Origin of the sequence: Anabaena sp. 4-3, assembly GCF_001597745.1 — a bacterium.
Classification (GTDB): Bacteria; Cyanobacteriota; Cyanobacteriia; order Cyanobacteriales; family Nostocaceae; genus Trichormus.
In genome coordinates, this window is record NZ_LUHJ01000014.1 from 76,908 (window position 1) to 134,578 (window position 57,671).

At 41.5% G+C, this 57,671-nt stretch carries 41 protein-coding genes (1 of these 41 only partly in view); 25 read left to right on the forward strand and 16 right to left on the reverse strand.

The features are described from left to right. Window positions 1-63: 63 nt before the first annotated feature. From A3775_RS03740 to A3775_RS03750, 3 genes are all read right to left on the reverse strand, one after another. On the reverse strand, window positions 64-1,794 hold the full coding sequence (locus tag A3775_RS03740; RefSeq protein ID WP_066423915.1) for an SDR family NAD(P)-dependent oxidoreductase: 1,731 nt from the start codon (window positions 1,792-1,794) through the stop codon (window positions 64-66). Between the two features lie 169 nt (window positions 1,795-1,963). Beyond that, window positions 1,964-7,351, reverse strand: a complete 5,388-nt coding sequence (locus tag A3775_RS03745; RefSeq protein ID WP_066423917.1) for a type I polyketide synthase — start codon at window positions 7,349-7,351, stop codon at window positions 1,964-1,966. A gap of 253 nt (window positions 7,352-7,604) precedes the next feature. Then, on the reverse strand, window positions 7,605-7,883 hold the full coding sequence (locus A3775_RS03750; protein ID WP_066423918.1) for a hypothetical protein: 279 nt from the start codon (window positions 7,881-7,883) through the stop codon (window positions 7,605-7,607). Window positions 7,884-9,403: 1,520 nt separating this feature from the next. Between A3775_RS03750 and A3775_RS03755 the strand changes: the two genes are divergently transcribed. From A3775_RS03755 to A3775_RS03790, 8 genes are all read left to right on the forward strand, one after another. Further along, window positions 9,404-10,612: an ABC exporter membrane fusion protein gene (locus A3775_RS03755; protein ID WP_066380758.1), complete on the forward strand. Its 1,209-nt coding sequence runs from the start codon at window positions 9,404-9,406 to the stop codon at window positions 10,610-10,612. Window positions 10,613-10,702: 90 nt separating this feature from the next. After that, complete coding sequence (devC, locus tag A3775_RS03760) at window positions 10,703-11,881, forward strand: ABC transporter permease DevC (protein WP_066380763.1); 1,179 nt, start codon at window positions 10,703-10,705, stop codon at window positions 11,879-11,881. Window positions 11,882-12,063: 182 nt separating this feature from the next. Next, window positions 12,064-13,065, forward strand: coding sequence for an NAD(P)-dependent oxidoreductase (locus A3775_RS03765; RefSeq protein WP_066380765.1), 1,002 nt, complete (start codon window positions 12,064-12,066; stop codon window positions 13,063-13,065). 153 nt (window positions 13,066-13,218) lie between these two features. After that, window positions 13,219-14,226 carry a glycosyltransferase family 2 protein gene (locus tag A3775_RS03770; protein ID WP_066380768.1) on the forward strand — a complete coding sequence of 336 codons (1,008 nt, stop codon included), beginning with the start codon at window positions 13,219-13,221 and terminating at the stop codon, window positions 14,224-14,226. A gap of 35 nt (window positions 14,227-14,261) precedes the next feature. Beyond that, window positions 14,262-14,729, forward strand: a complete 468-nt coding sequence (locus A3775_RS03775) for a DUF2141 domain-containing protein (protein ID WP_066423925.1) — start codon at window positions 14,262-14,264, stop codon at window positions 14,727-14,729. A 137-nt stretch (window positions 14,730-14,866) separates the two neighbouring features. Beyond that, complete coding sequence (locus tag A3775_RS03780; RefSeq protein ID WP_066381022.1) at window positions 14,867-16,126, forward strand: glycosyltransferase family 2 protein; 1,260 nt, start codon at window positions 14,867-14,869, stop codon at window positions 16,124-16,126. 318 nt (window positions 16,127-16,444) lie between these two features. After that, window positions 16,445-17,701, forward strand: coding sequence for a glycosyltransferase family 2 protein (locus A3775_RS03785; RefSeq protein WP_066423929.1), 1,257 nt, complete (start codon window positions 16,445-16,447; stop codon window positions 17,699-17,701). A 220-nt stretch (window positions 17,702-17,921) separates the two neighbouring features. After that, entirely contained in the window at window positions 17,922-19,196 is a 1,275-nt protein-coding gene (locus A3775_RS03790) for a glycosyltransferase (protein WP_066380772.1), read from the forward strand. Window positions 19,197-19,246: 50 nt separating this feature from the next. On the opposite strand, the gene A3775_RS03795 is transcribed toward A3775_RS03790, so the two are convergent. From A3775_RS03795 to bchM, 3 genes are all read right to left on the reverse strand, one after another. Continuing rightward, the gene (locus A3775_RS03795; RefSeq protein ID WP_066423931.1) at window positions 19,247-19,675 is read right to left on the reverse strand and encodes a hypothetical protein; all 429 of its coding nucleotides are present in this window, start codon (window positions 19,673-19,675) and stop codon (window positions 19,247-19,249) included. A gap of 92 nt (window positions 19,676-19,767) precedes the next feature. Next, window positions 19,768-20,634: a zinc metalloprotease HtpX gene (locus A3775_RS03800; RefSeq protein ID WP_066380776.1), complete on the reverse strand. Its 867-nt coding sequence runs from the start codon at window positions 20,632-20,634 to the stop codon at window positions 19,768-19,770. 630 nt (window positions 20,635-21,264) lie between these two features. Then, window positions 21,265-21,954, reverse strand: coding sequence for a magnesium protoporphyrin IX methyltransferase (bchM, locus tag A3775_RS03805; protein WP_066380778.1), 690 nt, complete (start codon window positions 21,952-21,954; stop codon window positions 21,265-21,267). 651 nt (window positions 21,955-22,605) lie between these two features. Here bchM and A3775_RS03810 point away from each other — a divergent pair. After that, the gene (locus A3775_RS03810) at window positions 22,606-24,687 is read left to right on the forward strand and encodes a cation:proton antiporter (protein WP_066423933.1); all 2,082 of its coding nucleotides are present in this window, start codon (window positions 22,606-22,608) and stop codon (window positions 24,685-24,687) included. A 224-nt stretch (window positions 24,688-24,911) separates the two neighbouring features. Here A3775_RS03810 and A3775_RS03815 read toward each other — a convergent pair whose 3' ends face one another. Beyond that, complete coding sequence (locus tag A3775_RS03815) at window positions 24,912-26,375, reverse strand: multicopper oxidase family protein (RefSeq protein ID WP_082803668.1); 1,464 nt, start codon at window positions 26,373-26,375, stop codon at window positions 24,912-24,914. Between the two features lie 210 nt (window positions 26,376-26,585). Further along, entirely contained in the window at window positions 26,586-27,185 is a 600-nt protein-coding gene (locus A3775_RS03820; protein WP_066380784.1) for a DUF411 domain-containing protein, read from the reverse strand. A 424-nt stretch (window positions 27,186-27,609) separates the two neighbouring features. Here A3775_RS03820 and fldA point away from each other — a divergent pair, with 424 nt between their 5' ends. Next, window positions 27,610-28,122: a flavodoxin FldA gene (gene fldA, locus A3775_RS03825; protein ID WP_066380787.1), complete on the forward strand. Its 513-nt coding sequence runs from the start codon at window positions 27,610-27,612 to the stop codon at window positions 28,120-28,122. A gap of 65 nt (window positions 28,123-28,187) precedes the next feature. Further along, on the forward strand, window positions 28,188-28,601 hold the full coding sequence (locus A3775_RS03830) for a hypothetical protein (protein ID WP_066423935.1): 414 nt from the start codon (window positions 28,188-28,190) through the stop codon (window positions 28,599-28,601). Window positions 28,602-28,861: 260 nt separating this feature from the next. On the opposite strand, the gene A3775_RS03835 is transcribed toward A3775_RS03830, so the two are convergent. After that, window positions 28,862-31,009 carry a peptidase domain-containing ABC transporter gene (locus A3775_RS03835; RefSeq protein ID WP_066380791.1) on the reverse strand — a complete coding sequence of 716 codons (2,148 nt, stop codon included), beginning with the start codon at window positions 31,007-31,009 and terminating at the stop codon, window positions 28,862-28,864. Between the two features lie 15 nt (window positions 31,010-31,024). Further along, window positions 31,025-31,948, reverse strand: coding sequence for a GNAT family N-acetyltransferase (locus A3775_RS03840; RefSeq protein ID WP_066423937.1), 924 nt, complete (start codon window positions 31,946-31,948; stop codon window positions 31,025-31,027). A gap of 1,235 nt (window positions 31,949-33,183) precedes the next feature. Between A3775_RS03840 and A3775_RS03850 the strand changes: the two genes are divergently transcribed. The 4 genes from A3775_RS03850 to rppB all read left to right on the forward strand — a co-directional run bounded on the left by A3775_RS03850 (window position 33,184) and on the right by rppB (window position 37,990). Further along, window positions 33,184-34,287, forward strand: coding sequence for a cysteine synthase family protein (locus A3775_RS03850; protein WP_066380797.1), 1,104 nt, complete (start codon window positions 33,184-33,186; stop codon window positions 34,285-34,287). 49 nt (window positions 34,288-34,336) lie between these two features. Next, entirely contained in the window at window positions 34,337-35,677 is a 1,341-nt protein-coding gene (locus A3775_RS03855; protein ID WP_066423939.1) for a hypothetical protein, read from the forward strand. A 248-nt stretch (window positions 35,678-35,925) separates the two neighbouring features. Then, the gene (rppA, locus tag A3775_RS03860; protein WP_066423941.1) at window positions 35,926-36,630 is read left to right on the forward strand and encodes a two-component system response regulator RppA; all 705 of its coding nucleotides are present in this window, start codon (window positions 35,926-35,928) and stop codon (window positions 36,628-36,630) included. Continuing rightward, window positions 36,617-37,990, forward strand: a complete 1,374-nt coding sequence (gene rppB / locus A3775_RS03865) for a two-component system sensor histidine kinase RppB (RefSeq protein ID WP_066423943.1) — start codon at window positions 36,617-36,619, stop codon at window positions 37,988-37,990. Before rppA ends, rppB begins: the two co-directional genes overlap by 14 nt. Here the strand turns inward: rppB and nagA are convergent. Continuing rightward, a complete protein-coding gene (gene nagA, locus A3775_RS03870) occupies window positions 37,940-39,139 on the reverse strand; it encodes an N-acetylglucosamine-6-phosphate deacetylase (RefSeq protein ID WP_066423944.1) in 1,200 nt (399 codons plus the stop codon). The genes rppB and nagA overlap by 51 nt on opposite strands. Window positions 39,140-39,307: 168 nt before the next feature. On the opposite strand from nagA, the gene purE reads away from it, so the two are divergent. The 3 genes from purE (at window position 39,308) to A3775_RS03885 (ending at window position 43,906) form a co-directional block, all read left to right on the forward strand. Beyond that, entirely contained in the window at window positions 39,308-39,820 is a 513-nt protein-coding gene (purE, locus tag A3775_RS03875) for a 5-(carboxyamino)imidazole ribonucleotide mutase (protein ID WP_066380808.1), read from the forward strand. A gap of 612 nt (window positions 39,821-40,432) precedes the next feature. After that, the gene (locus A3775_RS03880; protein ID WP_066381023.1) at window positions 40,433-41,902 is read left to right on the forward strand and encodes an ammonium transporter; all 1,470 of its coding nucleotides are present in this window, start codon (window positions 40,433-40,435) and stop codon (window positions 41,900-41,902) included. A 405-nt stretch (window positions 41,903-42,307) separates the two neighbouring features. Continuing rightward, the gene (locus tag A3775_RS03885; RefSeq protein WP_066380810.1) at window positions 42,308-43,906 is read left to right on the forward strand and encodes an ammonium transporter; all 1,599 of its coding nucleotides are present in this window, start codon (window positions 42,308-42,310) and stop codon (window positions 43,904-43,906) included. 114 nt (window positions 43,907-44,020) lie between these two features. Here A3775_RS03885 and A3775_RS03890 read toward each other — a convergent pair whose 3' ends face one another. From A3775_RS03890 to A3775_RS03905, 4 genes are all read right to left on the reverse strand, one after another. Beyond that, window positions 44,021-44,761: a SagB/ThcOx family dehydrogenase gene (locus A3775_RS03890; protein WP_066423946.1), complete on the reverse strand. Its 741-nt coding sequence runs from the start codon at window positions 44,759-44,761 to the stop codon at window positions 44,021-44,023. Window positions 44,762-44,779: 18 nt separating this feature from the next. Next, window positions 44,780-46,093, reverse strand: a complete 1,314-nt coding sequence (locus A3775_RS03895; protein WP_066423948.1) for a YcaO-like family protein — start codon at window positions 46,091-46,093, stop codon at window positions 44,780-44,782. Beyond that, window positions 46,090-47,220, reverse strand: a complete 1,131-nt coding sequence (locus A3775_RS03900) for a TOMM precursor leader peptide-binding protein (protein WP_066380818.1) — start codon at window positions 47,218-47,220, stop codon at window positions 46,090-46,092. The genes A3775_RS03895 and A3775_RS03900 overlap by 4 nt, the downstream gene beginning before the upstream one ends. Window positions 47,221-47,456: 236 nt before the next feature. Next, complete coding sequence (locus tag A3775_RS03905; RefSeq protein WP_066380820.1) at window positions 47,457-47,804, reverse strand: hypothetical protein; 348 nt, start codon at window positions 47,802-47,804, stop codon at window positions 47,457-47,459. A 634-nt stretch (window positions 47,805-48,438) separates the two neighbouring features. Between A3775_RS03905 and A3775_RS03910 the strand changes: the two genes are divergently transcribed. The 4 genes from A3775_RS03910 (at window position 48,439) to A3775_RS03925 (ending at window position 54,232) form a co-directional block, all read left to right on the forward strand. Next, on the forward strand, window positions 48,439-50,259 hold the full coding sequence (locus A3775_RS03910; protein WP_066380822.1) for an ABC transporter ATP-binding protein: 1,821 nt from the start codon (window positions 48,439-48,441) through the stop codon (window positions 50,257-50,259). A 191-nt stretch (window positions 50,260-50,450) separates the two neighbouring features. Continuing rightward, window positions 50,451-51,866, forward strand: a complete 1,416-nt coding sequence (locus A3775_RS03915) for an ammonium transporter (protein ID WP_066380824.1) — start codon at window positions 50,451-50,453, stop codon at window positions 51,864-51,866. A 73-nt stretch (window positions 51,867-51,939) separates the two neighbouring features. Beyond that, window positions 51,940-52,818 (forward strand): SGNH/GDSL hydrolase family protein, encoded by an 879-nt coding sequence (locus A3775_RS03920; RefSeq protein ID WP_082803670.1) that lies wholly within the window; start codon window positions 51,940-51,942, stop codon window positions 52,816-52,818. A 205-nt stretch (window positions 52,819-53,023) separates the two neighbouring features. After that, the gene (locus tag A3775_RS03925) at window positions 53,024-54,232 is read left to right on the forward strand and encodes a 4-hydroxy-3-methylbut-2-enyl diphosphate reductase (protein WP_066380828.1); all 1,209 of its coding nucleotides are present in this window, start codon (window positions 53,024-53,026) and stop codon (window positions 54,230-54,232) included. Window positions 54,233-54,421: 189 nt separating this feature from the next. Here A3775_RS03925 and hpf read toward each other — a convergent pair whose 3' ends face one another. Beyond that, a complete protein-coding gene (gene hpf, locus A3775_RS03930) occupies window positions 54,422-55,069 on the reverse strand; it encodes a ribosome hibernation-promoting factor, HPF/YfiA family (protein ID WP_066380829.1) in 648 nt (215 codons plus the stop codon). 624 nt (window positions 55,070-55,693) lie between these two features. On the opposite strand from hpf, the gene lipB reads away from it, so the two are divergent. The 3 genes from lipB to A3775_RS03950 all read left to right on the forward strand — a co-directional run. Further along, window positions 55,694-56,368, forward strand: coding sequence for a lipoyl(octanoyl) transferase LipB (lipB, locus tag A3775_RS03940; protein WP_066380831.1), 675 nt, complete (start codon window positions 55,694-55,696; stop codon window positions 56,366-56,368). Between the two features lie 183 nt (window positions 56,369-56,551). Beyond that, complete coding sequence (locus A3775_RS03945) at window positions 56,552-56,752, forward strand: hypothetical protein (RefSeq protein WP_066381025.1); 201 nt, start codon at window positions 56,552-56,554, stop codon at window positions 56,750-56,752. A 274-nt stretch (window positions 56,753-57,026) separates the two neighbouring features. Further along, window positions 57,027-57,671, forward strand: the start of a protein-coding gene (locus A3775_RS03950; RefSeq protein WP_066424007.1) for an ABC transporter permease subunit. It continues 927 nt past the right edge of the window; the window shows 645 of its 1,572 coding nt (coding positions 1-645); it begins with the start codon at window positions 57,027-57,029; its stop codon lies off the right edge, out of view.

Here is a 57,671-nt window from a genome sequence, read left to right on the forward strand (position 1 = left end):
GAGGGAGGGAGGGGATGAGGGGGAATTTATTCTTAATACCCAGTCCCCAATCACCAGTCGCTCCTACTTCGGTTTGTGTAGGTTCATGGGTGCAATTATGGCTTTTGCTCCCAGGATGCGGGAGTATAGTTTTCCTTCGGTGTCGTGAAGCATGAAGTTGGCGGTTAAGCCGGTTGCGGTTTTGCTGATGATTTCACAAGAAACGTAGAAGGGGGCGTTACATGGAATGGGTCTAAATTGTTCTGAATTTGTTAGTTGTCCGGGTAAGCATACTTCTTGGTGATAATGGCTTAACCATAACCATAAGGGTTGGGTACTTAAGTCTGTGGCGTAAGGGTTATACCATCTGATGGGAAATTGTCCTTGGGTTTCTGGTGAGATTTCTGACCAGAAACATTCAACAGTAATTTTCTCTGGGCTGATGTTGATAACTCTGGTAATTTGTTGGAATGCTGCACCATGAAAGAGGGAGCAATCTCCATTTTGATAGAAGTCTTTACCAGTTGTGGTGATGATATTATCTTCTGTCAAATTTACAGATTCATATATCGGTGCTTCTGGTGTTTGCCGCACAGTTGTAATGTTAGCGCGGAAATGATAATGGGTTTTTCCTTCGGGGGTTTTACTCAAAATTGTGGTCTGAAATTCGATTGATTCAGCACCATTTTTAGCGAGTTCTTGAATTTCGAGAATGTATTCTTTTGATGTTTGATTGAAGGTAATCCCCTTTAAAACTTTGAAGTCTTTACATCTTAAATAGCGATAACCTGGATAGCATTCTTCACAAGCATGAATCATCCAAGACATGGCACAGGTGGCTGGTAGTACGGGAGTCCCAGCAATGACATGATCCATTAAAAAGGGATTTGCATCTACACTTAGGCGGCGACGGATGCGATAGCTGCGGAGTTGGGGGTCTAGTGTGCCGGCTGGGGGGATAATGGGGCTACCAATGACTACTTGTGTAGAGTCACGATGGCTGGGATGGAGTTCATTGACTAGCATTTGTGTTCCGACATCCACAGGAATGATATCAATTCCTCTTTCTGCGAAAGCTTTTTTGAGTTCTGGTGTCACCATACCGCTATCCCAACCGCCCCAGTTGATAGCGACAACGTGACAGTTAGGGTTGTATTGCTTAATCAAGTGGGCTGACTTATTGAGAATTTCATTAGCGATCGCATAATCGGATTGTCCAATATTCCCATAAAATCCCGCCACGGAAGAAAACAACACTAAATGTTCTAATTCTTTAGCATCCACACAAGACAGCAGATTTTCCAAGCCTTGTACCTTAGCTGTGTAAACCTTCTCAAAATCTTGGTCTGTCTTCTTCTCAATCAACTTATCAGCTAAGTTACCCGCACCGTGAATAATCCCTGTAATTTTCCCCACTCGTGCCGACACAGCCGCTAATTTTTGCTGTAACTCCGCCACATTAGTGACATCAACACTGATATATTCAGCCTTTGCGCCAGCCTTGTGAATTTCCGCCAGAGTTGTTTTAATCTCCCGACTAGAAACAATTTTGTTATAAACTTTCTGTACACTCATCGGTGTAGGCTTCTCCCCTTGGGAGATAAGATGCTGCATAATCCGTTTTTTTAACACAGCCTCTTCAAAACAATCCTGAGCGAAATCAGGCTCATTTTCCATCACCTGCGAACGCCCCAGCAGAATAAACTGACAAGGCTGGTGCTGCGCTAATCGAGTCACACATTGCGCCGTAATTCCCTTAGCACCACCACTAACAACAAAAACCGAAGAAGAACGAACCTGAGTCAGTGTAGTCATCTTATTAAAAATCTTAGCTTTGAATAAATAGGGATTAGGGACTAGGGACTGGGGACTGGGGACTAGGTAAATTCTCTCCGCGTACCTCTGCGTTTACCTTCTGGAGCGAGACGCTACGCGAATATGCGCCCCTCTGCGTTTTTAAACTCCTCCTCAATCCCCAAACCCTCTACTCGAAAGAACTAATCAAAGTAACACGCCCCTGAGAACCATAAGCAACCTCAGAGATGCAAAGATTAGAATCATGCAACTCATCAACAATATGTTGTGCTGAAGTTTGCGGATTTAAACTCGGACTGAGGTCAATACCTCTAGTAAACACATTCGACCATTCCCATCTCAGAGTCTTAACTAACCCGAATAACCCAGCACCAACTGCGCCAAAGTTCACATTATGCTCCAACCCAAAACTGCCATCTAAGCGAGTTACAGTAAAGAAGCAACTACGTTGATACCGTCCGGCTTCCGTCAAGGATTTTTTCAGGTGCTTCGCCATAAAGAAAACGTGCTTTACAATGGCTTTTTCTGCTGGGAGGAAGGGAATTTTCCCGGTGTTATCTACCTGAAATGCTGGGTGGAGGTGGAGGAAAGCCCCAATCGTGCCGTAGTGGGTAGCGATCGCAGATAATTTTTCTTGTAGTAGTTCTTCACTCATATCTGCAAGGGTGACTTGATTTACACCTGCGGGTAAAGGCGAACGCTGGGGTACAATCGATTGGGGGAAGCTCAAAACTACCACTTTCCAACCCCGTTCTGTTAAGGCTTGCGCTACTTGGGAGGTAGTCAGAGAGCCATCATCAGTAATTAAACAGATGTGTCCCTCTGGTAATGTGAACTCTAAACTATCCGGTGCTGGCAGGTATTTGAGTTTGGCTGGACGGCGTTGTACACCGTCAATGATTTTTACTGCTTCCCAGTCAAACTCAGGCTGAGGCTTTTTTTTTTCACCTCCCACCAACTTCTGGAGGTAGTCAACAATTTGACCGATTGTACGCAATTCGCCTAATTCTTCGACGTTGGGTTTAGGCAGGTTGGGATACAATTCCTGTAATCCGCCTAAGATTTCTACCCGTTTGATGGAGTCAATCCCTAAGTCAGCCTCCATATCCATTTCTAATTCCAGCATTTCCACTGGGTAGCCAGTCTTATCACTGATAATGTTAATCAGGTTTTGACCGATGTCTGCGTAATCTGTGGTGTCTGCAACTGCCGTCTCTGCAATGGTTTCTACAACTGCCACTGGCTCAGGTGCAGGGGGAGCAACTACGGGTGCAGGTGCAGGTACTTCTACTACTTGTTCTACAGGCTGTGTTACAACTGCTACAGTTTGACCGCTAGCTGCATTGCCTTGAAGAAACTCGATAATTTGCCCAATGGTGCGTTTTTCTGCTAGTTCTTCTAAGTTTGGCTTGGGTAAATCAGGATACAATTCTTGTAATCCGCCTAAGATTTCTACCCGTTTGATGGAGTCAATTCCTAAGTCTGCCTCCATGTCCATTTCCAATTCCAGCATTTCAACTGGGTAGCCAGTCTTATCACTGATAATTGCTAGTAGGTTGTTACCCAACTCAGCCACATCTACGACGGGTGCAGCTACAGGTGCAGGTGCAGGAGTTACTTCAACTTCTGGGACTGGGGGCGCGATGACTTGAGCCACAGGTGCGGGTGCTGCAACGGGTGTCTCAACTACAGGTTCAGGCTGAATTTGCCAAGCTGTGGGTGCAGGTGCAACAGGTGCATCAGCAATGGTGAATTCGGGTTTAGCTACAGGCTCAACTACAGGCTGAGGCTGGGGTTCTACTTTGGCGGTGACAGGTGCGGGTGCTTCAACAACGGGGTTGTCAATGCTGAAAGCGGGGATGGGTTTGGTAACTTCTTCTTTTACTGGTGTTTCGGTGGCTGGTGCAGTTACGCCACTGGAAAGAACTAAGGAATATTGTTGTTGAATCAGGTCGAAGAAGTTTTTCGCGTAAGCTACTTGTTCCTGAAGATATTTTTCATGAATGCGGAGGGTTTCACTTTGTTGAGAGTGAAACTGTGTCATGCTGCGTTCCAAGCTTTCCGTCACTACTAGCTTAAGCTGGGCTGCTTCTTGGGAAGTCTTGGCGTTAGCAAACAAAGCATTTTGCTGTTGCATCAGTTGGAAGAAGGCTTTAGTGTATTCCATCTGATGGTTGAGGTAAGTACCATGTACTTGCAGGTTCTCAGCTTGGTTTTGCTGGAATTGAGTCATTAGGTACTCTAGGCTTTCTAGCACTCGCTGGAAGTTTTCCAGTGTTTCTGGTGTTTGCATCTTCTTTTCTTCGGCTAGTTGAGGTGCAAGGATCGCAGAGTTCATTTCGGGTTTTGCTTCGGTGGTGATAGTAGAGTTATTGGTAATTTTGGGGGCGCGTCCGTTACCGTTACCGTTGGTTTCTTTGACTGGTGCAAAGATGGCGGGTGTCATTGGTTGGGGGGTGACGGTAGCCGCAGGTGCAGAGATGGCGGGTGTTTCTTGCACTGGGGTAGCGGTAACATTGACTGTGGGTGCAGGTGTTAAGGATATTTTGTGTCCATTATTCAACGCTTGCACGAAGGCGTTTTTGGTTTTTTCGGACACGTAGTTGATACCGTTTAACTTAACACTCAGACCTTTTTTGGTATTGGTTGGGGGTAGGGTTGGCTGGGTTTGGTATGGGTCGAGGTTTTTCAACTGCATACCCAGGACGCGCATTTGTACTACGGCTTCTCGCAGAGAGCGATCGCTGTTTTTCTGGGCGCTGGGGTTCAAAGCTACGGTAACATGGGGGCGATCGCCTAAAATTTCTTTGACTAAGTTAGTCAGTATTCTCTTCGGCCCGAATTCCACGAAGCAATAACCACCAGCAGCATAAATATTTTCAATTTCCTGTTTGAACAGCACCGAGTTAGCGAGGTGAGTTTCTAGGATTTTTTGAATGGCTGGGGATTCTGTGGGATATTGCTTACCTGTAACGTTGCTGAATACGGGCAGCTTAGGTTGATTAAATGTAACTGATTTGGTAGCGATCGCAAAGGATTTCTGAGCGAAAGCAATCAGTGAGGTGTGGAAAGCGGCGGATACTGGTAAAGGTATGGCTGCATAACCTTTATCTTGTAAAACCTGACGGACTTTCGCAATTTCGGCGGTTGACCCTGCCAAAACAAACTGAGTAGGAGAATTATAATTAGCGATCGTTACCTGTGGAAACTGCTTGAGAATCGGTTCAATTTTATTAATATCTTCTTTCACCGCCAACATCGTACCCGCATCATGATCAGGGTCTTTTGGTGCAGCCATTGCTTGACCCCTAGCTTTGACTAGGTACATATAATCTTGGTCACTCAACACCCCCGCAGCCCATAAAGCGGTGATTTCCCCAAAACTGTGTCCAGCTACAAAGTCAGACTTAAACCCAGCTTGTTTGAGGATGGAATATAACCCCGCACTAAATGCACCTATCGCTGGTTGTGCGTATTCTGTGCGTTGCAGTGCAGCCATTTGAGCCTTTTTCTCAGCCTCATCAAACACCGGATGAGGGAACACAATTTCTGAGAGGGGACGCAAGTTATCTTGCAGCAACAACCCATCCATATAACCGTAGAGACGGCGGAAGGTGGGGAAGTTCATCACCAGTTCTTTACCCATTTCCAGGTATTGAGAACCTTGACCGGAGAACAACGCCACTACTTTACCGCCTAACTCCATCCCAGAAGCACGGTAATAAATTCCTTGGGGATGTTCCCAATTAGTAACAGTACCTTTGTGTTTCAACCAGTCAATGCTAATTTGCATCAACTTGCAAGCTTCTTGCAGATTTTCCGCGACAAAACCAACTCTAGCTGCATTCTGGGGAATTTCTAGAGACTGACAATCTTGCGCTAATTGGGCGAAGTGTCTATCACCTGCTTCTGACTGCAAGTTATTCAAAACTTGTTCACAGTTTTTCAGCAATTCCGCCGGGGTAGCAGCAAACAGCAGGATTTCGCGGGGGGTGCTGTGCAGACGGTAGGGGCGATTTTGTTCGCTGTCGTATTCTTCCAAAACTACGTGGTAGTTTGTTCCACCAAAACCGAAGGAACTTACACCCGCACGTCTTGGTGCTTCACCTTCCGCCCGAATCCAAGGACGAGTATCAGTGTTGAGATAAAATGAGGAGTTGTTAATATTGAGCTTGGGATTCGGCTCAGTGATGTTAATTGTCGGTGGTAAGATTTTGTGATGCAATGCCAAGGCAGTTTTAACTAAACTGACTGCACCTGCTGCTGCTTTGGTGTGTCCGATTTGAGATTTCACACTACCCAAAGCGATATGTTGCTTTTTGTTGTCGTGTTCAGCGAAAAAGTCTCTTAAAGAACCGAATTCGGTGGGGTCGCCAGCCATTGTTCCCGTACCGTGGGCTTCAATTAAACCAACGGTAGCAGGAGAGAAACCAGCATCTTCGTAAGCACGACGTAAGGCGTTGATTTGACCTTCTTTGCGGGGTGCATAAATACTCTTGTAGCGTCCATCGCTGGAAGTACCTATACCTTTGATGACTGCATAGATTCTATCGTCGTCGCGGACTGCATCTTCCAGACGCTTCAACACCAGCATACAAACACCTTCACCTAGCATCATCCCATCAGATTTAGCATCGAAGGGTTTAACGTTTTCGCTGGGGGAAACGGCTGGGGTTTTGCTAAAGGAGATGTAAGCCATGATGGTGTTGTCGGTGTCTACACCACCAGTCAGCATCATGTCAGCCCGATATTCTACCAGTTCGCTAATTGCCATTTTCAACGCACCGAAGGAACTAGCACAAGCTGCATCAACAACACAGTTCATTGCACCAAAGTTCAAGCGGTTGGCAATGCGTCCAGCAACGACGTTAGCTAACATCCCTGGGAAAGCGTTTTCATCCCATTTGACGTAAGCACTTTTAATTTTTTCAACGATTTTGTCGGTGTCTTCGTCGGAGAGTCCACTGCTTTTGAGGACTTTTTTCCAAATAGGATATTCTAAACGCGCAGACAGGGGCATCCCCAATTGCTTCGCCATTGCTACCCCTAAAATTACGCCTACCATCTCGCGGTTAAAGTCACGAGATTCGCCATAACCAGCATCTTCCATTGCTTCTTTTGCAACTACAAGACTTAATAGTTGCGAAACATCGGTAACTTCTAAAATGCTGGGAGGAATACCGAATTCCATCGGGTTAAAATCCACCTCTGGAATAAACCCGCCACGTTTACAGTAGGTTTTATCTTCGGGTGTTCTGGGGTTGGGGTCGTAATAATCTTCTACACTCCAATGGGTGGCAGGAATATCGGTAATGCAATCAACTTTATTAATGATATTTTGCCAATATTCCCGCAAGTTTCTAGCTTGAGGAACTAGAGAAGCCATGCCAATAATGGCTATAGGATTTTGTTGTAGTTGTCTGTTAATTTTGTTAATTGACATTGGTTGTTCCAAGTTCATCTTTTTGTCCTCAATACACCGCAACAAAGCCTTTTCGCAGTTACTAATTTGGCTTTCTAACTCCGCCAAGGCAGCATCAATTGAATTAGCAGACATAGTAAATATTCTCTTCTGGGGTACTGTGGATTTTGTAGCTACAGTAATTTCTGTTGCTTACCCTGAGAAGTGTTCTTTCTTGTTAGCAAATGGGCATTGGGAATAGGGCATTGGGCATTGATGCACAGGGCATTGGATTTTCCTCCCCTGCTTCCCTAGCTTCCCCTGCCCCCCTGCCTCTTCCTAGCCTCTCCTCCCACTTCACCCTGATGAATGGACGCTGTTGGCGTTTCTAGGCTATTGCAAAATCATGTTATCTCACGCTCGACTCTTGATATTGTGGTAACAGGTCGATGACGTTATTGACGCTGGTAAAATAATCTTGAAGCGCGGTAGCTGCTTGACCAGTAAATTCAATCCATTCGTAATGGTAGAAATTGTGAGTAGTTGTATCCAAATTGGACAATGGCAATTTAGGTGTAGCTATGAGAACTGAAACGCTTTTTTCTCCCAAACTCGTTTGATTATCTAGCTTCACCGCAGCCACATAGTTGGTATTAATGACAACGTTCTGTATCTTGATGAATGCCATAGCCAGTTTCAGCGTCCAGGATAATATATGTTATGGGATTTAACCCAGAAAAGTTGACAAGTTCGTTACAGAAGAAACATCACCTTGACTCGGAATTACACAGTTATTTACACGAACCAGCAACCATTTAAAGGTGATAACCATGCAGCTAGGTTTAGTCATTATTTACTGTTCCACGCGCACATAAATAACTAATTTTCCTCGCTGCTTTTAAGTATTGAATTAATACAAAGAATAGCACAATTCATAGAAACTAAATCATTGGTTTAAATGAATTTTATAAAAAAGCCGGGTGTTAGTTGATGAAACTCTCAATTTTTGCATAATACACAAGTATAATTGAAAACTCATAATTCTTGGCTAGTAAGTAGCTTGATGTCGGCTATAAAGTTCACTTTATCTAGAAAGATATGACAGCATCAGTTGATTTTCCAGCCCGTAAACATTCCCTGCATACACAAATCAGATTACATAGCATTGATAATTTATTTCTCAGCACTACATCATAATCAAGGTTTGTTTTTTGATGAATTTTTAATATAAATGACTTATGGGGCTGAAAGAGTATTTATTAAGCAAAAATTTCTTTGATATATTGTGCAGTTTAAACAAAATAGGGAATAGGCAAAGAATGTATGATCTTATTTGATTGTTGAACAAATTCAAGACTAATCTAAAAGCTGATTTCCTATTGCTGTAGGGGTTTAGCAATGCTAAACCCCTACAGACTACTGCCAGCCGACTATGTGAGTTAATTATGTCTGAGTATTTAACACCAAAAATCAGGCAAAATTACTAAGACATCAAGCCTTTAGTCAAAATACCAACAATTACGACTAAGATATACCGAATATGTTTGAGCAATGTCTAGAAATGATGATTTTACTCACATAATCACAGAGAATGTCTGATCAACAACTGTTGCGATCGCCATTCCTCGATAATCTCAGAGACACATCACAAAAGGATTAGGGGGATGAGGGAGCGGCAAAGAAAAGCTCATAACTAATGACCAATGACCAATGACTAATGATTAATCCCCCATCAATTGACAAAATCACATTTTTTTGCAATGATTGAACACGTCTACTAAAAAATTATGCCCTGAATTTCCACTCGTCACTTCGGATTAATTGGGATTGAAGTTTTTTAAAAAAGCAAACGTATTTTTCGCTACTGGATACGAATTCTAATTAAGGTAGAACTGAAGAAAGATTTGTAGTTAATTAACCATCATTAATGTTGCAATCAGATGGTTACTGTGCGAGAGTAGCCAAGCTATCAAACCAGTCAGATAAACTTAATTAGAACTGCTTGCTCATTGATATAAATACAGGGAAAAATTACTCATACTAGCCGTTACAAACTGCGTATACCAACCGCAGAAAAAACTTCTCTTTCCTTCTGCTACGTGTTACCTGTCTTTTTCCAGTTAGTTTGCAGATAAATATTGAGCAGTTGATTCATAAAGATGTTTTAGATATTACTGGCTGATCACACCTCAAATTGGAAATGAAAATATGGAAGTAAATAAGGAACGGCTGCGCCAGTTATTCATAAAACCCCAAGGTCGGTGGCGGTTAATTTTAGCAGCATCAATTACTTTAGCTACTGGCTTAGTTGCTTTCTACAGTTTTTTGCCGCCAAAGCTTCGTACTCCAGAACAGACTCCCACCGCTAACCCTCCCAAGGCTGCACCAGTCAAAGTTGCGGTTACAGCCTTGGGAAGATTACAACCAGAAGGCGAAGTCACCACTTTGTCTGCACCTAGTTCCACCAACGGTATCAGAGTAGAAAAACTGCTCGTCAAAGAAGGAAACGAGGTAAAAGCCGGGCAAGTATTGGCATATCTGGAAGATTATAACCGTGCTACAGCAGCCTTAGAACAAGCATTAAATAAACTGCAAATAGCCAAATCCCAACTAGCACAGGTAAAAGCTGGAGCTAAACCTGGAGACATTGAAGCCCAAAAAGCTACCATAGCTCGTTTAGAGTCGCAATTAAAAGGAGAAGTCGCGGCACAACAAGCAACAATCAACCGTATTCAGGCCGAACTCAACAATGCTCAAACCGAGAACAATCGTTATCAAAAATTATTCAAAGAAGGTGCTGTTCCTGCTTCCATAGCGGATTCTAAAGCTTTACAAGTTAAGACAATACAGCAACAACTCACAGAAGCCAAAGCCAATCTCAGCCGCACTCAAAACACCCTCGCCGACCAAATCAAAGAAGCCAAAGCTAGACTCAACAGTATTCGAGAAGTACGGACTGTAGATGTAGAGTTAGCACAAAATGAAGTGAAAAGTGCTGTAACAGCCGTCAAACAAGCGAAAGCAGACCAGGAGTTAACTTATATTAAAGCTCCTATGGACGGCAAAATCTTGAAAATTCATGCTAAAAGTGGGGAAGCGATCGCCACTAATGGATTTGCGGATATCGGTCAGACATCTCAAATGTATGTGATTGCAGAAGTGTATCAAACCGATATTCAAAAAGTCCGTTTAGGTCAAAAAGCGATCATCACTAGCCCGGCATTTAGTGGGAAATTGCACGGCACAGTTAGGGAAATTGGTCTGCAAGTAGACAAACAAAGCATTTTTAGTATTAACCCCGCCTCGGATACAGACCGCAGAATCATTGAAGTCAAAATCTCTATTGATGACCCCGCAGAAAATCAACGGGTGTCTCGGTTAACTAATTTACAGGTGGATGTGGCTATTCAGATTTAGTCATTGGTCATTAGTCATGAATTATTAGTCATGAGTTATTAGTCATTAGGGTTTCTCCCCTACTCCTATCTATTCCCTAGTAAAAAAGCCATGAATTTTAAGATTCCTTTGGCATGGCTACAGCTAGTCCAACAAAAACTCAGGTTTTTGGTTGCTGTCGCCGGGATAGCCTTCATTGTCTTGCTGATGTTTGTGCAACTTGGTTTCCAAGACGCACTTTATTCTAGTGCAACCGCCGTACACCAGAGTCTTAGAGGTGACTTATTTTTAGTCAGTTCTCAATATAAATCTTTGACCTCAAATCAGAGCTTTTCTCGCACTCGTTTGTACCAAACTTTAGGGTTTGATGGCGTAGAATCAGTTAACGCCTTGTATTTGCAATTTGCCAAATTGAAAAACCCGGCCACTGGTGAGAAATATTCAATATATGTGATGGGTTTCGACCCTGGTCAATCTGTATTAAATATTCCTGGAGTTGAGCATAATTTAGATAAGCTCAAAATTCCCGATATCATGTTATTTGATAGAGATTCCCGACCAGAATTTGGCCCCATCGCTGCGAATTTTGAGAAAGGAGATACCGAACAGACAATTGAAATCTTTCCCTTTGATGGCCCTAAAGGCTACAAAGTCCGAGTCGGTGGTTTATTCAGCTTAGGCCCTTCCTTTGGTGTGGATGGTAACTTAATTGTCAGTGACTCAACTTTTCTTCGCATCAATCCCAATACTCGCCCATCCGAGAGAATAGATATAGGTATCCTCACCCTCAGCCCTGATGCTGATCAAGAACAGGTTTTAGCAAATTTGCGAGCTAATTTACCTAATGATGTCAGGCTTTTTACTCGTCAAGGTTTTATTGATTTTGAAAAACAATATTGGTCTGCTAGAACGCCAATAGGTTTTATTCTCAACCTGATGCTGACAATGGCTTCGGTTGTCGGTGTGGTGATTGTCTATCAAATTCTCTACAGTAACATTGCTACACAATTTGTTGCCTATGCCACATTAAAAGCTATTGGTTATCCCAATTCTTATCTTTTAAATGTGGTATTTCAACAAGCTTTAATTCTGGCATTCTTTGCTTATATTCCCGGATTTATAGTGTCTGTAGCACTGTATGATTTTGCAATGGAAGCCACAAAATTACCGATTGTCATGACTGCGAATAATGCCATGATTGTTCTGATATCCGCAGTGTTAATGTGTATCACTTCTGGCGCACTTGCGATTAACAAACTTCGTTCCGCAGACCCGGCTGATATTTTTTAGGGAATGGGGAATAGGGAAGAGTCCATCAAACAATTCAAAAGTCAAGAATTCTAGGAAAAATTAACTTAATTTTGAATTTTGTAGCTTGCTTCGACCTAGGAGTATTTTGAATTTTGAATTGATTTGTCCCTCCTGCCTCCCCTAGGTTTGGAAAACTTTAGTAAGAATATAAAGGCTGTACTATGAACTTGCAAAATAAGACGCTGCTGATTACTGGAATTGATGAATTTATCGGGTTGCGTGCAGCCGAGTTAGCTATAGCACAGGGCTTGAAGGTGCGTGGACTGCAAAGTTCTAAGAATTCCGATGCTGCCCAAAAGTTGGGGGCTGAGGTGATTGTTGGTAGTATTACTGATGCGGCTGTTGCCAAAAAAGCTTGTCAGGGGGTAGACATTGTTTTACATACTGCCCAAATTACCGAAGAAGCTGGCCCTATCAAACAGTTTCAGGAAGTGAATGTTGACGGTGCTGTGAATATAGCTAAAGCTGCCAAAAGTTCTGGTGTGAAGACTTTTGTGCATCTTTCTAGTATTTTGGTGTATGGATTTGATTATAGCGATCGCATCACTGAATCTGGACAACTCTCCGGTAGCAATAACCCCTACTGTCAAACCAAAATCGCCGCCGAAGCCGAACTGTTACCCCTCAATTCTCCCCCAGATTTTGGCTTGATTATCATTCGTGCTGGCGATGTTTACGGGCCTGGAAGTCTACCTTGGGTAGCCAAACCCATTCACTTCATGCGCCAAAAGTTATTTGCCTACCCCAATGATGGGCAAGGAGTTATTAACCATCTCTATGTAGACAACCTGATTGATGCCATCTTTTTGGCAATAGAAAAACAGACCTACGGTGAAATCTTCAATATCACCGACGGAGAAGCAACTTCCTGGAAAGAATATTTTATGCGCCTAGCAGCAATGGAAGGTTTACCTGCTCCGATGTCTGTACCTAAAGATGAAATGAAGCTGTTTTTAAAAGTGCGTCTACAGGGACAAAAACTCTTTCGTAAAAAAGCCGATATTCTGCCAGAATCGGTAGATTTTATGACTCGTCCATATCCCTGTTCAATTGCTAAAGCTCAAAGTTTATTAGATTACAAACCCAAAATTGATTTAGAAACAGGGTTGCGCCATACCAAACAATGGATAGACAAGACTGACATCCAAAAGCTACTGAAATAAAAATGCAAAGGGGCAGAAGTTATTCAAGTTTGAATTTTGAATTTTGAATTTTGTAGGCGCAAGCCTTCCCTACGGGACGCTACGCGATGCCGCAGGCTATTTTGAATTTTGAATTTTGAATTTTGAATTGATTAATGCCCCATTCCCACTATTATGATCAAAACTTCGCCAAGATTGAGTATTGGTTTACCTGTATATAATGGCGATAAATTTATTCCAGCAGCCCTAGATTCTTTGTTGGCTCAAACATTTACTGATTTTGAATTAATTATTTCAGATAACGCATCTACAGATAATACTGAAGAAATTTGTCGAGCCTACGCTGCTAAAGATAACCGCATCCGCTACTACAGGAATAACGAAAATATTGGTTGCGCCCGCAATTTTAACCGCGTCTTTGAATTAGCGACAGGTGAGTATTTTAAATGGGCTGCTCATGATGATTTACACGCACATGATTTTATCATGAAATGTATTGAGGTATTAGATAAAGACCCTACAGTTATCTTATGCCACTCTCATGTATATTTCATTGATGAACAGGGTGAATTTTTGCAAAACTACGACATTCAACTGAAGGCAGATTCACCTAAAAATTATCAGCGTTTTCATGAATTGCTGACTAAGCATCTTTGCTATCCCATTTATGGTGTAATTCGCTCTGATGCCCTGAGAAAAATCCCACCAATGGGTAGTTATGGTAATGCGGACGGCATTTTTTTATTAAGGCTGGGTCTAGTCGGGCGATTTTATGAAATACCCGAATACTTATTTTTTGCCCGCAGCCATCCGCAACAATCAATGAGTATGTTTTTCCCTGATTATTTGTTGTTTACTAACAACAATCCGCAATACTCATTAGATAAGTTACCAGATTATCACGCCTATACAGTGTGGTTTGATTCATCCAAACAGGGAAAAATATTGTTCCCTCATTGGCGAATGTTATGGGAGTATATCGCTTCTATACACCTGTTGCGACTGAATTTATATGACCAAATACGTTGCGCTATCAGTTTACACCAGCAATTAAACGGCAATGAGTCTTTATTACTTCAAGATGTGCTGATAGCAGGACAAAAAATTTGGCAACGTTGGCATGACAAACCATTAACAAACCAGGAAGTAGAGACGCGACTAATAGCGTCTGTACAGGATTAGGGAGTTACAAATGACCTTTTCAGGAGAAATACAATATGTTGAAAATTGCTCATTTGCATCATGTTTTTTTGGCTACTTTATTGAGCTTCACTTGTATTAAACCATTGCATGCAGAACCGACAGCTAAATTGTCTGTTGTAGTCAACGGTATCCGGCATCAAAAAGGGCAAATTTGCTTTAGAGTTTACGATAGTGCCAAAGGATTTCCTATGAGTGATACCAGTGAAGTGCAAAGTGGCTGTACCCGAATTACAGGTAAGTCGGTTACTAAACATTTCTATGGCTTGAAGCCTGGGACTTATGCTGTAGCCATCGTAGATGATCAGAATGGCAATCAAAAACTTGATTCTGATTTTTTTGGTATCCCCAAGGAAGGTTTTGGGATTTCTAATAATCCTACAGTATCTATTCAAACAGGTACGCCTAAGTTTAGTAAGTCAAGTTTTTTTGTCTACAAAAATACAACCATCAATATTAGTTTGAAATACTCACTTGACCCCTAGAAATTGCAAAATTTTTGCGGGTTGGTAGTAAGAACTTTAGTGCTGAAAAATCAGGACTAAAGTCCTTACTACGAAATTGAATTAAACATTACCTCTCAACTATTGATGGCGCAATTTGCCGGAGACTCATAGATGTGATCAGAGAATTGGCAGCATTTTTGTTTCAGTCTTTGCTGGGATGGTTGGGTATTCAGGTGTTTCTGTCTCTGATTTTTTTGTTGTATGTGCGATTATCGCGGACAAAAATTTTACCTGATGAACATTTACCCAAAGCGGCGGTCATTCTTTGCTTGCGGGGGGCTGATCCGTTTTTACCCAATTGTATTGAAGCACTGTTACAGCAGAATTACCCCAACTACGATTTAAAGCTAATTATTGACAATGAAGCTGATCCAGCTTGGGAGATTGCTAATGATACTATCAACGAATTAGGGGTAACTAATGCCCATATCGCTCATTTGAGGATTATTCGCCACAATTGTAGTCTCAAATGTAGTTCTTTAATTCAAGCTATTTCTGATTTAGATGATTCTTACGAAGTGGTGGCTTTAGTTGATGCTGATACCATAGTACATTCTCATTGGTTAAGGGAATTAGTTAGTCCTTTAGATGATCCTCAAGTTGGAGTTACTACAGGTCATCGTTGGTATCTACCTACTAGCAAATATTGGGGTTCTTTGGTACGTTACACAGGGAATATCGCCGCAGTTGTGCAGATGTTTCTATTTGGTATTCCCTGGGGTGGAAGTCTGGCAATGAAAACAGAGGTACTGCGCCAAACGGGAATTGTTGAACAATGGGCGCAAGCTTTCGGTGAAGATTTGATGATGCCTAATATCCTCAAACAACATGGTTTAAAGGTGAAGTTTGTACCTTCGCTGATTATGGTGAATCGTGAAGAGTGCGATTTGTTGGGGATAATTGAATATCTGCAACGTCTGATTCTTTATTCGCGTTTGTATCATCCCCGGTGGTTAGCTATCGTTAGTGAGGCTGTTTCTAGCATTCTGTTTCCCACTTTAGTAATTTTATTGTTTTTATTTTCGTTGGGTGATGCTCAGTGGGAAGTGGCAGATTTATTGTTTAAATCTTACAGTATCTATACTCTGGGTTTACTATCTTTGATGCTGTTTGTGGAGATGCAATTGCAACCAGTGATTCGCGCTCAAGGTAAACCAGGGACGAGATTATCATTGGCAATGATGGGTAGAATGTTGCTGGCGATTCCGTTAACACAGTGGATATATGGGTTAGCGATGCTGTCTTCTGTGTGGATATCAACGGTGAAATGGCGGGGGGTTTTGTATCGTATTCAAGGGCGTTGGAATGTTCGTTTAGTTGAATACCATCCCTACGATTTTTTGGATCAGCCTGTGGATAGCAAAATATCTCTTTGAGATTGTGGTTGGTTGCCAGATTAATTTTTGAAGATGGTTTGGTGTATTTGATGCGATAAATCGCGTCTCGACAAAAAAAAATCGGATATTGCTTTAAAAAACACAGTTTTTTGTTACCGATTAATTCTGAGTATATCCAAAATTTAATTGTTGGGAAAATGAGGAAATTATTTTCATATATTTCAGCATAATCAATCAGTATATGTGGGCATTGTCAACAATCGAAAAATGAGTTTAGTAGCAACTTGTAAGCAATGCCCACCCTACAAAAATCTCACATTAGTTCTGTGAAAGATTGTTGTGTATAGGTCATAAATAATGAATGATTTGGCGATATTGATATCAAAGTTTTTGGTGGGTTGGTTAGTAATTCAAGTGTGTTCGGTATTACTATTTTTATGGTGTCTGAATTCTCGTCCTCAAAATTTACCGGATGAACAGTTACCCAAAACAGCAGTTTTGTTGTGTTTACGGGGTGCTGATCCTTTTCTAAGTGATTGTTTGCGATCGCTCCTCAAGCAAAACTATCCACAGTATGATTTAAAGTTGCTCATTGATAGTGAACAAGACCCAGCTTGGCAAGTTGTCAGCGATACCATCAATGAGTTACGTGCAACTAATTTTCAAATTAGTCATTTGCGGACAGTTCGCCCAACTTGTAGTCTCAAATGCAGTTCCTTAATCCAAGCTGTTTCAGAATTAGACGAGTCTTACAAGGTTGTCGCTTTGGTAGATGCTGATACAATTGTTCACCCTAATTGGTTGCGGGAATTAGTCTCTCCTTTAACTCATCCCAAGGTGGGAGCAACTACCGGAAATCGTTGGTATGTCCCGACGGGTAAATATTGGGGTTCGTTAGTCCGTTATATCTGGAATGTGTCGGCGATTGTGCAGATGTACCTATATGGGATTCCTTGGGGTGGAACTTTGGCTGTGAAAACAGAGGTAATACAGCAAACGGGACTTTTAGAGAAGTGGGGGCAAGCCTTGGGCGAAGACACGATGATTCGCAGTGTGTTGAGTAAACATAACCTACGGGTGAAGTTTGTGCCTTCTTTGATGATGCTGAATCAGGAAGAAACAGATTTGCCAAGTTTAAGGTATTGGCTGCAACGTCAATTAATGGCTTCTCGACTTTATCATCCTTTGTGGCCGGCGGTAGTGATTGACACAGTGTTTACTATTGTGATGCCGCATCTGTTAATTGTGGTGTTTGTGCTGGCTGGGTTAGTGGGAGAAGGAAATACAGCAGCGATCGCCTTAATTTGGTATCTCATTTATATGCTGGCGTTAGTGATGCTCATGTTGTTTTTGGAGATGGGCATACAACCGGTAATTCGTTCTCAGGGTAAGCCAGTCACACAATTATCTTGGCAGTTAATATTGAAGATGATTGTGGGAATGCCTTTCACACAATGGATTTATGCTATCGCTATGTTGCGCTCTTTGAATATGCCGACAGTACATTGGCGTGGTGTGACGTATGAAGTCAAAGGGGCTTGGAAAATTCGCCTCAAAGAATATCGCCCTTATCTGGTAGAAAATCAACCAAGCGATCGCCAAATTTCTCTTTAATAGGACTTACGCAAGTGTCACATTCCAGATGTCTTGTAGGGTGCGTCAGACTGTTTAAATGCTGTCAATAAACGTCTTTCTGATATCTGACGCACCCTACTAATATATCAGTTGCGTAAGTCCTGTTTCAGCTAGCGTTAACTAGGCGTAAATCCTAACTTTGGGTGCTTCAGCTTTCAAAAACCAGTTTTTCTAAACAATACACAAATTCACTAAAATTATGCACCAGTCAAAGCTTCGTATCGCTTTGTTTACAGGCTTATATGCTCCTTTTTTAACTGGGGTTTCCGTGGCAGTGCATCAGAGGGTGCGTTGGTTGCTACAACAAGGACATGAGGTATTTTTAGTCCATCCCCAATTTAATCAGCAGTATCCTAAAAAAGTAGGCGATCGCCCCATGCCTGGGTTAGATGAGTTAAAATCTTATCCTAATTTCTCTGCCTACTCATTCCCCACAAAACCACTCATATTCTACAAATCTCTACCCCAACCTTTGAGTTATCGCCATTGGAGCGACACCCAATTATTGGCTGACTTTCAACCTGATATCATCGTAGTGGAAGAAGCCGCCCAAATGCGAGGTATATACTCAGCCTTAATTCAAGGGTATGGTCGTCCTGTAGGTGTAGAATATGCCCAACGCACTCAAACCCCAATTATCTCAGTCTTCCACACAGACATCGTTGCTTATATCAGATATTATTTAGGCGATGTATTGTTTAACTTGCTGCGTCCCATCATTCCTTACATGGTGAAGCAGTTTAGTCAAGACTACAATCTCAATATCTTTTCTTCTCGTGAACAACTGGTTAAATACCAAAATTTAGGATGTCATCCTAGTGAATATGTCCCCTATCAGGGGATTGATTGCGAAAAATTCCATCCTCGCAATATCTGTTACAACCCCATCCCCGATGACAATAGACCAACTATTCTGTTTGTGGGACGTATCACTGCTGAGAAGAATGTACCCCAATTAATCGATGCCTATCCCTTAATTGCGGCTCAAATTCCCAATGTGCATTTAGTCATTGTCGGTAGTGGCCCCTTAGATGCCGAAATTCGCAAACGTGCGGAAAAATTCGGCTCAGGTATTACAATCTGGGGTGAGTCTCACGGTACAGAATTATTAGGTTGGTTTGCGCGTGCGGATGTATTTGTCAATCCCTCCGTCACAGAAAACTTCTGCACCACCACAAACGAAGCCTTGGCTTCTGGTACTCCTGTAGTTGCAGCCTTAGCACCATCCACTACTGAACAAGTAACTCCTGGTAAAAACGGCTTTTTAGCTCAACCCAACAACCCAACAGACTTTGCTCAAAAAGTGATAGAAATTCTTTCTCAGCCGGAACTGAAAGCAGCTATGGCTGAACAAGCTCGTCCTTCCATTGTGCAGTATGATTGGTCAGCTTGTATGGAAAAATTTGAAACTAAACTCTATGAGTTGGTGCAAACATCCCATCAGGTAGAACCTACTGACATGGCGAAATTATAAATTATGTAGAGACGTTATATATAACGTCTCTACATTCAGGAATAAGCAGTTTAACCTTGATGACGTGGAGTGTTGAAGGCTTCCCAACCGACTTTGATAGCATTTTGGAGCCGGCTAGAGAAATCTACAAACTCTTTCATCATTAAGTGCCAGTTTTTTTCTAGTTCTTCTTGAAATACCATCCAGAAATATTCTAGGCGATCGCTTCGCCCGTCGTAGGCATCGCGCTGAAAAATCCTACCCCCTTCAATTGCTGCCCGTGCCTTGCGTACTGCATTGAGATAAGTTTCACGGGTGAAAGTTCCGGCTGATTCTGCTTCAGTTTTAGCACGGTTTCTGAGTGCTTCAATCAGTGCTTTAGTTTCCCGCTTCACTTCATCACTTTCGCCAGCCATTTCTTTCTCCACAATTTCATGAGTTTGAGGGCTAATTTCTATCACTGTTATCGATTCGACGATTTCAAAATCATTAGTATTCATAGTTGATACATCCTTTTAGTCATTGGTCATTAGTTATTGGTCATTAGTTTAGTTTTTCTGCTCCGCTCCTCCGCTTCCCTACTCCCTACTGCCTATTTCCCTACAAACTGTTGCTCTAACTTCAGTAATTGTTCAACTCGTGCTTCCGTAGCCGGGTGACTAGAGAACAAGTTACCGAGAAATTGCCCAGAGATAGGATTGATAATTAATAGCGGTTCAAAAGCGGGATTAGCATTTAAAGGTAGTTGTCGCGCTGTGGCTTCTAATCTTTGCAATGCACGCGCTAAAGCACGGGGATTTTTAGTTAATTTAGCCGCACCAGCATCAGCCGAAAATTCCCTTGTGCGTGAAATAGCTAACTGGATAATAGTGGCAGCTATAGGCGCAAGAATAACTGTTAGCAAAACTCCTAAAGGATTTCCGCCTCTTTCGTTATCTCGTCCACCGACACCGCCAAACCATAAGCTATAACTCAGCATTTGTGCTAAGAAAGAAATAGCACCGGCAACGGTAGCAGCTACGGCTTGTGTGAGGGTGTCACGATTAATAATATGAGTCAGTTCGTGAGCGATGACACCTTCTAACTCATCTTCTGGCAAAATATTCAAAATACCTTCAGTAACAGCCACAGCCGCGTGTTCTGGATCGCGTCCTGTAGCAAAGGCATTAGCAGTTTGGCTGGGAACAATATAAACTCCCGGCATAGGAATATTAGCGCGTTGCGATAATCGCTGCACCATCCGATAAAGTCCTGGTGCTTCACTTTCACTTACAGGCTGGGCGTGGTAAACAGCCAGAGCAATTTTATCAGACTGATACCAAGAAAACAGATTAGTTACTGCGGCTAAACCAATACCGATAATCAAGCCGCTAGTACCACCAATTACCCAGTAACTAATAGCTATCAATAAGCCACTAAGGGCAGCTAACAAAGCCAGAGTTTTAAATTGATTGCCCATATTTTCACTCTCCTGCTAATGCTGTCTTGATTTTTCAGCTTTTCTACACAACAGCATTACTTAAGCCACACCTTTATCGTAGCTATTTAAATCTAGATTTATCAGGTAGCAATTGCGCGGCAATCTATGTACGGTTTTCCGGCTTTAAATTTGAGTTTTCCAGGACTTTCAGAGTAACAAATATTCAATACTGTCAGATAACACTTGGCATTAACAAGAAATTATTCGTTATGACGCACCCTACTAGCTAGATGAATTTTTCAACTTGATACAGGTGAAAATGCAAATTCAAAATTATTCATTTTAGTTGATTTTAAAATGTAGTAAAAAATTTGATATTTTAGAAATCCAATGTTCGGGATAGTTAACACACATCTTGCACTTGTTACTTAATGACAATTTTTGTAGGGTGGGCATTGCTGGTAACTTGCTCAAACCCTTAGTTTTAAGTTGTTGGCAATGCCCACATAACGCTTATTGAGAATAGTGCAAGATATATAGCTGTAAATATCTATGAGTAATGGGCAATTACCACTTACCCATTACTCATTACTGATTTAGAAGCAGATAACGTTATTAACCAGCGTTGAGATTACTGGTAAATAGTATTTCTGTACCTCTAATATCTTTTTATTGTTGACGAGTAGCTTCCAAAATACGGGAGAAGTAAAAGCGAGTTTTAGTAAAAGCCTGTCTTTGGATAGCAAAGCCATTCTTTTCTAAAATTTTAACTACATCAGCCTCACGATGCAGATAGGCGCGAGTAGTTTTACTAGGCCCAGGAAAGAAACTGCCAATTTTCTTGAGTAAAGCCAAGGCGCAGGTTTTAGGCGCAAAACTCAAAATAATTCTCGACTGCGCCAAAGAACAGAGGTGAGAAATCATCTCATCGGCTTTGTCTTGGGGATAGTGAATCAGGACATCCAAGCAAATAACAGTGTGATAACTGCCGCTCAAAGATTCTAAATCCTGTACAGCAAAGGTAGGATTGTCAGCATTACCCAAAGCTGCTAAGGCTCTTTGTTTGCCTTCTTCCACCATTTTTTCAGAAATATCGCTGGCATAAACCTTAGCACCTGCTGTTGCTAGGGGAATGCTGAGACTACCCACACCACACCCAGCATCGCAGATTGATAACTCTGCTAAATTGCCATCATTTTTCAGCCAGTCGATCACTGTATCCACAGTTTGCTGGTGGCCGTTGCGGATGTCTAGCTGGACTTTGTTGACTTCGCCATCGCCATAAATCCGTCTCCATCGATCAAATCCCGTGGAATTGAAATATTCGCGAACAATGGTTTTATCGTCGGCTGCGTTCATAAATCTCGATTTTTAAGGCTTCCCAATCCTTAAAATTATCATTTCTAGCCAAGATCAAGAACACCCTGATCAATTTTTCTGCAATGATTTCCTATAAACTGACCATTCCAAACAGTTAAACAGCCTATTATATCAGTCTTTTGGCGGATACGCCAGGTAGTCAATGAAAGCATCTCTGACTTTTGACTTACGCATAGCGGTACTAGCCTCTGTAATGACTGATGAGTGAGAATACTTGAGTATATCTACACCAAATTAATTTGAGTAGTAATTTAGACTTACGTTACTAATTAGTTATTGAGTCTGTCAATGCTATCAATCAATATGGTTTATCTAGGGGCTATGGGTGTAAAAATTCCTCTGTATAGACGCGAATAATCGCGTCTATAAATGTGGATTTTGAGGTAATTTTCACGGGATTAATATCAATAGGTATGTTTAATCTCGATGATGGCGATCGCATCTGGAAATAGTCAGCAATGCCAATAAATTATACATTCAAAAATTTACTCATCAAAAGTGAATAAGTTTGTTATTATTAGCCTGTTCATGTTTTAATTATTGCAACTTTATTAGGAGTATAGTAACCAACTTCTGGTAAAAAATCTTTGTTGAGACAGATTGTAAACATCTACACAATCGTATTAATATATGGCTTCAGAGTTCCTCACCGATTCTCCTATTATTGCCTTTACAATCCTTCTGACAGTAATATTTACTGTACCACCAATCTTTGAACGCTTAAGATTACCCGGACTGGTAGGATTACTGTTAGCCGGCGTAATCTTAGGACAAAATGGCTTAAAACTTTTAGATTCTGATTCCGAAACCGTCAAACTACTTTCAGATATCGGTAAAGTTTATTTAATGTTTGTCGCCGGATTAGAGATTGACCTAGACCAGTTTCGCAAAACCAAAAATCGTTCAATTGGATTTGGCTTTTTAACATTTATCTTCCCCATGCTTGCCGGGATTTTAGTCGGACGTTTTTTTAATTTCGGCTGGAATTCATCAGTATTAATTGGTTCTTTATTAGCTTCTCATACCCTCTTGGCATATCCGATTGTAAGTCGCCTGGGAGTAGTGATGAATGAAGCGGTAACAGTAACAATTGGCGCGACCATTTTTACTGATACAGGTGCTTTGTTAGTATTAGCAATTTGTGTAGGAATTCATAGCGGAGAATTTACAACTTTAAGTCTGTTAACTTTATTAGGCGGATTAATCATCTACTCAATTGCAGTTCTGTTTGGTTTTGACTGGTTAGGTAAAGAATTTTTCCGCCGTTCTGGGGATGAACAAAGTAATCAGTTTTTGTTTATTTTACTAGCCTTATTTTTAGCATCTGTAGGGGCGCAGGTCATTGGAGTTGAAAAAATTGTTGGTGCGTTTCTAGCTGGTTTAGCTGTCAATGATGTTTTAGGACGTAGCCCTGTTAAAGAGAAAATTGAGTTTATTGGTAGTGTGTTATTTATCCCTTGTTTTTTTGTAGACATGGGATTGTTGATTAACATTCCTGCCTTTCTCAAAACCCTTTCTTCATTTTGGCTGACATTGTTGATTATTGTAGCTTTGATTGGTAGTAAATTTTTAGCAGCCTTCTTCACCAAATTGCTTTACCGCTATAACACTGCGGAACTGCTAACAATGTGGTCATTATCCCTTCCACAAGTAGCGGCTACATTAGCAGCAACATTAGTTGCCTATCAAACTGTCAACTCTGCTGGCGAAAGGTTAATTAGTGAAGGTGTCTTAAATAGTGTGATTGTTTTGATGTTGGTGACTGCAATTTTGGGGCCAATCACCACAGCTAGGTTTGCTACTACATTACAGGTTTCCCAAGCAGAACTAGACACAGATAGTCTATCAATGTGGTGGGGGAATACTGAGGAAAAACTGCTAGAAGAAAACCACTATCCTTTCACGGTATTAGTACCAATATATAACCCACAAACCCAGCGATATCTCATAGAAATGGCGGCACTGCTGGCGCAGCATGAATCAGGGAGAATAGTGACTTTAGCTATTGCTAAATCTCATGTACACATGGATGACCCCCAGTTAGGAATTGCCCTAGAACAAAGTCAGCAAAGATTGAAATTAGCTAAAGATATCAGTCAAGAATTTGATGTAGAAGTGCAAACTGCCATTCGGATTGATGATGATGTGGCTTTAGGAATTAGCCGCACCAGTCGAGAACAAAACGCTAGTTTAGTGGTGATGGGTTGGTCTAAGACAACAGGTTTACGCGCCCGGTTATTTGGTAGTGTAATTGATAGCGTTTTTTGGTCATCTCATTGTCCGGTAGCAGTAACACGCCTCTTAAATAGCCCCAGCACAATCCGCCGAATTTTGTTACCAGTTGGTGATTTGATGCCGCAAACTATAGGGGCTTTAAGATTTGCTCAAATTTTGGCTTATCATAATCAGGGGGAAATAGTGTTATTACATGTGTGTGACCCTAATACACCAACACCTATGGTGGAACAATTTACCGGGCAATTATCTGAGATTATTAATAATAGTAAATTGCAGGTGAATACAGAGATTCAAACAATTAGAAATGATGATGTTGCTAAGGTAATTATTCGCGAAGCCCCTGGTTTTGATTTAGCAGTTTTACGTGCTGTTCGTTATCGCACAACCGGCGGATTGGCTGTGAGCCAAGTGACAACCCAAGTCATTAAAGAATTGACTTGCTCAATTGTCTTGCTGGGCGCACCTCATTCATAATTAAATACGCTTCAGTTAAGAAAATATAGTATTGGTAAGGCTGGTTTGTAGTCAGCATTTTATGTCTCAGAAAATCAGGACTAAAGTCCTGACTACGAACTGATTATTACTTCACAACTTAAAGCTTTTCGCCTTAACTGAACTGTATTGTGATATGTGGGATTAACTAATTTTCAATTGAAATAAAAAAGTTTAGATTATAGCGTTACAAAACTTGAGCAAATCTAAGTTTGAATCAGCAAATTTCCCATCATGCCTAAGTCTTCATGATCGAGAATATGGCAATGATAAACTGTCTTACCTGGGAAATCTCTAAAAGGAATACGAATGCGAACTGTTTCGCCTCTAGGAACTAAAACTGTATCTTTCCAGGCGCGATAGGGTTCGGGTTGATCATTGCGACTAATAACTTGAAAATGATTAACGTGGAGATGAAACGGATGATCCATCATTCCTGTATTCACAATCTCCCAGTCTTCTACTGTATCTAATTTAACTTGTGTATCAATGCGCTGGTGTTCAAAAGGCTGACCATTAATCAGAAATACCATACCCATACCAGCAGCCATTCCGTGATTCAATTCCAAGCGACGTACTTGTTGAGGTGTTGGTAAAGCTGGTATGGCAGCGAGTTTTTTAGGTAAAGCAGCAGGTTTTACAGGTGAGTCATAGTTAACGGTGGCTAAAACTGTTGGTGTGTTGCGATTTCCTCCCATCATACCCCGACTGCCCATCATCCCCATACCTATTGCACCTCGATTGTACGGCAGATTGAGCAAGCGATATTGTCCGGGTTGGCGATCGCCTTTCACTAACACTTCTACCCTTTGCCCTGGTGTCAGTAATAACTCACTAACTTCTACAGGTTGTTCTAATGCACCTCCCTCAGTAGCAATCAGGTAAAAAGGGTGTTTTTCCAACGCCAGCCGATAAAAGCGAGAAGTAGAAGCATTCAGAATCCGCCATCTGACTAAACCCTCAGCCGGAAGTGACAAAGAGGGGTTAGACTCACCATTCACTGTAATCACATCCCCTTCCCGTCCTGTCATAATTGACATCCGTGCTGAAGACATCAGCCTTCCCTCACCATCAAAAGCAAAATCTTGCAATACCAAAAATTCCTCTTTAGCGGCTTTAATTTCGGGAATTTCATCTAACTCACCCCGCACCACAAACAAACCAGCCAAACCCCCAAATAACTGTTCTGCTACCAAACCATGAAGATGGGGATGATACCAAAACGTACCAGCCGGATGATTAGCAGGTATAGTAAACTCATAATTAAAACTCTCTCCTGGGTCAATACTGAGAAAAACATTATCAGCATTACCTGTAGGTGGAATGTGTAGCCCGTGGTAATGCAGGTTAGTTGGTTGAGCAAGGTTATTAATAAAACGGATGCGAACAGTGTCCCCTGGTTTAGCTTCCAAGCGAGGCGCAGGTATTTGTCCGTTATAAGTTAATAGATATGCTTGTTGATCACCCAATTTCACAGCACGGTTACTAGCTTCGAGGTTAATTTCCAATAAACCATCAGTGCTTTTGTGCCACTTGGGTAGTTCAATTGCTGGCTGCACTGAAATTTGAGCAGAATTAAATTTTTGCCATCCCCAACTAGCAGCCAAAGCTGTGCCAGCACTAGCCGCAGTTAAGGTAATGAATTGACGGCGATTCAACTTTTTCATCATCGTAATTTTTCATGAATCTGGTTGTTTAACTCCTCACTCCTATTTGCGACTTATACCAATTATCTATGAAGTTGCATCAAATAAATCATGTAGAGACGTTGCATGGAACGTCTCTACAGTGCAGAATAAAGTGCATCTTCATCAGGAAAGAGCAGTGGCAAACGAGACAGGAAGCCAACACTTACCGCTTGCGGAAGTGTTGGTACTTCATTAAGATTGATACTCTTTAAACGCTGCAACTGCACCGGATTGATCAAATGTCATGATTGTAAATGGCTGTTTTCTATCTCCTGATTCCATCCCTGGAGTTCCTAAAGGCATCCCTGGAACAGCTAAACCTGCAACTTCAGGTTTTTGTTTAAGAAAACGCTTGATATCATCGGCGGGAATATGCCCTTCCATGACATAGCCATCAATAATTGCTGTGTGACAAGATGCTAACTCTTGAGGCAAGTTGTACTTTTGTTTAATTGCCTCCATGTCATCGGTTTTGATATCTGCTTTGATGTTAAACCCGTGCTTTTGTATATGTTCCATCCAAGCACCACAGCAACCACAAGAGGGACTTCGATAAACTGTAATATCTCGCACTCCTGAATAGGATTCTGTTTGCTTATCCCAAACACTGACGTTAAGCAGTGCAGTAGAATTATTCGCTAATACTTGTGGATGATTGCTAGCTGTAACACTCTCTTCTTTGCTCAATACATTGAATGTTACAGAAGCAGTTGCGACAACTCCAGTGGTAACAATCACTGCTAATAAATAACGAGACCATTGATTAATCCAAGCGGAAAAGCGTTTGTTCATTGTTCACACCTTATAAGCGTTTTTTGGGATTGAGATGTTGAACATATTCCTGTTAGTTTATACTCTCCATCTAACTGGAGAGTCAACTGTCTAGTTTTGAGAAGTAAAAAAGTATTTACTATGTAATCAAAAAATATTGCCTAAGTTTTAGCTAAACATCCAAAAATGAAAATCAGATGAAATTTAGACTCTGACATCAGACATAAATTTTTTTATCTCATTTGGAAGATGTGAAACCAATAGGAAATTTTTAACTTAGAGCCTAGAGGTAAGGTAACTTGAAACTTCAAGAAGTGAGCCAGTTATCCCCAGATGTTGGTTGAAAATTTTGCTAGTTACCTAACACCTGTTTTATGTGATTATGCCAACGTTACCGCTATCTCTAAATTTGAATGAGTAACACCGTATTTCACAAGTAGTAATTATGGCTAAGATAGGGTTATTTTTTGGTACTCAAACAGGCAACACTCAAACTGAATCAGAAATTATTCAAAAAGAGTTAGGTGGGGAAAATACGGTGGAATTACATGATGTTTCCCAAGTAGAGCCTAGTGATTTTAATGACTACAGTTATATTATTATTGGTTGCCCTACCTGGAATATTGGAGAACTACAAAGCGACTGGGAAGTTTTTTATGATGAACTAGATAATGTTGATTTTTCTGGGAAAAAAGTTGCATATTTTGGTGCGGGAGATCAGGTTGGTTATCCTGATACATTTCAAGATGCAATGGGCATTTTGGAAGAAAAGATTGCAGAACTAGGTGGTGAAACTGTTGGTTATTGGCCTACAGATAACTATGAGTTTACTGAGTCTAAGGCTCTCCGTGATGGTAAATTTGTCGGACTTGCTCTGGATGAGGATAATCAATCTGATTTGACAGAGGAACGAATCAAAACTTGGGTTACTCAACTCAAGCAGGAGTTTGGTTTGTAGAATAGTGCATTATTGGTTGAGCTAGATTGAAGTTAAATTATAGAATTGAAAAAGTGAGCAAAAAAATGACACTAAAAAATACAACTGTTGCTCAATATTTTGCCATTGTTATTACTATCTTAGGATTAGGTGCTGTCCCGTCAATTGCTCAAACTAACCCTGATCAGCAAAGCTCAGAAATCAACTTGCAACAGATGAAGCAGCATCATCGAGAAATGATGTTACAGATGGGGCAGATGCAGCAAATGATGGGACAAATGCAAATGAATATGGGTCGAATGCACCAGAGAATGTCTCAGATGACACCAGAAAAGATGCAGCAAATGATGCAGAGGATGACTCCACAGCAAAGAGAACAGCACCATCAAAAAATGATGAGACAAATGCAAGAAACGATGAGAAATATGCAGCAGATGAATCAAATGATGGAACAGATGAATCAAATGATGGGAACTGGTGGTGAGATGCCAAAAAAATAATGATGAGTGCTAATAATTATGACAAAAAGTAATAGGAAAACAGCTACACGTCCAATTCATGAACATCACGAAAATGAACAGCATTCTGAGCATCAACCAGGGCATTTACAACATGGTAGCTCAACTTAAAAGTTTTCTTAAAATTAATAATGGCTAAAATAGGGCTATGTTTTGAGATTCAAACAGTCAATTTACTTATTTATTTAGAATATTGGACTCTGGACAAGACAAGTATATTCGCGTATTCTTTTAAAGATGGCTTAAGGATTAATAAAATCCAAGTCTTCTGTAGCTTGCTTCAGGAAATTTTCTCTAGAACAGTTATATTTCAGTTTTCCTTCTTCTAGTAAAACGATCCAATCGGCTCGCTCGATAACTTTAGGGCGATGGCTAATTAAGATTGTGGTTTTTCCCTGGCGATGGGTAAGTAAATTTTCTAATACCTCTCTTTCGCTAATGGGATCAAGATTAGAAGTAGATTCGTCTAGAATCATTACGGGAGGGTGGTTAAGAATGGCTCTAGCGATCGCTAGTCTTTGCTTTTGTCCACCGGAAATATTAGCAGCAACTGCCCCCAAAACGGTATCATATTTTTCTGGGAATTTACTGACAAACTCGTGGGCATGAGAAACTTTACAAGCGGCGATAATCTCGTCTAAAGTTGCATCAGGCGACCCTAAGCGAAAGTTATCGGCAATGGAGCGATGTAAGAAAAAAGTCTCTTGGGGTATATGTATCACTTGCTGGCGCAAACAATCGAGGGGTAAGTCTTGAATGCAGTGATCGCCGATATAAATTTTACCTGATTGCAGGGGATACAGTCCAGTTAGTAATTTAGCTAGGGTACTTTTACCGCAACCAGACCTCCCAATAAGTGCAATAACTTTTCCGCCTGGAATTGTTAGGGATAAATTCTCTAGGAGTTTTATCCGACCTGGATAATAGAAATTGAGTTCTTCACATCTTATGCTGGCATCATCCTTCAGTTTCACAGGAACTTTACTACTGTCGTGGCGATTTTCTGGTTCAAATTCAAATAACTCTGCTAAAAGTTGGGTGATGGCTCTAATTTCAGTCCATTCAATTACCGTCTGCATGAGGCTAGTCACCAATTGCCAGAAACTGAACTTTAAACCATAAATAGCAAGCAATTGCCCAATCGTTAATTCTGCTTGAAAAACCAGATAGCTGCCGTACCAAAGGATACTAACAGTACCAATTCCAGCTAATAAGCTTGAGATGATATTGTTAGCAACTTTTATCCGAGCGGTATGCAAATTCAACTTGTATTCGTGGTCAAATCTTTGTTGGATTTCTTGCCATAACTGGGGTGCAGCAACTGTAGTTTTAATGGTTAAAGCTCCCCTAAACATTTCAGCTAAAACGCCAGAGTTTTTTCCAGCTACAGCAAAAGACCGAAAAGTAGTTTGTCTAACGAGGGGTTTAAAAGTCAGGGTAAATGCCGCCATCACCCCACCCACCGCCAAGGTTAATAAAGCCAGTTTGGGACTATAATAAAAGATGACTGCTGCTGCCACTAAACCGATAAATATTTGAATCGGTAACTGGATAATTAAGCGAGAAACAACTATCTGAATTTGTTGAATATCCGCCAGACGACGGACAGCAGTGCCACTACGACGAGCTTCGTGATAGGACACAGGCAAATGTAAAACCTGTTGTGCGAATTCTAATTTTAGTCCTTGTTGCAGTCTTTCGGCAAAGGACAGCACCAGATTGGATTGCAACCAGGATAAAAAACCATTGGCAAATATCAGTCCCATTACCCCCAAAGCGACTGCGGTTAATTTTTGGCGATCGCCTTCTACTAAAATAGTGTCAGTTAAAAACTGCAACAGTAACGGGTTCGCCAATGCCAAAAGCCCGATCACTAAATTGAGAGGAATTACTTTCCAGAGGAGTTGTCGTTGCTGCCAGAGCCTCTGCAATAAACTATCTAGAGGATTAACGACATCTTCTTCATCCTCTGTGGCAAAAAAACGCTCCTCTGGCTCTAGCAAAAGCATTATTTGTCCTTGCCAGTCCGCGAGCAATTCTTGACGGGAAAGATGGCAAATCCCCATTGCGGGGTCAGAAATAATGTACTTATTGTTTTTTTTTCCATATAAGACGACGAAATGATAGCCTTTCCAAAAGATAATCGCAGGTAGGGTAAACTGATCAAGTTCGTCTAGAATTTCTGGAGAGGCTTTAATCGCTTGAGCAGCAAAACCCAGGGCTTGTGCGCCATATTTTAACCCCAACATGGTGGTTCCACCCTCGTTGGTTCCAACTAGCTCACGGATACGATTGATTCTCAGTTTACGTCCATAATGTTGAGCAACAATCGCCAGACTTGCTGCTGCACAATCTTCACCACTATGTTGTTTTACCCATTGATACTTCATGATTAAGTTTCGCTCTTAATGATTAGTATCGAGAAGCTTAGTGACCAATCGGGCTTCGCGGATTTCGTATAAATAAGGAGCCAATCGACGATGGACGAATTTCACCATAGGTTCGTTGTCAATTGCCACTCGGAACGTGGCTTTTGTCGTTGCTCCCTGATATTGAAAATGGATTGCTTTTGCTAATAACAAAGTGCTTCTGCTTAAAGGCTGGTTCTCTGGATGGACAAACATTTGAGTGTAGCGAATGGTATCAGGAGCAATGCGATGGGTTATTACCCAGCCGACAACTCTATCTCGATAGCGTAAACCTAAACTGTTACTCGGTTCTAACTCATTTTCCTCCACAAAAGGATTGAACCTTCTTACCAAGGAATCAGTTTCCATCTGAGCTTCAATGATTTGACGCTCTCGAAGGCGTAAGTCCTTCCAAAAGAAAATTTCGTAATCTTGAGGTAACTTTGCAGTAAGTTTGTCAATATATTTGACTAAATGTCGAGATTTAGTTTGGTCAACATTTATTTTAGAACCGTAACATATTAAAGCCGTTGTTTTTGGAGATGACCAATTTTGTTGTGCAAGAACTTCCTCCAGTGCGATTGTACTGGGACTAGAAAGATACCTTAATTCCACTTCAGCACATCGTTTCATCTTGAGTGCTGTTTCCATACGCCTAAGTAGCTCTTTCCCTAACCCTTGATGGCGATGTTCAGGAACTACAAAAAGAGATAGGATTTGTCCGTAAGCTTGATCAGAGTTGTCAGAGCTACTAACATAATAAGCAAGTATTAATCCTACAGGGCTTGTATCTAACTCTGCACCTATGGCAACTGTAGAAGAGTCACCCGTTAAATTTTCAAGAAATTTGACGTAACTTGGATAAGTTAGGTGAGTGTACTGAGACGCATTTTCACCGTTTAATTCAGAAAAGTTATACACAATGATAATACATCTGGTGCAGTTAACTTAAGCACTTGTATAGGTAGGGTTGGACTGGGTGAAATGTTTACCAAGAAAGGACTTTCCAGGGTTACGTCCCTACCAACCCACACTAGAATTTATCTCTTCAAACCATTTTAAATGGTTATACTTTGGCTCGGTAGCTATTTTTGCAGCCAACTAGGACGTTTATCATCTGGACTTACTAGTTTGCAACTGTTTCCAGTACAGCTAATCTCATAACGCTCACTTTCCGGGAATATATAACCACCACCACAGATGACTTCTAGCTCTTGGTCATTAAGCTCTGGGTAGCAAACAGAGGGCTTTTGAGCAGACTTGTTGTTTGACTGGTTCATTGTAACTTGTTCTTTTGAATTAAATAAGTGACTGAAATAGGTTTTTGATGAGATGTAACTAATCCCAAAGGATTGATAAGCCTAGTAATCAAGGCAGGCCAGCAGCCTCCAATGATTATATTAACTAGACAGGTTTTGGCAAATTTTTAACATCTCTTACTGTATATATACACTATTTTTTAGTCTTCGACAAGCGACCGCTCTTTCTCACTTTATATGCCACACAGGAGTTTAGACTAAATAGCCGAGTTCAAAGAAAAAAATAAGGGGGTGTGATTGAACACATTCCCCGTATTAGCAGAAACTGAGAGCAGAACCACCAACTCTCATCAAAAAATAATGTAGAGACTAAGCATGGCTAGTCTCTACATTTGCTGTTCGGACGTTTGGAGAGGGGTTTTTAGTATTCTTCACGACTTGACAAACATCCTCTAAGACAGTGCGTTTTAATTTGCTTTCCCCCACTGTTGAATGTTACCTGTTCCCTATCCCTTGGAGATAGGGAACTTATAAATAAATGCAAAATATTTAATAAGTATAATTATTTACATTAACTCTTTAAATCTGAAGAGAAAATTTAAAAATTCATCTTAATTTCATTTTTAACCTCCAACATAAAAAATAGCTTGATTTCATCATAGATTCCATCTTATGGGTAATACTCAAAAAACTTATCAGTTTGCTATTGATGCAACCTGATGGACATTTACTATTGGGACACATTTAAAAAAGTTGATTGTCATAATTTTTACATAAATTCGTCCATGTAATTTGTATCGACAATCAAACTATGCAGAGCAATACAACCTGATTACAGAAGCAATTTAAGGAAAACAGAGTAGTTCCATTGATTTTTCATGTTTTCACAAGGTTAATATGAAACAACTTACAAAATATTCACCCTTAGAGAATGTTTTTCCCAGTCCAAATCATAGTCAATGGCAAAAAACTACTGCTGATGATGTTACCGAGGCGATAGGAAATGTACCGATTGTCAAACTCAAGCATATTTCTCCTGTCTGTCGTGTCTCGGAATGTTTATTAAAGTTGGAAAGTTGTAATCCTGGCGGTTCGATTAAAGAGAAAAATGCAGTTTACCTGGTGACACGCGCCGAGGAGGAAGGGCTGCTTGTACCTGGTGGTACGATTATAGAGTCAAGCTCAGGAAATTTTGGCGTTGGGTTGGCGATGGTGGGAGCAGTCAGAGGTTATCGAGTGATGATTGTTGTCGATGCTAAAACTCCGCCACCGTTTAGACGAATGCTGAAAGCTTATGGTGCTGAACTTGTGGATGTACCACTGCATGAGGCTGATGAGTCAGGCTCTATGCAAAAGGCACGAATGAAAAAAGCCAAGGAACTGGCAGCAACTATACCTAATTCTTGGTATCCGTGTCAACACCTAAATCCTTTGAATACTGAGGCACATTCATATTACACCGCCCGTGAGATTGCAGCGCATTTTGGTTCTGATCTTGATGCTGTGGTGGTTGGTGTTAGCACTGCCGGACAGATAATGGGAATAGCTCGTTATTTACGTTCGCAATTCCCCAAAATACGCATTGTGGGCGTTGATGTACTGGGTTCAGTGATTATGGGAACACCAGCCAAAGCATATAAAATGACGGGTATCGGCTTATCTTTCTTTCCCCCAAATTTGGATTTGTCACTGCTGGATAGAGCTTACGTAGTCCCTGAAGATTTAGCTTACTCAGTTTGTCACGTTCTGGCGCGTCGTGAGGGCTTGCTTCTAGGTGCTTCAACAGGGGCAATTGTAGCAGGTGGGTTACATCTGGCGCGTGAACTGGGTGCAGGTGCGCGGATTTTAATGATTAATCCCGATAGAGGCGATAGATACCTTGAGACAGTGTATGATTCCGATTGGCTTGAGCGTCATGGATTTACCCTCAAGCAAGGGGAACATCTTGATGATGCTATCAGTTCGCTCATACCAATTTACCCGAATCAAGCACAAGTCTGAATTTTGAATTTTGAATTGTGATGTATTTTGAGTAGTGCTAAAAAATATCATGAACACCTCACCCCAACAACAGGAAGGTCATAAAATAAATTCCGAGCGATCGCTCCTCACACTACTCACACAGTTTATCCCACTTTCCCTGTCTGATGTGGCCATGACTCTCGGAGATCCACTTCAGACATCTGCACTCAGTCGTCTACCCTTTCCTCAAGAAACATTAGCCGGAGTCGGGGTTGTCAAAGGGGTGGCGGTATTTCTGGAAAGCCCCATTATCATGATTCTTCATGCTTCAACCGCACTAGGAGGGCAAGCCAAATCTCGCCGCGCACTTTGGCAGTTTACACTGATAGCGGGACTAACTCTCAGTGCTATCTTTCTTGTACTCACTTGGCAACCTTTGTATAACTGGCTACTGCTTGATGTCTTCGGCGTAAGCTCATCAATTGCTGCACGAGGAAGAACTACTTTTTTATTAATGTTCCTCTGGCCTTTTGTGATTGCTTGGCGGCGATTTTTTCAAGGTTTACTCATCCGCGCTAAAAAGAGCATAGCTGTAGGTTGGGCAAGTATAGCACGATTGACTTGGGTAATTGTGGCGTTGGCTGTGGGAGTAAGTTTGAGGTTAGATGGAGCATTGCTAGCAGGTATCACCATGATGGGAGCAATACTCATTGAGGCGGTACTCGTTACATGGTTTTGTCTGCGTCTTGGTGCAATTTCTATTCTGAACCAACAAGTACATTCAGAAACTAAGAAACTACCTCAAACCTTTGCCGGAGTCAGCTTTTATTATTTTCCTTTAGCCTCAACCATGCTTTTAGTTTGGGGTGCAAGAGCTATACTTTTAAGTCTGATTGCTCGCTCATTCGATGGTAACATTGCACTTGCTGTATGGCCTGCGGCTTGGGGGTTACTGCTTTCCATTGCTAACGGTACGCGCATGATTCAACAAGTGGTAATTTCTGCTTACGAAGAAACGAACAAGCGAACACTTGGGACTTTTGTGATTATTGTCGGGTTTACTTTTACTTTGATACCGTTTTTTCTGGGGTTTACAGAGCAAGGTTTATTTTTACTGCGTCAGTTTTTGGGAAATAATCCCGCGCTTGTAGAAGCATCTCGTCCAGTTATACAAATACTCTCATGTTTCCCTCTGTTGGTGGCTTTGCAAAATACTTTTCAAGGCTTACTTATTCACAAGGGTAAGAACTGGTTTATTAATATAGCAACAGTCGTTGCTGCAAGTTTTACATTAGTAGTATGTGGAAGTCTGATTTTTACCAGACATGGCGGCGCGACTTCAGCAGCTTATGGAATGCTTGCGGGTGTGATTAGTGAAATTATTGTGCTGGGTTTCGCACTTCAACGCCGTTCACACTCAGGTTTGTAGTCAGGACTAAAGTCCTGAGAAAATAAGGACTAAAGTCCTTACTACGAACTTAGCCTTAACTGAACTTTAATCAGGTGACGAAAGGATATTATTAAATCTTCCATCAGTTGCTTTATGACAATTACAGTGTGGTGGGCAATGCGGAAACTGTGTTTAAACTTCGATGTTTACTTTGATAGCATTGCCCACCCTAGGATTGTTGAGCATGGTGCAAGATATTAGTATTACTAGATGGGAAAAATAATTTTATGCGAGTGTTATTAGTCGAGGATGAACCAGATTTAGGTAATGCTATTAAACGAACTATTACCCAACATAAATACGTGGTTGATTGGGTGATGAATGGTAATGAGGCTTGGGAATATTTAGAAAGTAGTTGGACACAATACACGTTAGCTATATTTGATTGGATGATTCCGGGGCTTTCTGGTGTGGAATTATGTAAAAAATTGCGTTATCGTCATAATCATTTGCCTGTGTTGATGCTGACAGCTAAAGACAGTATGGAAGATAAAGTTACGGGTTTAGATGCGGGTGCTGATGATTATTTAGTCAAACCCTTTGGCATGGCGGAATTATTAGCAAGATTGCGAGCTTTGCAAAGGCGATCGCCACAATTTCAGCCTCAAGAATTAACTTTAGGAAATCTGACTCTAGATTATAGCAATAGCAAAGTTATCAGTAAAGATGCGGCAGGAAATCAACAAGAAATTTCCTTAACTAATAAAGAGTTTCAACTGTTAGAATATTTTATGAAACATCCCAATCACATCGTTACTTCTGAACAACTTCGTAACCAACTATGGGAAGTCAACGCCGAGCCTGTTAGTAATGTAGTGGCAGCACAAGTCAGGTTATTACGTCGTAAATTAGCTAATAGTGGTTGTGAAAATATCATTGAAACTTTACATGGTATGGGATATAGGCTAAATCTCACTCATGAAGCAAAATAGATTATTTCAGCGCACCCGTTTACGTTTGGCAGTGTGGTATGCTCTGGTGATGGCTCTGATTTTAACTCTGTGTGGCATTGGGATTTATAAAGCTGTGTCTCATGCTCATTGGATGACATTAGATCAGGAAATAGAAACAGTAGCAGGAACACTACATGATAGTATTGAATTAAAGTTACAACAACCCGGTAAATTAGAACCAGTTATATATGGACTTTTACCCAAAATTTGCATAGTAGGAAAAACTTGTATTTCTGAACCAATAAATTCTCATCGTCATACTCTGAGTGCGATTCACCAAGAGCATTATTATGTGCGTTTTTATGATAATTCTGGACGTTTATTTGCTATAGCCGGAGCTTATCCAGAAGGAATATCATCAAAATTTAACCCTGAATTATGGCAAACTCTCAAAGATAGTCAAGGGAAGATTTATCACCAAATTTCTCGGACATTGCATACCCAAGATAATCTTGATTGGGGTTATATTCAAGTCGGGCGGAGTATTGAAGATTTTAGTAATTATTTAGATGCGGTGAAACTAACTTTAGCCTTTGGTTCGCCAATGGTGATTGGTTTAGTGGGTTTTGCTAGTTGGTGGTTAGCAGGTTTAGCAATGCAACCAATTTATAAATCATACAGACAAATTCAACAATTTACAGCAGATGCAGCCCATGAGTTACGCACGCCTTTAGCAGCAACTCAAGCAACTGTAGAATCAGCACTTTTGATGTCACAATTGGATGAATTAGAAGCAAGGGAGCTTTTACAAACTATACAACGCCAAAATCAACGTCTGACTAATCTGGTAGCTGATTTATTATTACTGTCTCGCTTAGACCGTCAACCTGTGACAATCAGTTATGATATTTGTTGTTTAAATGATATTATTAGCGATTTAATTGAGGAGTTTGCCGCCTTAGCAATTGCAGCAAATATCACCCTCAAATCTGAGTTTATGGTGACAAAGCCTGTAAATATTATCGGTAATCAAGACCAAATTTATCGATTGATTTCTAATTTAATTATCAATGCCATTCAATACACTTTATCAGGTGGTAAAGTCATAGTTAGTTTAGACCGTAGTGAACAGTATGCGGTGATTCAAGTTCAAGACACAGGTATTGGTATTCCTCAGTTAGAATTATCGCGGATTTTTGACCGCTTTTATCGTGTGAATAGCGATCGCTCTCGTAGCACTGGCGGTTCTGGATTAGGACTAGCGATCGCTCAAGCAATTGTTCAAGCACATCATGGTAGTATAGATGTGCAGAGTCAATTGGATCAAGGCAGTATTTTTACGATTAAGTTACCCGTTGACTCGCTCCGGCTGGAAAACCGAAAATTCAAACGCTGGTGATAGTCGCACCCAGTTAAGTGATTTTGTCTTCTCATCCCAATGCCAACGCAATAAGTTAGCTGTTTGCTGGGGTGCAATTCCTGGTAAACTAATCGCCTGTCTGGGTGCATCGGTAGCTAAAGCGATCGCAGTTTCGACATCACAAATTCCCCACTTCACCAAGTTTTCTACTCCCACTAACAACGGTAAAGTCGTACCTGATAAAGTCCCATCTGGTAGTCGTGCTGTACCATTTTTTACCTCTATCTCTCGACTATCCCAAGGATAAAACCCATCAGGTAGCCCCAAAGGTGACAGCGCATCACTAACCAAAAACAAGCCTTGGCTAGCACGGAGGAGAATTTGCAACATCGTCGGTGTAATATGTTGCCCATCGGCAATAAAACCACACATCACCCCTGGATGGGTAATTGCTGCGCCTAATAATCCCGGTTCGCGGTGGTGTAGGGATGGCATAGCATTAAAAGCATGAGTTACCATTGTTGCACCAAGTTCAAAGGCGTGTTGAGCTTGTGCTGCTGTCGCTTGAGAATGTCCTAAACTGACGGTAATACCTAAATCACGTAAATAAGGGATAACTTCGCCAGTAGTATCTAACTCTGGTGCTAAGGTAATGACTTTGACAACATCAGCATAATCACCCAAAACCCGCTTGACTTCCTCAATGGTGAGGGGTAATAGATACTCGGCCGGATGTGCGCCACGCTTGTGATAATTTAAAAATGGCCCTTCCAGATGTACACCTAAAATCTCAGCACCTGTTTTGGAAGTCGAGATAAAATCTGCAATCACAGCAAGCGATCGCTGTATATTCTCTACAGAAGTTGTTACCAATGTCGGTAAATATCCATCTACTCCCACATCCCAGAGAAACTGAGATATTTTCGGCAGTAAATCAGCATTTTCCCTCGATAAATCAGGAAAAGCCAACCCTAAAGCCCCGTTAATCTGTAAATCAATGCCTCCTAAAGAAATCCAATCTCCACCCACATCTAATATTTGTAAGTCTGGTGGTGTAACTCGTTTGAATACTGTCCCCATTGGTAGAATTTGCTCAATTATGCCCTGTTGATTGACTAAGAGCATTTGCAAATCTTGATAGCCTGGGACTCTAGCATTAATAATGTCTATCGGTTTGTGTATAGTCATTAGTCATTAGTCATTAGTCATTAGTCATTAGTCATTAGTCATTAGTTATTAGTTTTTCTCCTCCGCTCCCTCATCCCCAATCCCCAGTCACCGCAGAATATGAGATGATAATTACAGCCTCAGCTTGCTGTGTGGGCAAAAATTTTGAATTTTGAATTTTGAATTGTTATGGCTCCTGTTGTTGGCATTATTATGGGTAGTGATTCCGATCTGCCCACTATGAAAGATGCGATCGCTGTTTGCAATGAGTTTGGCATAGAGAACGAAGTAGCGATCGTCTCTGCCCATCGTACCCCAGAACGCATGGTGCAGTATGCCCAACAAGCTCACCAAAGAGGTATTAAGGTAATCATTGCTGGTGCTGGTGGTGCGGCTCATCTTCCGGGGATGGTAGCGTCTTTAACACCATTGCCTGTGATTGGTGTTCCTGTAGCTACGCGCAATTTACAAGGGGTTGATTCTTTATATTCTATCGTCCAGATGCCAGCAGGTATCCCAGTGGCTACAGTCGCTATCGGTAATGCGAAAAACGCCGGACTTTTAGCAGTACAAATCCTGGCTACTCACCAGCCAGAATTACTAGAGAAAGTGCAACAGTACCGTCAAAGCCTAGCTGAATTAGTGATGACAAAGCAAGCAAAACTCGAACAACTAGGCTATGAACAATATTTAAACGATTGATGCGACTGGCATATTAGTAGGGTGCGTCATATCATGTCCGTTTGAATAGTTATCATATCTGTTGGGGTAGGGAACAGGGAACAGGGAAAAAGAAAAGATCAGCATCAAAAACTTATCATAAGTAATGAGCCGGACATGATATCAGATATGAAAAATACGTTGATTGACGGCATTGAAACAGTCTGACGCACTCTACAAGACACATGTAAGGTGGGCATTGCCAAAACGTAAAGTTATGAGTTTTACCAACTGGCAAGCAATGCCCACCCTACGAAAATGTGATCCTTAATCAGCCTGAAGCATACAAAAATTTAATAAGCTTAATATAACTTAATAATTTTCTGAGCAATCATATCTAGCCAAGATGAAATGCTGATAGGACAAAGGCTGTGAGTAATTTATTTAACTATTCACAGCCTCATGATTATTGCTCAATTCTGGTAAATTGTATCAAAACCTACAGAATTAAAACTTCAGTAAATAGACTATTAATCAACTTATTTGTGGATTTGTTGACACCAGAAATGTGCTGATGTTTAGGTAAAATTTTTCGCCGTGGTTAAGTTTGCTCCCGTTGTCAGTCATCGCTTTTCCATCTGGAAAAAATCACCATTGAATAAGCGTATTCAAACTTGGCAACGCTTATTGGCGGTGGCGATTAGCTCAATGATATTTGTAGTTGCGGTGTCGGCGGTTGTGCAAGCAGCAGAACCGCCAAATATGCAGTCTTTATCAGAGACTACAATCAGACTGCAAATTTCGATTGATACTACATGGGTATTACTCACCGGGTTTTTAGTCTTTTTTATGCAAACTGGCTTTGCCATGCTAGAAGCAGGTTTTGTGGAACAAACAAGTGTAGTCAACGTTTTACTAGAAAACTTTGTTGATGCGGCTGTCACAATCTTGGTATGGTGGGCGGTGGGTTTTGGTGTGGCGTTTGGTAGTAGTGCCGGTGGGTTGTTAGGTGTAGATACATTCTTTCTGAGTCTGATGCCTGCGGCTGATGGTAGCTTTCCAATGGGTGCGCCTGGTTCGACAGCTGCGATTAACACCTATACATTGTTCTTTTTTCAGTTTGCCTTTGCAGCCACCGCCAGCACAATTACTACAGGTGCGATGGCTGGCAGAACTGATTTTATTGGGAACTTAATTTATACCGCCGTGATGGGAGCCATTAGCTACCCAATCATCGTCCATTGGGCTTGGAATGCTGAAGGTTGGTTAGCCAAACTCGGTTATCATGACTTTGCTGGTGGTTCCATTGTGCATTGTGTAGGTGGTTGGACGGCGGTAGTAGGTGCTTATTTGTTAGGGCATCGTTCTGGACGTTGTGATTGGGGAACACCACCCCCAGCCCATAATTTAAGCTTGGCGACGTTGGGAACTATGATTTTGTGGTTGGGTTGGTATGGGTTTAATCCTGGTTCAACCCTCGGTGTGGGTAATCCCGGCTTAATAGGGCTAGTGACAATTAATACCACATTGGCGGCGGGTGCTGCTGCACTGTCAGCGATGATTTGGCAATACATCCGCACTGGTAAGTGGAGTTTAGTCTATTGTCTGAATGGTTCTTTAGCTGGGTTAGTGGGGATTACAGCAGCTTGCGCTTATGTTGCGCCTTGGGCTGCGGTGTTGATTGGGTTAACAGGTGGCATTTTATTAGTGTGGGGGATGGATGTCATTGAATCATTACAGATTGATGATCCGGTAGGGGCTTTTTCCGTACATGGGATTAATGGCATGATGGGTACTTTGTCTGTGGGGTTTTTAGGACAAGCAGAACTTACCTTAAACAAAAAAGCCGGGCTATTGTTAGGCGGTGGCATGGAATTATTGGGGATTCAGCTTTTAGGTGTGGTAGCGATCGCCGTGTTTACAGTTGTGTTTAGCTTTGTCATGTTTGGTAGTCTCAAAGCCCTTGGACGCTTGCGTGTCCATCCCGAAGGCGATCGCCTGGGGATTGATGTCTATGAACATGGTGCATCAGTCTGGCCTGATGTTTATACAATTGAAACTTTGATTGCAGCAGACAAAAACCATCCTCAAACTTCCGATACTAATACTTTAGAGAAGGAATAAAACAGTGAAACTTATCAATTGACAAAAGTCAGTAAAAAGTAGTAGTGTATTTCACAAATTTTTTATTCATCTTGACTCTAATTGTTCACCGAAATCAGATTGACAATTTGAGGTGATTTCCCTGTGCATAGTTATTGGTTTCTTCATTAAAGATTCAATGAAGAAGATGTACAAGTAAAAAAAATACATAATAATTTTTGAAGAATAACATCGAAAAATATTTACAAAAGTGCCATTAATTTTCTAAACTTCTATTTATGTTAATTGATGTAATACTGTACAAACAGCCTACAAGTGATTTCATCAAAAATAATGCAAATACACAGTTTTTAACTGTAGAAATTAGGTTTTTTCATTAAATTGTACTTCCTGTTAAACATAGCCGGAAGCTGAGGAGTCCTACTGATGTACAAACAAAAATCGAAATTAAAAAATAGGCGAATTTCCGCAAGAAAATCCGCTAAAACCATTCAATTCAACTCAAAAAGTAAGTTATTCAATTTAGTTAAGCGACTTTCTCCGAGTTGGCAAGCTTGCTTACCAATAGCTTGTTTAATTGTGTTGGGATGGGGTTATGCGGCGGTTGCACAAAGTCCAGCAGCCGAGCAAACCACAGCAGAATTGAAAACAGAATTGAAAGTTGCCCTAGACACGCTTTGGGTAGCGATCGCCGCCTTTTTGGTATTCTTCATGAATGCTGGTTTTGGAATGTTAGAAACCGGCTTCTGTCGCCAGAAAAACGCCGTTAACGTCCTCGCCAAAAACCTGATTGTCTTTGCTCTCGCCACCGTGGCTTTTTGGGCAATTGGTTTTGGTTTCATGTTTGGCGATGGCAATGACTTTATTGGTTTAAACGGCTTTTTCCTAACAGGAGCCGATAACAGTCCTACCACGGGAGATGCTTATCAAGGTGTCTTTAGTGCATTAAGTTGGGCTGGTGTACCACTAGCTGCCAAATTTTTATTTCAGTTAGTGTTTGCGGGAACAGCAGCCACAATCGTTTCTGGTGCAGTTGCAGAAAGAATCAAGTTTGTTGATTTCTTAATTTTCAGCATTTTACTTGTAGGTATCGCTTACCCGATTACCGGACACTGGATTTGGGGGGCTGGTTGGTTAGCAGACAAAGGCTTTTGGGATTTTGCGGGTTCTACAGTAGTTCACTCAGTCGGTGGCTGGGCGGCTTTGATGGGTGCAGCATTTCTTGGCCCCCGTATCGGTAAATATCAAGATGGTAAAGTTGTGGCTCTACCCGGTCACAATATGAGTATTGCCACTCTCGGCTGTTTAATTCTGTGGTTAGGTTGGTTTGGTTTTAACCCCGGTTCGACAATGGCAGCTGATCCCAATGCCATTACTCACATCGCCTTAACAACTAACATGGCTGGTGCAGTTGGTGGTATTGCTGCGACTGCGACAGCTTGGTGGTATTTAGGCAAACCAGACTTGTCGATGATTATCAACGGTATTCTGGCAGGTTTAGTAGCGATTACAGCCCCTTGTGCTTATGTCAGCATTCCTAGTGCTGTGATTATTGGTTTGATTGCTGGTGTATTAGTAGTTTTTGCAGTCACAGTCTTTGACAAACTTGGTATTGATGATCCAGTAGGTGCTACCTCCGTTCACCTGGTTTGTGGTGTTTGGGGGACTCTGGCAGTTGGTTTATGGGCTGTTGGGCCTGGTGTTTATTCCTGGTATGGTGAAGGTGCTGGGCCTGTTAAGGGCTTATTTGCTGGTGGTGGCTTAGAACAGTTAGGCATCCAGTTTTTAGGCGTGATTTCTGTCGGTGGTATGACTGTGCTAATTAGCAGTATCTTTTGGTTAGTGCTGAAGGCGACTTTAGGTATCAGAGTCACCAGAGAAGAAGAATTGGAAGGTTTAGATATCGGTGAACACGGTATGGAAGCCTACAGTGGATTCCTCAAAGAAGCTAGCCCTGGCGGATTTGCAGACGGTGGTAAATTTGGCGGCTACTCATCAGGTGAGGATTTGTCCAAAACAATTTAACAGAGTAGAACAGTTTGTATATCTGGCTTGTGATCACAACCCGCTCCTCCAACTTTTGGTGTTTTTAGAGGTGGCGGGTTTTTCTTGAGCAAATCCACCGAGGAATTACGTATATTAGGGTATAGCAGTAGCCTCACTGCCAACAGCCAGACAGTAAAGCGCAGCATGACGTTGACCATCAATACCTAAAATATGATTGACGCTCATATCGTGGAATCCACCGATACAAAGACTACCAAGCCCTAATTCCACAGCCATCAGACAGATATTCTCAGCTTGATGACCGGCTTCCAGCAGAATAAAACGATAGCCGCGTGTACTATATTTGCAGAGCGATCGCATGAAAACGCCAGTCAGAATCAACAGGGCATTGGCATTAGCAATATAATCCTGTTGTAATAAGGGCGTAACAAAATCTTGAGGTGTAGACTCATTCACCCAATGCAACCCATGATGGCGCGGCTCATAGTGGTATAGTCCATCAGATAAATCTGACACTGCCCGTGTAGAGACAAATAGCTCAATCGGAAACAGTCCACCAGCAGACGGAGCATTTCGCCCTTCGTAAGCATAGCCTTCTACCTGACGCAACCCATTAATACCACAGGCTGCATCCAATAATTGAGCCAAATCAATCAATGGCATCTGGGTATTTTGAAAATCCCTTACCGAATGACGTTTTCTTAATAGATTGGTGAGGTAGTTATCTGATGGTACTGCTGGCAACTCCCGAATAGGTGCCTCTGGCATATACCGCATTTCCGTAGCCGGAACCTGTTTGGTATGACCTCCTGGTGGTGGAGAATTTAAATGATAGAGAAGAGTTAGTTCCAGAGGCTCATTAGCTTTGTACATTGCTGCAATTTCCTAATTTTACGCGATGGGATGGGGGCAGGGATTGAGGTCAGCTTCAGTACGACGACCACCATAACCCAACCGTTCTGGAACTTCAAACAAACGCCGTGAGCCTAATGGCTCTTGCCCAAGTCCAAAATATATCGGCACTAATTCAGTTGCTAAAGTCCTGACTACTCGAAAACCCACCGATGCAATGTCAGGGGTGGTAATATCAACTAAATATGCTTCCACACCCACTGAGTTTAATTTTGTCACCACTGTTTGCAACTTCTCAACTTCTGATTGAGATGTGTCAGTAGGTAAATCTTCGACTTTGAGCGATTGGTCATGTTTCAAGAGAAAGTCTAACTCACCCAGCCGTGCTGTTGTATAGAAAAAAGCACTATGATCATCCATACTTTGGACATCATCATATTTGTGGAGATGAGAACCAGCACCGTTAGCCATCCGTTCCAAATCACCAGGGCGGGCTTGACAAATTTCAAATATTGCTTTGCGTAGTGCCGTTTGGCCATCAAGATGACATCCCAAACCGATAACTACAGCCGGCCCTTGACCTGAATGATCAATGGCGATCGCTACCACCACAGGCACTTTTACATCAGTGGTAAAATCGAATGCCATTAACTCAATCTCAAATCTGGCATAATTACGTGCAATTTCTGACATGATTCCTGGTTGGTGGTCAAAATATATTCTTGGCGCAGGTAAGCGATTTAACCAAGTAACGATTAAAGCATCACGCTCAATCAACTCGCACAAGCCACCATAAGCCGCAGATTCTAAACAAGAGCCTGTAGCCATGCCATTAGAAGAAGCTGGTACAATATCATCTCCTGGTTGTTCACCGCACCAGTCAAGATAAGTTAAGGACATGGGGACGAAAACTTGACGGTTGCTGCCAAGTACCTGAGCTGCAATCCATGAAGTCTGCACTGTGGGATCAAAAGCCGGAAAAGGGAAATTCAAGTCAGAGTATTGTCGCTCAGAAAAAGAGTAAAAAGTTGGTGGAGGCAGGGCGCGATCGCCTAACTCTGCGTAGCTACTAACAACTATTCGCCGACGATCAACAATCCCTCCACAGTAGCGTTCCAAGGATTCACCAACAGCACCTAAAATTGCCTGCTCATCAGTCACGCCCTTGCCTACACCGAAGCGTAAATTTTCGACTTGCTGTTTGCGAATTTGGTAATTGGCTAATTCAGCCTGCCATAAGACTGGCAATTCACACTCTGTATATGGCTTACTGATTCTTTCCATTGCTCGGATGATACCAGTATGCGGGCTGACCAAATCCCGCCAACGCGGACTAGCTACTACTGCATTCACGGTGTTTTCTCCTGACGTTGGGAACAATGAGGGCAACCAGGTTTCTTCAGTACAACATTGTGAGTCAGCTGTGTAGTGATTAAATCTAGATGCAGTAATTTACCTTCAGTAGCGATTGGCAAACCCAGCAACATCTTTAATGCGTCAAGGGCTAAGTAACTACCAACTAAGGTATAACCTATCGGTAAGTTTTCTCGGAGCCGTGGTTGAGAACGCCGTTCTCGGTTGAGAAACTGCTCAAGTGCCAATTTTGCCTCTGGAAGCTTGGCGCAAGCCATAGACCGCAGCCGATAGCAGAGATAACAAGGGCCATCCTCAAAAAATACTAACGGCCCCACAGTTGCCTCCACCCCAGCTGCTCCCCCTGGGAGCAATGGGCGTTTCATCTGCAAACATAGTCTGTTGAGACGATACGCTAAATTGACTGATACTGCATCGGTGGCAACAACAACCAAGTCAACGTCTTGAATTGATTTACTGACTATTTCATCATTATTTAAAGGATCTGTCACACTCTCAGTTTCGGTGACTCCTGCCATCGCCTCAATTCGTTGAGCAGCTTCCACCACTCGCTCAGTACCAACTTGATTTAAGTCCCTACCCGACATCATCAGCACATCAGAGGGAACTATATCAGCATCATCGCACAGACGCATAAAACCAATTCCAGAACCAGCTAATGTCATTGCGGCTACTAATCCTGAACCTCCTAGTCCAAATACAGCTATTCGAGCATTGGCTAATTGTTTCTGAGCGTCCTTTTGCTCAAAACCTAACTCATGGTAAAGACTCAGTTGAGGCAGCAATTGAGCGCGACGAGCTAAATCAATTGCATCTTCCTCAAAATCTTCTACTAAACGATGGTCAATTAAAAATTCTAAACATTTATCTAATGAAGAATTTGTGATTTTTTCTTGGACAGCATGACGTATTTCTCCTACGGTTCGGCTGCCATCCAGTAAAGGAAAAACAACTCTATCTACATCGTGCAGAGATTGACCTTTAACTTCTAATGTTCGCCGCGTTGTATTAAATATCATACTTTCCCCATCATGTTCATCTGAGGGGATAACGCGAATAACAAGATGTTCTAGCAGACGCAATCGCTTACTATCATTTAATTTCATAGGGTTGCTTTGATTGTCCTAGTTTTATAAAATATGAGTAAAACTGCAAAAAAGCTAACTCTTGAAGCTAAAATATCATCTGACAAATCACCCAATAGGATATGAAGTTATATTTGATTTAGCTCATAGTCTCTATTTGAAAAACTAATTTCTAATTCTAATAAGTAAAAAAACGAGTCTTTCTTGAATTAATATTTAATTAAAACTCAAGAAAAACTCGTTTTAAAATATTAATATTAGTTGCCAAATTCAAGGTCTAAATTCTCTTCCATCACATCTGATCCTGATTCCAAACTACTGAAACTACTAAATTTTCTACCACAGCGACGATAACATTTGCGCCCACAGTAACGACATCGACTCCAGCAGTATCCACCACAATATCCACCGCAGTATCCACCGCAGTATCTACGGCATCGACTAACCCATCTTTGGCTAGTTTCAGAATCCAACACTCCTGGTAAAACTAATTTTTCTAAAGCAGCGATTTCTTCTTTAGACAGCAGCGTTTGTTCTAATTTATCTTCGCTGTCTACCAAATACATTTCTAATGTTTGGGTGGTCAGTTTTTCTTCTGCAAGCATTATTCTTTCTCCTTTTAGCTGCAAACCAATACCTGTGTTTCAATCTGTTTAAGAGTTATTGCACAGTTATAGATTTTTTTTCGCATCAAACATTCCTAAAGTAGTATTTGAGCCTGTTAATTTGAGAAAATTCTGCAAAATACGACAACTGTTAATTACCGATTTTTATGCTTTTACAACTCTAGTTCAATAAACAAACTTAGGCTGATAGCTAAAATGTCAACAGTTTACTGAAGTTCAAAATCAATTGGTCGTAAATATGGTAATGTCCCTCATGGACTTGATTTTACCCAAAATACTGGCTTTCAAAAAACTTTCTTTGTCTCTGGTGTTATACAGGAGTTCGTTTTGCGATTATTTAACTCCTACAATAATATCTACTTTATCTTTTTATGTTGGTATTTGTTCCTACTTAAGTAGTATTGTTTTTAGTATTGATAGTAATTTTGTTACTTCCTAAGTAGTATTATTTTTATTCTCGATAGTATTACAGTGTCAGATAGTTGAATTAGACAAAGATTTCTCGAACAAATAAACTCTTACTGTTTGAAAAACATGGCTGTTGCTGAAAAGTCATGAATATGTTTGCAATCTGAGAAATATTGAACTCAAATCAAAAATTAGGTTTACGTCAATGAGCGATTTAAGAGTTTGGTTTGAAGACTATACTAAAGCTTTATTTCGTTCTCTGCCTTTGTTATGGACAGCAGCACCCAGGGAAATCACCATTCTGATTGTTGCTACTTTGTTACAAGGGTTTTTACCTGCTTTAAGTGTGTGGATTACTAAGTTAGTAGTAGATACCGTAGCTACAACATTGACGGCTGGTAGAGAATTGGGTTGGACAATCTTGCTACCCTTAGTTGCGGGTTGGGTAGGTGCTTTGCTGTTAACTACGCTACTTGACCCTTGGAGAACAGCACTGCAAGGAAATCTCAACGATAAATTGATGGCTCAGATGAGTTTGGCGTTGATGCGTAAAGCCAATTCATTCCCAGACCTGAGCCGTTTTGAAGATTCACGATTCTATGATGAGCTACAGATGTTGCAAGAACGGGTTAACTATCAACCCTTGAACTTTTTAGAGAATTTGGTGGAATTAGGGCGGTCTTTGGTGACTGTAGTGGTGATGGTGGCCTTATTGATTCCCCTAGGCTTTTGGATTCCCTTAGTAATTGCGATCGCCACTATACCACAGGTAGTAGTTTCTACTCAGTATGGTAAAACAATTTGGCTAACTTTGTTTGAAAACAGTCCCCAAGCGCGGAGGATGGAGTATTACACTTCAGTAATGTTGACTGACACCTATGCTAAAGAAACTAGGCTATTTCAGTTAGGTTCATTTTTTATTGAGCGTTATCTCCAAGCATTTCGCTCTTTATATCAGACTATGAGCCATCTGCGCGGTAAACAGGCTTTTTGGTCATCTAGTTTAGCTATTTTAAGCACCCTAGGAAATGGCTTTGCTTTTTACTGGGTAGTGCAGCAAGCATTTCGAGGAGCGTTGAGTCCAGGTAGCGTGTTGTTATTCGTGCAGTCTTTAACTTATTTTCAGCAAAATTTAGAAGGATTTGTGGGTAATTGGTTGGAAATATTTGAAAATGCGCTGTTTATGCAGCAATTTTTCACTTTTATCGATAGTAAAACTCCCATGCGATTGAGTTTACCTGGAGAGAAGATACCAAATCCCATTCTTTCCGGTATCACCTTTGAAAAAGTTTACTTTCGCTACCCTGGTACTAGAAAATGGGCGCTCAAAAATGTTTCTTTTACCCTGCACCCAGGTGAAACCGTAGCTATTGTAGGGGAAAATGGCGCAGGTAAAACCACTCTTGTCAAACTACTTGCGAGGTTATATGACCCCTCTAGAGGACGCATTTTAGTTGATGGTATTGACCTGAAAAATTTAAATTTAGAGCAGTGGCGACAGCAAATAGCTGGAGTATTTCAGGACTTTGGACGCTACTCCCTGACTCTAGGTGAAAATATCGCTTTAGGCAACCTCAAAGCATTAGAGCATCGAGACTTACTCAGATACGCCATAGAAAAAGCCGATATCGTCAAATTAGTAGAAAAGTTTCCTACAGGGGAAGACACGCCCCTAGGTAAGCAATTTAGTGGTACAGAACTGTCTGGAGGTCAGTGGCAAAAGTTAGCTTTAGCTCGTGCTTTTGTCCGACAGGAAGCGCAAATATTACTCTTAGATGAACCAACAGCCGCACTAGACCCCCGTAGCGAATATGAGTTATATCTGCGCTTTGTTGAATTAACAAAGGGTAAGACTACTATTTTGATTACCCATCGACTAGCTTCTGTGCGAATGGCTCACAGAATATTAGTTCTCAAAGCTGGTCGATTAATTGAAGATGGCACACATGAGGAACTTTTGCAGCATGGAGGCGAGTATACTGCCCTGTGGAATATGCAGGTTCAACAGTATGGCATTGCTGAGTGAAGCAAGAATCCCCGTATGTAGCGATAGCAAAATGCGGGGAACGTCAACTGTGGTTAAGATGATTTTTTTGTTAAGATTCCCCGAAAAATAAATTTCGAGTAACTTGCACGACAAAAATTTACTGCCAAAAGTAATCAAATGTAATTAAGTATACAAGGTACTTGATCTGCAAGGGAAAAAGACAAAAAGACGTGATCAAGAAAATTTTAACGCTTGGGGTTGTTACCCTATTACTTTTGGCAGTCCCGATGATGGGTGATGCGTTTGCTCAAACTCCAGCAAATGTTCCGGCTGCTGATCCGGGAGATACGGCATTTATGCTGATTTCATCGGCTTTAGTGTTGTTAATGACACCAGGGTTAGCTTTTTTTTACGGTGGTTTTGTGCGATCGCGCAATATCCTGAATACATTGATGATGAGCTTTGTATTGATGGCGATTGTGGGTGTCACCTGGGTTTTATGGGGTTATAGTCTTTCGTTTGCCCCTGGGTTGCCGTTGATCGGCGGTCTACAATGGCTGGGTTTAAATGGTGTGGGATTAGAAACCACTAATTATCTGCAAGGTTCAAACCCAGCAGAGGTAGTGACTTATGCGGCGACGATTCCCCATCAAGCATACATGATTTATCAAGCCATGTTTGCTATTATCACCCCGGCATTGATTTCGGGAGCGATCGCCGAACGAATGAGCTTTCGCGCCTATTGTTTATTTGTCTTACTTTGGTCAACCTTCATTTACACCCCCCTAGCTCACATGGTTTGGGCTAAAGGTGGTTTACTGGGATTATACGGCGGTTTAGGTGCGCTTGACTTTGCTGGTGGCACAGTAGTTCATATCAGTTCTGGTGTTTCTGCACTTGTCGCCGCCATCGTCCTAGGGCCACGCAAAACCCACCCCGACCGTCTCAGCCCTCCCCACAACGTACCATTTATATTGTTGGGTGCTGGTTTACTCTGGTTTGGTTGGTTTGGCTTCAATGCTGGGAGTGCCTTATCTGTCGCTAGTGGTACTTCTGGTAATTTAGTCACCAACGTCGCCACAACTGCCTTTGTAGCGACTAACACCTCTGCGGCAGCAGGGGCGTTAATGTGGTTAATTTTAGAAGCGACTTTACGCGGTAAACCAACTGCTGTAGGTGCGGCTACAGGTGCGGTGGCGGGTTTGGTAGGTATTACCCCGGCGGCTGGCTTTGTTGTTCCCTTATCAGCAATTTTGATTGGTTTGATCACCGCTACTGTGTGTTTCTATGCTGTGAGTTTCAAACACAAGCTCAATGTTGATGATGCCTTAGATACCTACCCTGTACATGGTGTTGGTGGCACAGTAGGGGCAATTTTAACAGCCTTCTTTGCCACTGCTGAAGTTAACTCAGCCGGGAAAGATGGGGTATTGCGGGGTAATTTTGGAGAATTAGGTGTGGAACTAGCAGCAATTATCATTGCTTACGTAATTGCGGCGGCTGGAACTTGGATAATTCTCAAAATCATCGACGCTACCGTAGGGTTACGAGTCCAAGAAGAAGCCGAATATCAAGGATTGGATATCAGCGAACACGGAGAAGAAGGTTATAACTCCGAGTTTAGCGATCGCATCGTATCCAAATAAATGGGTAAAATAGTGCCATTCTCCCACTAGCGATTTAAAATCTGAGTCAAATCATTGCAAAATTTCGCTAGTCGTGTCCACTACTGCAAAAACCTTTCCTGTTTGGGCTTTTTTCTTACTGGCAACCAACGGCATACTGATGTTGGCGGTGATCTTGCTGCTTTGGCAACAGCAGAGATTGACCGCTTTTTCTAGTAATCCACCGTCTCAACTTCCAGAGAAACAACCCCAAGCTGTCAAACCAGAGTTAGGCCCTCGCCATCAACTCAATTATCAACAGTGGTTAGAGATTCTGGAGCAAGAAGCCAAAATAGCAGCTGATCAGCGTCCGCCAAAATTAACCATACTAGCAGGGGATTCTTTAAGTTTATGGTTCCCCGTAGAATTATTACCAAAAGATAGAAACTGGCTCAATCAGGGAATTTCTGGCGAAACCAGCAATGGTTTATTAAAAAGATTAAATTTATTCGACAATACCCAGCCAGAGACGATTTTTGTCATGATTGGGATTAATGACCTGATTCGGGGAGTCAGTGAGCAGGTGATTTTAGATAATCAACGCCAAATCCTCAGTTACCTCCGAAGAACCCATCCCCAAGCTAAAATCTTTGTTCAGTCAATTTTGCCACATGGGGGAGAAACAGCCACTTGGGAAGGTAGAGAAAAATTACTAGCTATTCCTAACAGTCGCATTCAGCAGTTAAATGAGCAGTTAAAAAGCATAGCAGCTAAACAAGGTGTTGAATATCTAGATTTGTATTCTTTATTTGTTAATCAACAAGGTAATCTCCGCCAGGAATTGACTACGGACGGCTTACATCTCAATCCCGCCGGATATCTAGTTTGGCGCACAGCCTTGCAGATTTATCAGCAGCGAATAGGGACTGGGGACAAATCAATTCAAAATTCAAAATACCCTACGGGAAGGCAAGCCTACAAAATTCAAAATTGAAGAATTTCTGCCTCCGCTCCTCCGCTCCTCCGCTCACGGCAGTCCGCTCAAGTCGGGAAACCCGCCCACGCGGCTGCCTCCCCTGCTTCCTCATCCCCTCCACCGTGGAAAACGATAAAATTTTTCTGCATATCTCGATTTGGTCAAGTAAATCGTGTCATCGCACGAGAAAATCATAAACAGGAGATACTAACGAATACAACAGATGGATACAAAAGCTTTTAAACGTTCACTGCAAAATTCAGAGAATTATAACCGTAAGGGGTTTGGTCATCAGGCTGAAGTGGCTACCCAATTGAAATCTGAGTATCAAAGTAACTTAATCCAAGAAATTCGCGATCGCAATTACGTCCTCAAACGCGGTGATGTCACTATCCGCTTGGCTCAAGCCTTTGGTTTTTGCTGGGGTGTAGAGCGTGCTGTGGCTATAGCTTACGAAACCCGCAAGCACTTCCCCACAGAACGCATCTGGATTACTAACGAAATTATCCATAATCCTTCTGTAAATCAGAGAATGCAGGAAATGCAAGTGGGATTTATCCCAGTGGAAGCGGGTAAAAAAGATTTTTCTGTAGTTGGTAACAAGGATGTGGTGATATTACCTGCTTTTGGTGCTAGCGTCCAAGAAATGCAGATTCTTAATGATAAAGGTTGCCAAATCGTTGATACTACCTGCCCTTGGGTATCTAAAGTTTGGAATACCGTCGAAAAGCACAAAAAACGCGAATACACCTCAATTATTCACGGTAAATATAAACACGAAGAAACCATCGCCACCAGTTCTTTTGCGGGCAAATATTTAATTGTTCTCAACTTAAAAGAAGCGCAATATGTAGCTGATTACATTCTACATGGTGGCAACCGTGAAGAATTTTTACAAAAGTTTGCCAAAGCTTGTTCACCAGGATTTGATCCAGATCAAGACTTAGAAAGAGTTGGGATTGCTAACCAAACTACCATGCTCAAAAGTGAAACCGAGCAGATTGGCAAACTGTTTGAGCGCACCATGATGCAAAAGTATAGCCCCACTGAATTAAATCAACATTTCCAAACCTTCAACACGATTTGTGATGCTACTCAAGAACGGCAAGATGCCATGTTAGAGTTAGTAGAACACAAATTAGATTTAATGATTGTGATTGGTGGGTTTAATTCTTCAAATACTACGCAATTACAACAAATTGCTCAAGAAAAAGGATTGCCTTCATATCATATCGATTGTGTGGAGCGAATTAAATCTATCGCCTCTATTCAACATCGCCAATTAAATGGTGATTTAGTAATCACAGATAACTGGCTACCAAAAGGGGAAATTGTCATCGGTGTTACTTCCGGTGCTTCTACACCTGATAAAGTTGTGGAAGATATCATTGAGAAAATTTTTGCCCTCAAGGCAACTGTCGCTGTGTCTTAGTTTTAGCCTCTGTAGTGTAAATGTAGAGACGTTGCATGCAACGTCTCTACTTATAGGAATCCTACTTGATTTGTGAATAAAATTAGGTACTTGTGGGGTGGATTAGCAAAGATGACTACACCATGATTCTGGCTTGGATGCTGTACTCTCGCCTAACACACCCTACCTATTTTTTCCCACATCAAATGTTTATCGACTGTGTGATTTTTCTGGCATCAGATTCACGACAACTTTACCGTTTTTGCCGTTGGTATGATGGTGTCCGTTATTATTGCGGGGTTGAATCACACCATAACCGCCGTGATTGCGTTCATAAACAACGTTAATCTCTCCAGTTTCGGCATTACGGAACATATAAAAATCATGTCCAACTAATTGCAGCTGTTCTAAAGCCTCTGCAACAGTCATTGGTGGCATGGAAAAATATTTAGTACGTACTACTTGTTCTGGGAGTTCGGGAGTGCGATCGCCAATTAAATCTGTAACTACTGGTTCGGTTACAATAACTTCATTAGTAGGTTGAGCTTGAGTTTTCTTATCTTGCCTTCTTTCTTTATATTTACGCAGTTGTCGGGAAATTTTATCTGCTACTAAGTCAATGCTTGCATATAGGTTTTCGCTGCTTTCCTCGGCGCGGATAACGCTACCATTTGCATAGATAGTCACTTCCGCCGCTTGTCTGGGATTAATTCGGGGATTGCGAGCTACGCTCAGATGGACATCCACTTCATTTGTGATGTTCTGAAAGTGATTAACTGCCTTTTCTATTTTTTGATGCACATATTCTCGAATCGCATCGGTAATTTCAATATTTTTGCCGTGGATGACAAGCTTCATGTAAACTCTCCCGCTCAATAGCTCAATATTTGATTTGATGTGATGTTGTTTTTCTATGAAAAGAAATTGCGGTAAGTTATGTCACTGCACCAACGCCTCATTTTTGCGGTTTCATGTACTGCTAGTCTGTTTTCTCTCATTCCTTGCCAACTTGATAGTCTTCTCATGTATACTCTTAATTTTGCTCCTTGATTTCTGCGCTGATTCTAAATGGTTGCCAAACAATTAGATAGTCGCGCTATGTTCTCAACAAAGGTCGTCTGAGTAATGAATCTTTTGACTCCCTTCTTTATTAAAACCAACTTGAGATAACGGTTAGTTGTTACTTCTGGTTTGTTCAAGGAGATTTGCTCACTGTTGGTAGAGTACACAAGTTCTTCAAATGTCAACAATGTATGAGATTCATCAGCCAGTACATTTATGTCTGTGTTCATCTTGGCGTGATGCTGATTGTAGAGAATTCCTCCCAACACCTTTGTGTCTATATATTCAAATTAGCACTTTGTTTTCCCGATAGCTGATTCCGTTGATGTTCCTTTAAAATCCTTTGCATAGCTTGACAATTGTTGACCCTGAGTATGTAAGTTGAAATATATTTAGTTATTAACCCAGTTGATTTTCGGCATGATTCATAGTAAAGAAGCTCAGTTAAAACGCTGTTTGTTATATAACCAAGGATTAATGCCATACAGGGAAGCCCATGAGTGGCAAAAATCGCTACTCACAGAGCGTGTTCACAATCCCCATCTGGATGATGTGTTAATCTTGCTAGAACATCCCCCTGTCTACACTTTAGGACAAGGCAGTAATCCAGAATTTCTCAAATTCGACATCAGTCAAAATCAATTCGAGGTGTATAGAACTGAACGGGGTGGCGAGGTGACTTACCACTGTCCCGGCCAATTAGTCGGGTATCCAATTTTAAATTTGCAACGTTATCGTCAAGATTTGCATTGGTACCTGCGACAGTTAGAAGCAGTGATTATTCGCGTATTAGCTGTTTATGGTTTGCAAGGCGATCGCATCCCCGCTTTCACTGGGGTATGGTTAGAAGGACGTAAAGTTGCAGCTATTGGTATTAAAGTGAGCCGTTGGATTACTATGCACGGTTTTGCCTTAAATGTTTGTCCCGACATGACAGGCTTTGGGCGTATTGTCCCCTGCGGTATTGCTGATAAACCTGTAGGCAGTTTAGCCGAATGGATACCAGGAATTACCTGTGAAGAAGTCCGGTGTCATGTCATCCGAGCTTTTACGGAAGTTTTTGCGATGGAATTTATTCACCCAATTGCTGAATAATTATGTTTTTGTGAGTAGATTTGGCCGGGATAATGTCATCAGTGCGATGTGTTGCTAACTAGAAATATCTGGCAAGTAAAAGCAAATCGTTGCATATTGGTGATTTCCATTGTGCAAGCTAAAATATGATGGTTTAAAAGTCTTAAATCCTACTTTTTGTATCAGTTGACTCAAATTTCGCCTGTGACTTATCCCAGCCATCCACAGACTTACACGCCAGTGTTTACTTCTCTGCGAGAAAGAGACTGGAAAGTTCTCATAGAACTGTTTGATAGACAAGACAGTGACGATATTGAAGCTGACATCAACAATAATTTACTGTTAATGATACCCGAACCATGTTGGGAAGACGACCCCTTTGATTTCCTACGCGAATATTTGTAGAAACGCGATTCATCGCGTTTATGTTGAGTCTTGTATGAGTGTTGTTCAATTAGCGTGAATTCGATGAACCTCTACCTAACCCCTCTCCGAAGCAGAGAGGCTAAAATCTGCTGAGGTTTCGACGAAAAATAAAGCTTTTAAAGCCTCTCTCCTTGCTGTTCGGAGGTTTGGAGAGGGGTTTTTCAATTCGTCGAACTCAGGTTAAATTAGCGGTGTGCAACCCGTGCCAATTCAGCATACACTACTCACCACTCATTCAGGGGGTCAAAATCAGATGACGAGATTCAGTTTTGGGCGTTGGCTGTGCTGGTGTCTGGTTGTATGTTTGAGTTGTGTTTTCCTCTCTGGTTGCAATGCAAATCTGAGTGCTGGTAAAACCTTACAAGTGGCGACTGAACCAGTGTTTCCACCATTTGAGTTTCAAGCGCAAGGTGGAGAGTTGCAGGGTTTTTCCATTGACTTGATGAATGCGATCGCTTCCAGCACGCCTGGGGCGATCGCTTCCTCTGCTAACTTTCAAGTAAACTATCAAAGTCTGCCATTTGATGGCATTATCCCCGCTTTACAAGCGAAAACCGTAGATGCGGCGATTAGTTCGATGACTATCACCGCCGAACGAGCCAAGACTGTCGCTTTCTCCCGTCCTTATTTTAAAGCAGGATTAGCGATCGCCATCCGTGACAACAATTCAGATATTACAAATTTTGACAGTCTCAAAAATAAAAAAATCGCCGTCCAAATTGGTACAACAGGCGCAAACAAAGCTAAAACTATCCCAGGCGCAGAAATTCGCAGTTTTGATGCTGCACCCTTAGCCCTACAAGAATTACTCAACGGTAACGTAGATGCAGTTATTAATGATGCACCAGTAACTTTATATGCCATCAATACAGGTAATCTCAAAGGCATTAAAGTTATC

What these genes read in the sequence shown, in the direction of transcription:
- devC (WP_066380763.1), top strand. Translation starts at nt 10,703, where the DNA reads ATGAATTTTAAGATTCCTTTGGCATGGCTACAGCTAGTCCAACAAAAA.
- A3775_RS03755 (WP_066380758.1), top strand. Translation starts at nt 9,404, where the DNA reads ATGGAAGTAAATAAGGAACGGCTGCGCCAGTTATTCATAAAACCCCAA.
- A3775_RS03745 (WP_066423917.1), bottom strand. Translation starts at nt 7,351, where the DNA reads ATGTCTGCTAATTCAATTGATGCTGCCTTGGCGGAGTTAGAAAGCCAA.
- A3775_RS03740 (WP_066423915.1), bottom strand. Translation starts at nt 1,794, where the DNA reads ATGACTACACTGACTCAGGTTCGTTCTTCTTCGGTTTTTGTTGTTAGT.
- A3775_RS03765 (WP_066380765.1), top strand. Translation starts at nt 12,064, where the DNA reads ATGAACTTGCAAAATAAGACGCTGCTGATTACTGGAATTGATGAATTT.
- A3775_RS03815 (WP_082803668.1), bottom strand. Translation starts at nt 26,375, where the DNA reads ATGATGAAAAAGTTGAATCGCCGTCAATTCATTACCTTAACTGCGGCT.
- A3775_RS03835 (WP_066380791.1), bottom strand. Translation starts at nt 31,009, where the DNA reads ATGAAGTATCAATGGGTAAAACAACATAGTGGTGAAGATTGTGCAGCA.
- rppB (WP_066423943.1), top strand. Translation starts at nt 36,617, where the DNA reads ATGAAGCAAAATAGATTATTTCAGCGCACCCGTTTACGTTTGGCAGTG.
- A3775_RS03820 (WP_066380784.1), bottom strand. Translation starts at nt 27,185, where the DNA reads ATGAACAAACGCTTTTCCGCTTGGATTAATCAATGGTCTCGTTATTTA.
- A3775_RS03790 (WP_066380772.1), top strand. Translation starts at nt 17,922, where the DNA reads ATGCACCAGTCAAAGCTTCGTATCGCTTTGTTTACAGGCTTATATGCT.
- rppA (WP_066423941.1), top strand. Translation starts at nt 35,926, where the DNA reads ATGCGAGTGTTATTAGTCGAGGATGAACCAGATTTAGGTAATGCTATT.
- A3775_RS03810 (WP_066423933.1), top strand. Translation starts at nt 22,606, where the DNA reads ATGGCTTCAGAGTTCCTCACCGATTCTCCTATTATTGCCTTTACAATC.
- A3775_RS03775 (WP_066423925.1), top strand. Translation starts at nt 14,262, where the DNA reads ATGTTGAAAATTGCTCATTTGCATCATGTTTTTTTGGCTACTTTATTG.
- A3775_RS03750 (WP_066423918.1), bottom strand. Translation starts at nt 7,883, where the DNA reads ATGGCATTCATCAAGATACAGAACGTTGTCATTAATACCAACTATGTG.
- A3775_RS03885 (WP_066380810.1), top strand. Translation starts at nt 42,308, where the DNA reads ATGTACAAACAAAAATCGAAATTAAAAAATAGGCGAATTTCCGCAAGA.
- A3775_RS03800 (WP_066380776.1), bottom strand. Translation starts at nt 20,634, where the DNA reads ATGGGCAATCAATTTAAAACTCTGGCTTTGTTAGCTGCCCTTAGTGGC.
- A3775_RS03910 (WP_066380822.1), top strand. Translation starts at nt 48,439, where the DNA reads ATGAGCGATTTAAGAGTTTGGTTTGAAGACTATACTAAAGCTTTATTT.
- A3775_RS03850 (WP_066380797.1), top strand. Translation starts at nt 33,184, where the DNA reads ATGAAACAACTTACAAAATATTCACCCTTAGAGAATGTTTTTCCCAGT.
- purE (WP_066380808.1), top strand. Translation starts at nt 39,308, where the DNA reads ATGGCTCCTGTTGTTGGCATTATTATGGGTAGTGATTCCGATCTGCCC.
- A3775_RS03900 (WP_066380818.1), bottom strand. Translation starts at nt 47,220, where the DNA reads ATGAAATTAAATGATAGTAAGCGATTGCGTCTGCTAGAACATCTTGTT.
- fldA (WP_066380787.1), top strand. Translation starts at nt 27,610, where the DNA reads ATGGCTAAGATAGGGTTATTTTTTGGTACTCAAACAGGCAACACTCAA.
- A3775_RS03795 (WP_066423931.1), bottom strand. Translation starts at nt 19,675, where the DNA reads ATGAATACTAATGATTTTGAAATCGTCGAATCGATAACAGTGATAGAA.
- A3775_RS03855 (WP_066423939.1), top strand. Translation starts at nt 34,337, where the DNA reads ATGAACACCTCACCCCAACAACAGGAAGGTCATAAAATAAATTCCGAG.
- A3775_RS03905 (WP_066380820.1), bottom strand. Translation starts at nt 47,804, where the DNA reads ATGCTTGCAGAAGAAAAACTGACCACCCAAACATTAGAAATGTATTTG.
- A3775_RS03890 (WP_066423946.1), bottom strand. Translation starts at nt 44,761, where the DNA reads ATGTACAAAGCTAATGAGCCTCTGGAACTAACTCTTCTCTATCATTTA.
- hpf (WP_066380829.1), bottom strand. Translation starts at nt 55,069, where the DNA reads ATGAAGCTTGTCATCCACGGCAAAAATATTGAAATTACCGATGCGATT.
- lipB (WP_066380831.1), top strand. Translation starts at nt 55,694, where the DNA reads ATGATTCATAGTAAAGAAGCTCAGTTAAAACGCTGTTTGTTATATAAC.
- nagA (WP_066423944.1), bottom strand. Translation starts at nt 39,139, where the DNA reads ATGACTATACACAAACCGATAGACATTATTAATGCTAGAGTCCCAGGC.
- A3775_RS03830 (WP_066423935.1), top strand. Translation starts at nt 28,188, where the DNA reads ATGACACTAAAAAATACAACTGTTGCTCAATATTTTGCCATTGTTATT.
- A3775_RS03925 (WP_066380828.1), top strand. Translation starts at nt 53,024, where the DNA reads ATGGATACAAAAGCTTTTAAACGTTCACTGCAAAATTCAGAGAATTAT.
- A3775_RS03785 (WP_066423929.1), top strand. Translation starts at nt 16,445, where the DNA reads ATGAATGATTTGGCGATATTGATATCAAAGTTTTTGGTGGGTTGGTTA.
- A3775_RS03770 (WP_066380768.1), top strand. Translation starts at nt 13,219, where the DNA reads ATGATCAAAACTTCGCCAAGATTGAGTATTGGTTTACCTGTATATAAT.
- bchM (WP_066380778.1), bottom strand. Translation starts at nt 21,954, where the DNA reads ATGAACGCAGCCGACGATAAAACCATTGTTCGCGAATATTTCAATTCC.